The organism is Geobacillus sp. Manikaran-105 (assembly GCF_002809955.1).
Classification (GTDB): domain Bacteria; phylum Bacillota; class Bacilli; order Bacillales; family Anoxybacillaceae; genus Geobacillus; species Geobacillus thermophilus.
The window spans coordinates 1-52618 of sequence record NZ_PIJG01000015.1 but is presented as its reverse complement, the minus strand read 5'-3'; the positions used below and the strand labels follow the sequence as shown (position 1 = coordinate 52618).

Here is a 52618-nt window from a genome sequence, read left to right as displayed (position 1 = left end):
CTATTCTACCAGAAAAAAGGGCGATTCTTCTATATTTGAGGCAAAAAAGTGGGGGCTGATCCCAAAACGCATTCGCGTTTTGGGTCAGCCCCTTTTTTTTACACCTTATACAAATGACAGTCATCGTGCACAAAAATGCAGTTTTTTCCCGTCTCTTTTGCCATATAAAGCGCGGCGTCGGCTCGTTTGAACAGCTGTTTTGCATCCTCGCAGCCTTGGCGCTCCCACCATGACACGCCGCACGAAACGGTCACCGTCGGAATCGTTTGTTCTCTGACTTTTTCTGTGATGCGGCGGGCAATCGAAATGGCGTCAGACAGCGGCACTTTCGGCAAATACACCGCCAGCTCTTCCCCGCCCCAACGCGCCGCCACATCGCCATCGCGAATGTTGGCGCGCACCGTCTCAGCCACTTGGACGAGCACCCCATCGCCCGTTTGATGGCCGTACACATCGTTGATTTGCTTAAAGTTGTCAATGTCAAACAAAATGAGCGCCCCGGATGCATCGGATCCCATGGATGTTTGGATCACCTCGTCCAAGTAACGGCGCGTATGCAGCTTTGTCAAATAATCGGTGACTACCATCTTCTCGAGCTCTTCGCGCAGCATCGCGTTCATAAACGCCAGCGTTGAATGTTGAACGAGGGATTCCAAGAGCTTAAACATCTCAAACGTAAATCGGTATGGCTCGCTGGCGAGCGCAATGCACAGTCCCTTCGTTTCCTTGTTTTGCTGCATCGGCGCCGCCATGATGGAACGAAACGAACCGAAAGCGGACACGCATACATCACCGGCAAATAAAATGTCATTTCCGCTTTGGCGCCGCTTTTCCACCCATTCGATATAGGGCTCGGACCGATGTTCGAAAAAAAACGGCGTGCTGCCTGGCAAAAGCTCCCGCTTGCCGTCGGCAAACAAGAAAAAACCGACTTCATCCGCGCCGAACGATTGTTGGATTTGCGATACCATGTACTCAATGGCTTCATGAAGCCGCGGCCGGGCGTTCAATTGGCGCATTGTGTCGTTGATCAGCTGCAAATCGGCGACAAGCCGGCGCGACTGTTCATACAACTTGGCGTTCTCAAGCGCGCTTCCAGCCGTGCTCGCCAGCAGCGAAATAAAATGAATCTCTCGTTTTGGAAATGGCGCAGCGTATGGGGCGATAATTTCAATCACCCCATACACCGCCTGCACCCCTTTAATCGGGGCGTACAGCACCGAGCGCGGCGGCGCCTCCATCTCCTCGCATTGCACTTGTCCAGTCAAAAACGCCCGCAACGCCGCCGTCTGTTTTTCCCTTTCATCCAATACAAGCGTTTTAATCGGCAAATTTCCGCGCAGATGGTTGTCATGCGACAACAGAAGGTGGTAGGTGAATGATGGATAGACGTTTTGCAGCGTGCGGATAATTTCTTCAAGCACAACATCGATATGCATCGAGGAATGAATTTTTGCGGCAAAGTGATGCAGCTGTCCATACCGTTTCTCTTCGCCCTCTCCTTGCAGCACCGCGCTAAGTTTCCGAAACAATCGCGCCAAATCCGTCTGGATCTCCCACAACAACCGCTCGTCAAAACCGCCATCTTTTCGATACATCAGCTCGACCATCGCCGGCGTCTCATCGGAAAGCATGAAAAAGAGCCGGGCCGCCATATGCGGCCCACCGGCATCGACAACAGCGACTTTCCGCTCTCCATCAGCCGCGATCGGCCCAGCGTCCGGCGTCCCAACCGCGGCCGCTTCCGGATAAAAGGCAGCCCGCACCGGGTCGTACAAATAAAAAACGGCTTGCTCGAGCGCCAGCTCTTCTTTTAGCAGCGCGAGCAACTCGCCCGCCGCCGCCGAAAACGGCCCATCATCCTGAAACGCCAAAAACCAGTGGAAAAATTTTTGTTTAAACGATTCATACCGCTTCATTTCTTCCTTGTTCATCGCCTTTTCCACCCAAACCGGCATCATCATTCCAAACGCGAGAATGGGATGACAATTTTTTTCTAAAAATTGCATCTTTTATTATATCATACGAATAGCGAAGAAGGGAAACAAAATGTTGACTTTATCCTCTAAAAATCATATAATAGCCTTTGTGTAAAATATAGCAGCCTTTGTGCCCACCTTTATGGTCCATTTTGTTCCTCGGCCCGCCGAGGTGCATCGTGTAACTCTTAGCTGCGAGAGCGAGGATGCATGAAAACGAAATGGCCATAATTGTTGGCGCACATCTGCTTTTATTTTACGGGAATAAAAGCGTAAGGAGGAGCAACGAATGGCTCGTTATACTGGCCCAATGTGGAAAATTTCCCGCCGCCTCGGCATCTCGTTGAGCGGCACGGGGAAAGAATTGCAAAAACGTCCGTATCCGCCTGGCCAACATGGTCCGGGGCAACGGCGGAAATTGTCGGAATATGGCTTGCAGCTGCAAGAAAAACAAAAGCTGCGCCATATGTACGGCGTGAACGAACGCCAATTCCGCAAAACGTTTGAAGAAGCGGGCAAAATGCCGGGCAAACACGGCGAAAACTTCATGATTTTGTTAGAATCGCGCCTAGACAACCTCGTCTATCGCTTAGGGTTGGCCCGCACGCGCCGTCAAGCCCGCCAGCTCGTGACGCACGGCCACATTTTGGTCGACGGCAGCCGCGTCAACATCCCGTCGTACCGCGTCAAACCGGGACAAACGATCGCCGTTCGCGAAAAATCGCGCAACTTGCAAGTGATTAAAGAAGCGCTCGAAGCGAACAACTACATTCCGGATTACTTGACGTTCAATCCGGAAAAAATGGAAGGAACGTACACCCGCTTGCCGGAACGTTCCGAACTGCCGGCGGAAATCAACGAAGCGCTCATCGTCGAGTTCTACTCGCGTTAAGGCGCAAAAAAGATCCGAAATGCCGATGCATTTCGGATCTTTTTTCTTAGGCGTAGCGAATCAAATAATACTTTTTCTTCCCGCGGCGGATGACCGTAAACCGCCCCTCAAGGCGGTGTTCAGCCGTTAATATGGCTCCGACGTCTTGAAGGCGCTCGCCGTTGACGTAAATGGCGCCGTTTTGGATGTCTTCGCGCGCTTGCCGCTTCGATGGCGAAATGCCGGCAGAAACGAGCAGCTCGACAAGCGGAACGTCGCCTCCTTCATGAACGAATGACGGCACATCTTTGAACCCTTGCTCAATTTCCGCCGCTGTCAAATTGGCAATGTCGCCGCTAAAGAGCGCTTCAGAAATGCGAATCGCTTGCCTGAGCGCCTCTTCGCCGTGCACGAGCTTTGTCACTTCCTCGGCAAGCGCCTTTTGGGCCGCCCGCTTCTCTGGGGCCTCACGAAGCTCTTGTTCAAGCGCTTCGATTTCCTCTTTCGACAGGAACGTAAAGTACTTCAAGTAACGGATCACATCGCGGTCATCGGTGTTGATCCAAAACTGGTAAAACTCGTACGGCGATGTTTTCTCTTTATCGAGCCAAATCGTGCCGCTTTCCGTTTTCCCGAATTTCGTGCCGTCCGCTTTCGTCACAAGCGGGATCGTCAAGCCAAACGCCCGCGCCTCGCCTTTCGTTTTGCGAATAAGCTCAAGCCCTGCCGTGATGTTGCCCCATTGGTCGCTTCCGCCGATTTGCAGGCGGCAGCCTTCTGTCTCGTACAACTTCAGGAAGTCATACGCCTGCAGCATCATATAACTGAACTCGGTAAACGAAATGCCCGTCTCGATGCGCGATTGCACCGACTCTTTCGCCATCATGTAGTTGACGCTGAAATGCTTGCCGACGTCGCGCAAAAACGTAATGACATCCAGCGGCCCAATCCAGTCGTAGTTGTTTTTGATTTTCGCCGGATTGCCGTCCGCTTCAAAATCTAAAAAGCGGCCGAGCTGCTCTTTAATACGCGCGCTCCATGCCTCGACCGTCTCTTTGGCATTGAGCGTGCGCTCGCTTTTTTTCCCGCTCGGGTCACCGATTAATCCTGTCGCCCCACCGACTAGGGCGATCGGCCGGTGCCCCGCCTGCTGGAAGCGGCGCAGCGTCAAAATGGCAGCCAAGTTGCCAATATGCAAACTGTCCGCCGTCGGGTCAAACCCGCAGTAGAGCGTCACCCGCTCCTCATTCAACAGCTTGCGCAACCCGTCTTCATCCGTCGTTTGGTTGACGAGCCCGCGCCATTGCAATTCTGCAAGCAAATCCATGTCCTTCACCTCTCTATGAATGTCACGAAAAAGAAAACACCCGCCCGTGATGAAGGGGCGAGTGTCGAACCGCGGTACCACCCTACTTAGAAAGCATGACGCTTTCTCGCTCATTTGGATAACGGCGCCGGCCGGCGGATGGCTACTAGGTGCCAAAACCGTTCGCCATCGCTGCTCAGGGAGGTAATTCGCGCCTGCCTGTGGGCTGGCTCGCACCGTCCGCCAGCTCTCTGCACCAGGGAGACAGCCGCTACTTGTTCCCGTCATCGCTTTCTCATATGAAATATATACATTTTTTTATCATAGCGATGCACTCGCTGTCAACCCTAACGCTTTTCGCACAAACGGCGAAAAATCGGCAAAATTCCACAATGACATCCCTTTCCTATGGTATACTTATACATAATGATCCACCACATAGGGGGGCCGGCATGAAACGAAACCAACTTTCCTTTTCTCTCGAAAAAGCGTGGCATTATTTTTCACTTACATACGATGTTGTTTGGAACGTCATCTTGATTTTGCTCATCGCCACACTCTGCCTTGTCTGCTTTGCCATCGGCGCGGGAGCCGGCTATTTTGCCTTTTTGGTCAAGGATATGCCCGTTCCCTCGCCCGACGAGATGAAAAAGGAGATTTACAGTTACGGCGAAACGAGCCATATGTACTTTGACGGCGGCGTGTATTTAGGGCGATTCCGGTCCGACCTTGACCGCGAGGCGGTGCGCCTGTCCGACGTGTCTCCGTACGTCGTGCAAGCCATCATCGCGACCGAAGACGAACATTTTTATGAACATGACGGCGTCGTTCCGAAGGCAGTCATCCGCGCCATGTTTCAAGAGCTGACGAACTCGCCGGTCAAAAGCGGCGGGAGCACGCTTACGCAGCAGCTCGTCAAAAATCAACTGCTGACAAGCGAAGTGTCGTTCGAGCGGAAGGCGAAAGAAATGCTGCTTTCGCTTCGCCTGGAGAAATTTTTTTCCAAAGAGGACATTTTAGAGGCGTATTTAAACGTCGTTCCGTTCGGCCGCAATTCTTCGGGGCGCAACATTGCCGGCATCCAAGCCGCGGCCCAGGGCGTCTTTGGCGTCAACGCCAAAGAGTTGAATCTCGCTCAAGCGGCGTTTTTGGCCGGACTGCCGCAAAACCCGTTCGTCTACACCCCGTTTGCCGCTGACGGCAGCGTCAAACCGGACATCTCGGCGGGCTTGAAGCGGATGAAAACGGTGCTTTACCGGATGAAGCGGGCCGGCTATATTTCCGAAGGGCAGTACAAGGAAGCGCTTGCCTATGATGTGGCGAAGCATTTGGCCGCCCCGAAGCCGTCGCCGTTTGAACGGTATCCGTTTTTGACGATGGAAATCGAGAGACGGGCAAAAGACGTGCTGGCGGAAACGTTCGCCAAGCGCGACGGCTATAAGCCGGAAGAGCTGAAGCGCGACCCCGCTCGTTCCCGCCGCTACCTCGGCGAGGCGGAAAAAGCGCTGCGCCAAGGCGGATATCGTATTTACACGACGATCGACAAGAATATTTATGAGCAGATGCAGCGCATCGCCGCTCGTTACGCCTATTACGGCAGCGACAATGTGTATTACACCAAAGACAAGAAAACGGGAAAAATGGTCGCCCATCGCCAACCGGTCGAAGTCGGGGCGATGCTCATCGAAAACAAAACCGGAAAAATCATCAGTTTCGTCGGCGGCCGCGATTACAAGCGCGAACAGTTGAATCACGCCACCCAAGCGCACCGTTCCAACGGGTCAACGATGAAGCCGCTCTTAGTATACGCGCCGGCGATGGAGATGGGCGTCATCCAGCCAGGCACCATCATTCCCGATCTCCCGCTGTCGATCGGTTCGTATACGCCGAAAAACGCCGATGGAAAGACGCATGGCCTCGTGACGGCGCGTGATGCTTTGCGGTGGTCGTACAACATCCCGGCCGTGCGGACGTACAGGCGAATCCAATCGAAACAGCCGGTCGACTATTTGCGCAAAATGGGGATCACAAGCGTCTCAAAGCAAGAAGAGGCCAACCCGGCCTTGGCGATCGGCGGGACGCACATCGGCGTCACCGTCGAAGAAAACGTCAACGCCTATGCGACGTTTGCCAACTACGGGTCGTTCGTCGATGCGTACATGATCGAGAAAATTACCGACAAGGACGGAAACATCATCTACCAGCATCAAACGAAGCCCGTTCCCGTCTTTTCCCCGCAGACGTCGTACTTGATGATTGACATGATGCGTGATGTGCTTAATGGCGGGACCGCCTCTTCAGTGCGGCGCTACTTGACCTTCTCCGCCGACTGGGCCGGAAAAACCGGAACATCCCAAGACAAGCGCGATTCGTGGTTTATCGCCGTCAATCCAAGCGTCACGTTCGGTGTTTGGGTCGGCTACGACCGGCCGGCGCCGCTTGAGTCGCGCTACAAAGGGCTTTCCTACAGCCAGCGCACCCAGCTGTTATGGGCGCGGTTGATCAATGCTGCCTATCAAGAAAACCCGAAGCTCATCGCTCCGCCGAAGCGGTTTCTCATGCCAGGCGGCATCGTCCGCCGCGCTTACTGCGCCGCGAGCGGCTTCAGCCCGTCAGAGACGTGCCGGCAAGCCGGGCTCGTCCGCTATGATTTGTACAATACGAAATTTACCCCAAAAGAGGGGGAAGAGAACGATTTAACCGAAGGCCGGTTTGTCATCATCGACGGACGCCGTTATGCGGCGCTCGAGACGACGCCGGAAGAATTTGTCACGCGCGGGGTCATCGCCAATCCGGACGTGCTCAGCGAGTGGGGGATAAGCGATGCGGACTGGGCCAGCGCTGATTTTGCCGCCGCCCCCTTGGAAGACAACGGGCGCGATCCGGCCTCGCCTTCCGTCCGTCTAAACGGGGGCCAACTCGTCTGGAGCGGCCGCAGTGAACGCGATGTGATCGGCTATCGCGTCTACGAGCTTGACCATACAGGGGGGCGCCGCGTCGTCGCTGTCATCAAAAGGGGAGAGGCAACGGCTTTTTCCGCCCTCAAACCAGGAGCAGCATATTGCGTCACCGCCGTGGACATTGCCGGCCGCGAATCGGCGCCGTCAGCCTCCGTCTCCCTGCCGTCGGCCGCGCCCCACGAACCGCCGGCGCAGAAAGGGGATGACGCCGGAAACAACAGGCAGCCGCCGGCTGACGGAAACAATGCGGCCAATGGCAACACGCAGCCGCCGGCCTCGAGGTAAAGATAAAGAGGGTGTCCCAAACGTTCGGGACACCCTTTTGCCTTGCTGTATATAGCGGGCACATGATATTCCGCCCGGTTGAAGGGGCGCTGCCGTTTCGGGCCAGCCCCTTGCGGAAGCGCACGTTGTTCCGGTCTCCGCGCCAAAAGCGCATTTCTGTACGAAACGGATTGAGGGACATAGAAGAAAGGGGCCCTGACCGTGCCGGGCCCCTTATTGTTCAGTCTTCCATCGTCGACAAATCGCCGGTCGGCAAGTTGAGCTCCCACGCCTTTAGGACGCGGCGCATGATTTTCCCGCTCCGCGTTTTCGGCAGCTTGTCGCGGAACTCGATCTCACGCGGCGCGGCGTGGGCGGCGAGCCCTTTTTTCACGAACTGGCGGATGTCTTCTTTCAGCTCTTCAGACGGCTCATAGCCTTCGCGAAGCGCGATGAACGCTTTGATGATTTCCCCGCGCACCGGGTCCGGCTTGCCGATGACGCCGGCTTCGGCCACGGCCGGATGCTCGACGAGCTTGCTTTCGACTTCAAACGGCCCAACGCGCTCGCCGGATGTGTTGATGACATCGTCAACGCGGCCTTGGAACCAGAAGTAGCCGTCTTCGTCCATGTACGCCGAGTCGCCCGAGACGTACCAGTCGCCGATAAAGTACGATTCATATTTTTGCGGGTTGTTCCAAATCGTTTTCATCATCGACGGCCAGCCTTTTTTGATGGCCAAGTTGCCCATCCGGTACGGCGGCAAGACGTTTCCTTGGTCATCAATGATCGCCGCCTCAACGCCCGGAATCGGTTTCCCCATCGATCCCGGCTTGATTTCCATGCACGGGTAGTTGCAAATGAGATGGGCGCCCGTTTCCGTCATCCACCACGTATCATGGATGCGGCGGCCGAACACTTTCAGCCCCCAGCGGATGACTTCCGGGTTGAGCGGCTCGCCGACGCTCAAAATGTGGCGGAGCGAGCTTAAATCGTATTTTTTCACGACTTCATCGCCGGCGCCCATCAGCATGCGGAACGCCGTCGGCGCGCTGTACCAGACGGTGACGCCGAAGTCTTGGATCGTTTGATACCAAGCATCCGGGCTGAAGCGGCCGCCGACGATGACGCTTGACGCCCCGCACAGCCATGGGCCGAAAATGCCGTACGACGTTCCGGTCACCCAGCCCGGATCGGCCGTGCACCAGTAAATGTCGTCTTCTTTTAAGTCGAGCACCCATTTCGCCGTTTGATAGTGCTGAATCATCGCGTTATGGACGTGCAGGACGCCTTTCGGCTTGCCTGTCGAACCGGATGTGTAATGCAAAATCAAGCCGTCCTGGCGGTCGACCCATTCGATGTCGAAGTGCTTGCTCGCCTCGTTCATCCGCTTTTTCAAATCGATGTACGGCCCTTCTTCGACAACGCCGTCGCCGACCAAAAAGACGTACTTCAACTCCGGCAAATCGCCGACCGGCACGCGCGGCAGAAGCTCCGGCGTCGTAATGATCGCCTTCGCCCCGCTGTCTTCGAGGCGGTCGCGCACCGCTCCTTCCATGAACGCCTCAAACAACGGTCCGACGATGGCGCCGGTTTTAATGATCCCAAGCACCGCAAAGTACAGTTCCGGAGAACGCGGCATGAACACGAACACACGGTCGCCCTTCTGAATGTCCGCCGCCTGTTTTAAGACGTTCGCCACCTTATTGGACATCTCTTTCATTTCTTTGAACGTATATTTCTCATTCCGCACCGCATCCCGGTAGTAAAGCGCCACTTTATTTTTACGGAACGACTCAGCATGGCGGTCGATCGCCTCGTACGCCATGTTGACCCGTCCCGTCTCATACCAAGAAAACGCTTTCTCTGTTTCCGACCATTGAAACTGTTTATATGTTTCTTCGTAGTTTTTCAAATTGTAGTCCCCTTGTATGACAGGAAGCCGTTCTGTGTTCATTCTCCGATCCCCCTTATGTAAGTGATTACATTTCTATTATAGTCGATTGAAAACCATTTCTCAATTTTTAAAATATTCCTTGTCCCCACTTTTTTGAAATTTTTTTGAACCGCGCCATCCGGCGCCATTTTTATGTATAATGGAAGCAGAACGACCAATTCAGGTGGTGGACGAATGGAACATAAAAAAACGTATAACGCCAAAGAGCTGAAAACCCCGAAAGGAACGCTCCTCATCGAAGGGCCGGTGACGCCGGAAGCGTTGGCCAGCTACGAATTCCACCATGACCTCACTTCCTTCCGCCCGCCTGCCAAACAGCACAAAGCGTTGATCGAAATCGCCAAGCTGCCGGAAGGGCGGATCATCATCGCCCGCCGCGGCGAGGTGATTGTCGGATATGTGACGTTTTTGTATCCCGATCCGCTTGAGCGTTGGTCGGAAGGGAACATGGAAAATTTGCTCGAGCTTGGCGCCATTGAAGTCATTCCGGAGTTCCGCGGGTTTGGCGTCGGAAAAAATTTGTTGATCGTCTCGATGATGGACGACGCCATGGAAGACTACATCATCATTACAACGGAGTATTATTGGCATTGGGATTTAAAAGGCACGGGGCTGAACGTATGGGAGTACCGAAAAGTGATGGAGAAAATGATGAACGCCGGCGGGCTCGTCTGGTATGCGACCGACGACCCGGAAATTTGCTCGCATCCGGCGAACTGCCTCATGGTCCGCATCGGCAAACGGGTCGACGCCGAATCGATTCAACGGTTCGACCGGCTTCGGTTTATGAACCGCTACATGTATTAAATGAACTCCAGGCCTGCCTGCCGAAAAGCCGGCCGTCGGTTGAACAATCGCAACATATGCGAAAGAAACGGGTGTACGGACGGATGGCTTCGGCCGTTCGCTGCATACAAGGCGGCGGCCGCGGGCGAAACGACGCGGGCTCGCCTGCGGCTGACAGCCGGCCGATCATGCATGAAATGACAAAGGGGAGAGGGAAAGCATGATTGTCGAACAAATCATGAAAACGCGGGTGGTGACACTCCGTCCCACGAATACGATCGCCGAAGCGCTGCAGCTGCTCAGACATCACCGCATCCGCCATCTGCCGGTCATCGATGAAAGCGGGAGATTGATCGGCCTTGTGACCGATCGCGATTTGCGCGACGCGAGCCCATCCATTTTCCATCTTCATGAACATCTGGAAGACTTGCAAAAACCGGTCAGCACGATGATGAAAACCGACCTCATCGTCGGCCATCCGCTCGATTTCGTCGAGGAGGCGGCGGCGCTCTTTTACGAACACCGAATCGGCTGCCTGCCGATCGTCAACCATGGGAAACTCGTGGGCATCATCACGCAAACGGATTTGCTCCGCACGTTCATTGAATTGACCGGCGTTCACCAGCCGGGGTCGCAAATCGAGATCAAAGTGCCGAACGAGGCCGGCATGTTAAGCAAAGCGGCGGCCATCATCAGCGAGCGCCATGTGAACATCGCCAGCGTCTTGGTGTATCCAGCTCCGGATCCGAATGAGAAAATTCTAGTCTTCCGTGTGCAGACGATGAACCCGCTTCCGTTGATCCGCGATTTGCAAAACGCCGGCTATCGCGTGCTATGGCCGAACTTGCCGGGGGTTACGTCATGAGCGGAAACTGCGCATTCGTCTATAGCGAGCAATTTCTTCAGTACAAATTTCATGATAACCATCCGTTCAACCAGCTGCGGGTCAAAATGACATACGACTTGCTTTGCACGCTCGGCTCGCTCGAAGACCGCCAGATCGTCGCCCCGCGCATGGCGACCGATGACGAGCTCGCACTCATTCACGACCGCTCCTACATCGAGGCGGTGAAAGCGGCCGGGCGCGGCGAACTGTCGGAAGCGGCGGCGCAAAACTACGGCCTTGGCACCGAAGATACGCCGATTTTCCCGAACATGCACGAGGCGAGCGCCCTCTTGGTTGGCAGCACGCTGACTGCTGTCGACGCGGTTCTTTCCGGAGCAGCCGAGCATGCCCTCAACTTGGGCGGCGGCCTGCACCACGGCTTCCGCGGCAAAGCATCCGGCTTTTGCGTCTACAACGACAGCGCGGTCGCCATCCAATACATCCGGGAGAAATACGGACTGCGCGTGTTGTACGTCGACACCGACGCCCACCATGGCGACGGGGTGCAATGGGCGTTTTACGACGATCCGAACGTCTGCACGTTTTCCATTCATGAAACGGGGCGCTATTTGTTCCCAGGGACCGGAAATGTCAACGAGCGCGGCTTAGGCGCAGGCTACGGCTATTCGTTCAACATTCCCGTTGATGCGTTCACGGAAGACGAATCATGGATCGCCGCCTATACGACCGCGCTTCGGGAAATCGCCGACTTTTTCCGCCCGGATGTCATCGTGACGCAAAACGGCGTCGACGCCCACTATTACGATCCGCTCACCCATTTGTCGGTGACGATGAAAACATACCGCGCCATTCCGAAGCTCGCGCACGAAATCGCCCATCAATATTGCGGCGGACGCTGGATCGCCGTCGGCGGCGGTGGGTATGACATTTGGCGCGTCGTGCCGCGGGCGTGGGCGCTCCTTTGGCTCGAGATGACCGGACGCGCCGACGTATCGGGCCCGTTGCCGGATGAGTGGCGCCAACGCTGGCAACCGCTTTCACCCGTCGCGCTTCCGCTTGAGTGGGACGACCCGGATGACTTGTATCCCCCGATTCCGCGCAAAGCAGAGATCAGCGAAAAAAATGCGCAGACGGTGGAAAAAGCGTTGTATTTCATCCGCAGCCAGCGGCCGGCACGGTGACCGGCCGGCCGAACCGCCCTCCAAATTCAGAAACAATAGGCGAAGGGGGCTGCTTTTTATGGGCGCCATCGAGCCGGTTCGCGCCTGTTGGCGGCGCATGGGAAACGCAAACGAGAGCGCCTCGGCGGGCGCGTTCGGAGGAAACGCGAAAAAGGCTGATCCGAAAACGCTCCGCGTTTTCGGATCAGCCTCGCTCCTTATTTCGTCGATTCCCGCACTTCAAGCCGGTGCGGCAAGACGACGATATGGTTGTCGACTTTCTCCTTGTTCATGTACTTCGTCAGCAGCCGCATCGCCACCGCTCCGATGTCGTACATCGGCTGCACGACGGTCGTCAGCCGCGGCCGCACCATCGTCGCAAGCCTTGTGTTGTCAAAACCGACGACTTCCATCTCTTCCGGCACGCGCACGTGATGGTCTTGGGCGCTGTGGATGATGCCGAGCGCCATTTCGTCCGTGCCGGCAAACACCGCCGTCGGTCGTTCGGCAAGCTCCGCGATTTTCTCATACGCTTCCAAGCCGGAGTCGTATGAATTGTCGCCCTCAACAACCAGCTCTTCGTCATATGGCACCCCGCGCTCTTCCAACGCGCGCCGATAGCCAGCCAACTTCCGCTGGTTGATCGGATCGTCGGTCGGACCGGTCACATACGCCACACGGCGGTTTCCTTTTTCTAGCAAATACATCACCGCTTCAAACGCCGCCTGCTCATAATCGATGTTGACCGATGGAATCTCCTCCGGTCCGACCGTCGCCGCCAGCACGATCGGCACCGATGATTTTTGAAATTCGGCGACGTGCTCTTCGGTGATGATCCCGCCCATAAACAACAGGCCGTCCACTTGCTTGGCGAGCATCGTGTTGAGCAAATGCAGCTCTTTTTCTTTGTTTTGGTCGGAGTTGCTTAAAATAATGTTGTATTTGTACATCGTTGCAATGTCTTCAATGCCGCGCGCCAGTTCGGCGAAGAAAATGCTCGAAATATCCGGGATGATCACCCCGACCGTCGTCGTTTTTTTGCTCGCCAACCCCCGCGCCACTGCATTCGGGCGGTAACCGAGCCGCTCGATCGCTTCCAACACTTTTTTTCGTGTCGACGGCTTGACGTTCGGGTTGCCGTTCACGACGCGCGAAACAGTCGCCATCGAGACGTTCGCCTCCCGCGCCACGTCATAAATCGTTACGGTCATTCCGTTCACTCCTTTTCACTCAACCGGTCAAATTCCGAATGTATGTACAACCATCATACGATACATTATCGCCAACTCGCAACGAAATCGCAACCATTTTGCCGGTTTGTTCACAAACCGTTCACCAATAGTTTGCCCGAAACCGCGCCATTGCATGAAAAGGAAGCCGCTGTTTCCCCATGTTTTGGCGCTGGGCGCCAACTGCCCCCAGTGCAAACGAAACCACGCCGGACAGCGCGATTCGGTTGCCCTATCATGCCGCCAACCCAACCGTCCTCCATTTCCCGCCTCGACCACAGCCTGCTTCGCACTGCCTCAAAAACAAAAGACGCCCCAACACAATGGGACGTCTTCTTTCGCCAACACGCCGCCCTTTGCCCTTTACGCTTGAACAAACTGGCGTTGGAACGCGCGCACTTCTTCCATAAACTCATTGAATTGGGCGATGTCCATTTGCTGGGCCGAATCGGACAAGGCGACAGCCGGATCCGGATGCACTTCGGCCATGACGCCGTCGGCGCCGATCGCCAACGCCGCTTTGGCGCACGGGATGAGCAGATCGCGCCGCCCGGTCGAGTGGGTGACATCGACGAACACAGGCAAGTGCGTTTCTTTCTTCAAAATCGGCACGGCCGAAATGTCGAGCGTGTTGCGCGTCGCCCGCTCGTACGTGCGAATGCCGCGCTCGCACAAAATGATTTGCCCGTTGCCTTGGGACATAATGTATTCGGCGGCGTTGATGAACTCCTCGATCGTCGCCGCCAGGCCGCGTTTTAACAAAATCGGCTTATTCACCTGGCCGGCTGCCTTGAGCAGTTCAAAGTTTTGCATGTTGCGGGCGCCGATTTGGATCACGTCAATATAATCCAACGCGGTCTCAATGTCCGCCGGCGTGACGATTTCGCTGATGACCGCCAAATCAAACTCATCGGCGATCCGTTTTAAAATTTTCAGCCCTTCCACGCCGAGCCCTTGGAAGTCGTACGGCGAGGTGCGCGGTTTGTACGCACCGCCGCGCAGCAGCTTGATGCCTTGTTTTTTCACCGCTTCGGCAACCGCAGCCACTTGCTCGTAGCTTTCCACCGCACACGGGCCCATGACAAAATATTGCTTGCCGTCGCCGATCCGCTCTCCTTTCACCTCGACGATCGTGTTTTCTGGATGCTTTTTCCGCGAGACAAGCAGCGCTTTCCGATGGTCATCTTCTTGCAATTCGAGCGCCGCTTTGAAAATTTCCTTGAAAATGTGCTGCAGCGTCGACGTTTCGAACGGACCGTCGTTATACTCGGAAATGAGGTCGAGCATTTTCCGCTCGCGCACCGGGTCGTAGCGGTGCGTTCCTTGCGCTTCTTTGATCTTGCCGATTTCTTGAACGAGCCGCCCCCGTTCGTTGATCAGCTTCAACAATTGCAGGTTAATCTCATCGACCCTTGCCCGCAGCTCCTCCAACCGTTCGTTGCTCATGCTTTTCTCATCCTTTCGCCTATTTTCATGCATCGTTTCCGCCCCATAGCGGCCGCCGGCCGGCTGCGTTCGGGGCGCTTCCCCGTTTTGAAGATCGAAGTTTTGTAATTAGTCTTTATTATAATCGATGACTTAGCGGTTGTCACGAAAAAAATGCTTTTTTGATTAAACGCTTTTAAGTGGTAAAGTTTAAAAGGAGAACAAACCGCCTGTCGCGCGGACAGGCGGCTAGGCGGTCGCTATGTTCGTTCTCAGCGCATCGTACGTAATAGCCCAATGGGACGCGTGCCAGACGACTTTGCCGTTTTCAAACAAAAGCGCCTGCGGCGATTCGTGCTTAACGCCGGTCGTCTCGGCGATGTAGTTCGAGAGCGGGCGCGCTTCTTGAACGTACAGGCAATATACCGCGAGCTCCGGGTGATCGGCGGCGAACTTTTCACATTCGCCGAACGCCGCTCGGCTGATCGGACATGTTAGGCTATGTTTGACGAACAAAAAGCGGTTCGTTTCCTTCTTGACGCGTTCAAACTGTTCGACGGTTTCCAGTTTCTCCATTCCCACGTTCTGCTCACTCCATTCCGCTTCGGTGTCCCATCGTTTGCTCGGCGTCATCGAGCGCCGCTTCCGCTTCCTCAAGCAGCTTTTGCAGCGTCTCGCGGTCGGCCGGCTCAGCGGATGGCGGAATCGGGATCGTCGCTTTTTCAGCACCGGTCTTTGCCTCTTCGGCTTCGGACGGGGCCTCAGCTGTTTTCAGCGGGATGAACTCGGCGATTTCCTTCGTTTTCTCTTTCGCTGTTTCCAACCATTCCGCCGCCGTCGTTTTCACCGGCTCCCACGTTTCGCTGCTGCTCCATTCCGCGAGCCATTGCCGTCCTTTCTCACTTGTTAAAAACATGGCCGCCGCCGCGCCGGCGATGCCGCCGACAAGCGCCCCAAGCAAAAATCCGCCGTTATTTTTCGCCATTTTGCATTCCCTCCTGTTCACGCAATCGTTCCCTTTCCCTCCATTTTTCCCTTAGTTCGAGCAAAACATTAGCCCATTGCAACGTTTTGCGCCATTTTTTCCGCTCGCCGCCCGCTCGAGCCGACAGCGCCGCGGCTGTCTGCTGAAGGGCGCGGTTGAACGAGCGGACGGCGTCGCCGACTTCACTGACGGCTTCGACGGCGCTGTTCAGCTTTTCCACCTTCTTTTGCACATCGCCGGCGATGTCGTTCGCCGTATGCAAAAGCTCGGTGACTTCGCGGGCCACCGCTTGCACTTGCTCCTCCATATGGCCCACCGCCGCCGTCAGCCGGCGCAGCGTTTCCTGCAGGACGACGAGCGTCCTCGCGATGTACACGACAAGCAGCAAAAACGCCGCCGCCGCCACCGCAGCGCTCGCGTACAAAAGCCACTCCACTTCGTTTCCCTCCTTGCCGTCCGGACCGCCTCATCCCGTTTGTACCCGTTTGCCTCCGCCTTTAAACGTTCGCCGCCGTCTCATTCGATTCCTGCCGCCCAACAAAAAACGGGCTGTTTTGGTCACAGCCCGCTTCCCGGCCGGCCGCTACGCGGACAGAACGGCCTGTTCGTACGCCTGTTGAAATTTTTGAATATCGCCGGCGCCCATAAACACCAACACTGCATCCGGATGCTGTTTCAACACTGCGACGTTGTCTTCTTCAAGCAGCTGCGAGCGCGGAATTTGCGCCTGCAAATCGCGGATGGACAGCTTGCCCTCGCGTTCGCGCGCCGAGCCGAAAATATCGCATAAATAGACGTGGTCGGCCTGTTTTAAACTTTCGGCAAACTCGCGCAAAAACGTCTGCGTTCGCGTATACGTGTGCGGCTGGAAAATGGCGACGACCTCGCGTCCCGGATATTTTTGCCTTGCCGCCTCCAATGTGGCGGTAATTTCGCGCGGATGATGGGCATAATCGTCAATCAACACCTGGCGCCCGACCGTTTTTTCGCTGAAGCGGCGTTTCACCCCTTGGAACGTCTGCAGCCGGGCGGCGATCGTGCCGGCGTCAATGCCTTCATAGTGGCAAAGGGCGATGACCGCGAGCGCATTCAGCACGTTATGGGTGCCAAAGCGCGGGATGGAAAAAGAGGCAAAAAACGTGTTGCGCACGAACACGTCAAACGCCGTCCCTTCGGTCGTCTTGACAATATTGCGCGCCTGAAAATCGTTTTCGTCGCTAAGCCCGTAAAACAAAATCGGCACTTTCGCCTGGAGATTCGGCAAATACGGATCATCCCCGCAGGCGACAATCGCCTTGTTCACTTGTTCCGCCATTTGTTGGAAGGCGGAAAAGACGTCGTCAATATTGGCAAAATAGTCGGGGTGGTCGAAGTCAATGTTCGTCATGATTGCATAATCGGGAAAATAGGACAGAAAATGCCGGCGGTACTCGCACGCCTCAAACACAAAGTATTTGCTCCCCGGCTCCCCTCTTCCCGTTCCGTCCCCAATTAAATATGACGTAGGGTGCGCCCCTTGCATCACGTGAGCGAGCAAGCCCGTCGTCGTCGTCTTTCCATGTGAGCCGGTCACCGCGATGCTTGTGAATTTCCCCGCCAGCTCGCCCAAAAAGCGGTGGTATCGAATGACAGGGACGCCGAGTTGACGGGCCGCTTCGATTTCCTCATGCGTATCGGAAAAGGCGTTGCCGGCAATGACCGTATAACCTGGGCGGATATTGTCTTTGGAAAAAGGCAAAACCGGGATGCCCCGTTCCTCGAGCACCTTTTGCGTAAAAAACCACTTTTCTACATCCGACCCTTGCACTGTATAGCCGAGATCATGAAGCACTTGTGCAAGCGCGCTCATTCCCGTGCCTTTGATGCCAACAAAATGGTAAACTGTCATCGCTAAGCCCTCCAGCCATCTTCTCTCTGTAGAACAGTATATGATATTCGTCTAGTTTTGCCATTTGCTTCATGCCGCCGCGCCGGCGGTTTCATTTCCCCATTATAGCACGGCCGGCGGCAAAACACTACCGCCCGGAAGCAACGCCGTTGGCAGGGCGCCCGCCGTGCTCCCCGCGCCAGCGCGCCCACTCTTCCTCGCTCATCAGCACATCGCGCGGTTTGCTGCCGCGCGCTTCCGAGATGAGCCCATGATGCTCCATCATCTCGATGAGCCGGGCGGCGCGGTTGTAGCCGATGCGGAAATGACGCTGCAAACTTGACGTTGACGCCCCTCCCTGGGCGATGACAAACCGGCATGCTTCGTCAAACAGCTCGTCGTCTTCCTCGCCGAACGCCGCCGCTTGCCGGAACTCGTCCGGACTGAACATGTACGAAGGGGCTTGCTGCGCTTTCACGTGGGCGGTGACCCGCTCAATTTCTTCATCGGAAATGAAGCAGCCTTGCAACCGCACCGGCTTGGCTGACCCGTTTTCCAAAAAAAGCATATCGCCGCGCCCAAGCAGCCGCTCGGCGCCGTTCACATCCAAAATCGTGCGCGAGTCGACTTGGGAAGAAACAGAAAAGGCGATGCGCGTCGGAATGTTCGCCTTGATCAAGCCGGTGATGACGTCAACCGACGGCCGTTGCGTGGCGATCAACAAGTGAATGCCGCACGCCCGCGCCTTTTGCGCCAAGCGGCAAATCGATTCCTCGACATCGGCCGGGGCGGCCATCATCAAATCAGCCAGTTCGTCGATGACGATGACGATGTACGGCAACGGCGGCTCACTTCCCCCGCTTGCACGCAGACGGTCATTGTATTTTTCAAGATCGCGCACGCCGGCATGGACAAACAGCTCGTACCGCCGCTCCATTTCGCCGACCGCCCACTTGAGCGCCCCGGCGGCCGCTTTTGCTTCGGTGATGACCGGGCTGAGCAAATGCGGCAAGCCGTTGTACGGGGCAAGCTCCACCATTTTTGGATCAATCAGCAGCCACTTCACCTCATGCGGGGCGGCTTTGTACAACATGCTGACAAGCATAGCGTTCATGCAGACGCTTTTGCCTGACCCGGTCGCCCCGGCAATGAGACCATGGGGCATGTTGCGGATATCGGTCACGACCGGCGCGCCGCTGATGTCAAGCCCAAGGGCGACAGTGAGCGGAGAGCGGCGCTCGCGGAAGGCGCGGTCGTCTAAAATCTCCCGCAGCCGCACCGGACGGCTCGATGGGTTCGGCACTTCAATGCCGATCGTCCGCTTTCCGGGAATCGGCGCTTCAATCCGAATGTCTTTCGCTGCCAAACTCAGTTTAATGTCGTCCGTCAAGCTCGTAATTTTGCTTACTTTCACGCCCAAATCGGGCTGCACTTCAAACTGCGTCACCGTCGGCCCTTGCGTTGCCCCAACGACCTTCGCTCCGATATGGAAGCTCGCAAACGTCCGGTCGAGGCGGGCGCATTGTTCGCGAATCCACTGTTCGTCAGCAGACGCCGCCTCCCCGGGCGGCTCAAGCAACGCAGACGGCGGCAGCGAATAGCCGTCCCGGCGCGAGCGTTCCTCGAGCTTGCGCCGGTCTTCCTTTAGCATCATCACATTGTACGGGATGCGCGCCCGTCCGAGACGGGGAGAAGACAGCCGCGCTTCTTCTTCCCGTCCGGCGCCTTTCTCCGCCCCATGGCCGCGTTGCCCCTCATCCGGTCGCGGCGCTCCTTCTTCTAGCACCTTGGTGATCTTCTCCGCCGCCGTTTCATTCTCAATCGCCTCTTCAAGCCGCGGACCGGCGCCAAAGACGGACCGCTCCTCTTCCTCTTGCCCGGCGCCCCTTTTCTGCTGATCGTGCTGCCGCTCATCCGATCGCGGCGCCCCTTCTTCCGCGGCCTTGGCCATAGTCTCTGCTGCCGTTTCGCTCCCGGCCGCAACGGCGGCTTGTTCATCCGGTGGGGCGGTCGCTTTGCTGCTCTCTTCCTGTTCGGGCGGCGCCAAAGAGGCGGAGCGGCTTTGCTCCGGCTTAAAGTCGGAAACCGGCGTTCGTTTTGCCCCCCGCTGTTCGCCGCCCTGTCTTTGATACCCAAACACCGGCGACGGCACATCGGACGGGCGGAACGGGCGTTTTTCCGCCGTTTCCCGCGCCAGGCTGTCTGACGGGCGGCCAGAGGCCGGCCGCGTTCTTCCCCCGTCTGCCAACCGCTGCGGCTGTTTCTGTTCCTCCCGCGGCTGATCGTCGGGAATGAGCGGAAACCGAAAGCGGCCTTGCGGGTATTGGTACACCACTTTCGCCTCTGCACGCTCCGGTTGAGGAATGGGCGGCTGTTCCTGCTCTTCTTCCTCCGCAAACATGCGAAGCCATCGTTTCCAAAATTTCATCGGCCGTTTCACTCTTTCTATCTCATTCATTGTCGGCAAAAACGCCGTCGGGACGGTCAAAACACGAACGGCTGGCCGACTTCGTACTCGTCAGAGAGCACAAGAATCCCTTTTTCTTGCGGGGCGTTCGGCAGCCCGAGTTCGCGCGCCGAACAAATCATGCCGGATGACCGGACGCCGCGCAGCTCGCTTTCCTGAATGACAAGGCCGCTCGGCATGACGGCGCCGATTTTGGCGACGACGACTTTCTGCCCGGCGGCGACGTTCGGCGCCCCACAGACGATTTGCAGCACTTCACCGCCGACATCGACTTGGCAGACGCTCAGTTTGTCGGCGTTCGGATGCTTCGTTTTTTCTTTCACATATCCGACGACAAACTTCGGCGACAAATCAGCCTCGATCGGTTCGTCAAAACCGTTTTTCGCCAAAATGTCATTGATGACGCCAACGAGTTCTTCATCGACATCGAGCGGGCCACTGCCGGAAAACGGATGGTATGAAGAAGCGGAAAAAATGTTGTAACCGACCGTCTCTCCGCTCCGCTCCGAAAAAATGCGAACGACGTCGCCTCGTTTCACAAACGCCCGCTCTTCGGCAGGAATCGGCTTCAGCGACACAAGCAATACATCGCCGATTCCTTCGCGATTGTAAAATACATTCATCGGTTGATTCCTCCTTGCACCTTACGTTCTCCGTTTTTTTCCTAAAATAAAAATAGGTTCCAACTCCCCATTTTCGTACAAAAAGGATAAGGCGGTAATCGGCACGCGGCCGCCGGCAAAAAAACTCATCGTCATTTGCGCTAGAACGTCGTAGCCGACCTCGTTGCGCAAATCGGCGATAATGAGCACATCTTGATGCGGGACGGCCAACGCCATCGTCCCTTCGATGCGCGCTTCCATTTCCGCCAAAAATGCCTCGTTCAACAACCGGCTCGCATCATAGCCGTCGTTCGTATTGACAAAATAAAACACGTTGTCCGCCACGCGGTCTTCTTTCACCGGCGTCGGCAACGACCGGACGTTGAAACGGGCGATTTCCTTCACCCGTTCGGCGCTCCACCGCTCCGCTTTCAGCATTTGTTCATCGATCAAGCGGTACGTTTTGCCTAAATCAAGCGCATAATAAATGCGCGTTTCCGCCGTATGGCCATCGTGCACAAGCGGCACGCCTTCTTTCGTCTCCGTCGGAAACGATGTCGAGCGAATGACCGGGTAAATGTTCCGCTCGTTGCCGGAAAGCGCGGCCGCTTCTTCCATCGTTTTCAGCGTTTGTTCCACGTAATAGACGATTTCGCGCACCGCTTCGTCTTTTTGATCGTGCCACTTGGCGATCACGCCGGGAAGCGAAATCGTCACGCCTTTTTTCGTGCGTTCATCCTCGATGCGCATCGCATCCTGCTTGGCGTCAAAGCGAAACGTCCAGTGCGGATGGCCGCCTAGACGCTTCTTGATCGTCTCGTACATTTGCCGGCTGTCCATTCGTTTGCCTCCTTAGCATAATAGCGTCGTCAGCCGCTCCCTTTTATCATACCGTGAACGGTCCGTTTTGGCAAAAAAACTCATAGTGGCCGGCCAGCAGCTCGACGATGTGGGAAAACATCGCCGCACGCTTGATGCGCCCGTTCGTCAGCACGCCGACCGCCCCTTCGTTCGCGCGAATGTTCCGCCGCCCCGTATATTCCTCCATCACCTCGCCGAGTTCTCTTCCTGCTTCAAGTCCGGCGCCGATCTCCGGAGGCAGGGCAAGGCGCGCACCCGCCGCGGTGAGAACAAGGCCGCTTCGGTCGGCCAACGCCCCCCAATTGCACAGCCACCATTGCCCGTCGATCCGCATCACACCGCCTTCCAACCCGATGCCGATCTCCGCTCCTGCCGCGTCCAGCGCCCGTTTGGCGCGGTTCATCGCCCCAAGCCGCGTTTCTTCATCGGACAGCGGCTGGACGGAGACGCCGGAGGGCACGTCCAGCGGCACAAGGCGCCACGACGGCGCGGCGAACACCGCGCGGACGGCGGCAACTTTCGCTTCGTTTTTCGTTCCGACCGCAACAGTTTTCATCATTGTCCCTCCTTCGCATGGAAAAGGAGAAGCTGCCGCTTCTCCCCCTCCTTTTGTTCCGCTCTGCCGTTCGTTTCTCTTTGCCTAGCTGTTTTGGCGGATCGCCTCAACCGTCGCCCGGTCGCACCGTTTCACGAGCTCGACGATGAGTGCTTTCGCCGCCGCATAATCGTCGACATGAATGATCGCCGCATGCGTATGAATGTAGCGGGCGCAAATGCCGATCACCGCCGATGGCACGCCGCGGTTGGCGACATGGACTCGCCCGGCGTCTGTCCCCCCGCCCGGGGAAATGAAAAATTGGTACGGCACATCAAGCGACTCGGCCGTATCGAGCACAAATTCGCGCATGCCGCGGTGCGTGATCATCGTCCGGTCGTACAGACGGACGAGCGCTCCTTTCCCGATATGGCCAAACGCCTGCTTGTCGCCGGTCATATCGTTCGCCGGGCTCGCCTCAAGGGCGAAGAAGATGTCCGGATTGATCATCGTGGCCGCCGTCTGCGCCCCGCGCAGCCCGACTTCTTCCTGCACAGTCGCGCCGGCGTACAGGACGTTCGGCAGCGCAGCGCCTTGGAGCTCTTTCAGCAGTTCAATCGCCAACCCGCAGCCAAACCGGTTGTCCCACGCCTTCGCCATCACCGTCTTCCCGTTCGCCAACGGCGTAAACGGGCTGACCGGCACGATCGGTTGGCCGGGGCGAATGCCGATGCGCTCCGCGTCGTCGCGGCTTTCCGCACCGATGTCAATGAGCATGTTTTTCAGGTCCATCGGCTTATTGCGCTGCTCTTCATCAAGCAGGTGCGGCGGAATCGAGCCGATGACGCCGATGACCGGCCCGTTGTCCGTGATAATTTGCACGCGCTGGGCGAGCAGCACTTGGTTCCACCAGCTGCCGAGCGTTTGAAAGCGGATCATGCCGTTGTCGGTGATCGCCGTCACCATAAACCCGACCTCATCCATATGACCGGCGACCATCACCGTCGGGCCGGTTTCGTCGCCGCGCTTGACGCCGAAAACGCTGCCGAGCCGGTCTTGCACCACTTCATCGGCATACTTCGCCAGCTCTTGGCGCATAAACTGGCGCACCGGATGTTCATAGCCCGGCGCCCCCGGCAGCTCGGTCAACGTCTGAAACAATTGGAGCGTTTCTTCATTCATCGCCTATCTCCTTTCTGTTTTCAGTTCCTTTTCCCGTTCTGCTTACCTATTTCGCCAAAATCGGCTATACTAAACCGTATCAAGGCAAAAGGAGGACCGAACGCATGGCTTGGAAAAAATGGATCGTTGGCGCCGCAGTGGGCGCCGCCGCCATCTGCGCCGTCCGCGCCGCCGCAAAGCCGACGCTTCTCGCGCCGGAACAAGCGCTCGCGATGGCGAAACGCGCGCTCGGCGGACCGCTCCCCATTCGCGGTTCATGGATTCAAGTTGCGCCGGAGCAGTATGAGAAAAACGGGTTGACGTACACTGTTTACCGCGGCGGCGTTTGCCGCGATGACGGGGACGCGGAATTTTTCGTCAACGCCTACACCGGCGCGGTCATCGAGGCCAAACCGTTATAGCGGCGGCCGGTTCCGCTTCACCGCTGCGGCGATCGCGCCGTCCGCCTGCCATTTCACCGCCCGGTAATAAGCGTCGTGGTAAAACGTAAACCAGGCGTTTCGCTCCATGCCGTACGGGAGCCATCGCTGTTTGGCAAAAATGGAATCCATCGGGTAGTCGTCGTACGCCATCACCCAAAGCACGTTTTGATGGGCGTGCGTCCCGAGCAAATCGCCAAGATGAATCGCCATCTCCCCGTCTGATTCAATCACCACGATCGCATGGCCGGCGCTGTGGCCGCCGGTATGTATAAGGCGGATTCCCGGAACGACTTCGGTCTCTTTCGCAAACGGAACGACTTGTTCGGCGATCGGTTCCCAGTTTTCTTTCCAATACGTATTGCGCGAACGAATGTTCGGGTTTCGCATCTCATCCCACTCAACATCCGACACGATGACCGCCGCCCGCGGAAACGCCGGCACGAGCCGCCCGTCTTCCCACACTGTCAAGCCGCACGCATGGTCAAAATGAAGATGCGTCATGATGACAATGTCAATGTCGCAGCGCGCAAGCCCAAGCGCGGCAAGCGATTCATCGAGCGACGATTCTTCGGTGACGCCGAAGTTGCGCTTTTGTTTGTCGGTCAGCTTGCCGTTGCCGATGCCGGACTCAATGAGCAGCCGCTTGCCGCCCGCTTCAACCAAAATCGGGTCGGTGCGCAGCTCAATCTGGTTGTTGTCGTTTGGCGGATACTTTTTCGACCAAAGCGGCTTCGGAACGACGCCAAACATCGCCCCGCCGTCCAGGTGAGTGACGCCTCCGTTCAGCCACGTCAAGATGATTTGCCCGATTTTCAGCTGTTCCATGTCCATCTCCCCCTTCCTTAGTGTACCATTTTCTTCATAATCGAGAAAGAAAAAAACCGCCCCGCCGTTCCGTTCTAAACCGATGGGGAAAACGGCGGTGTTCCGTGGGCGAACCGGTGCGGTTCAACATTTTTCTGTTTGAGCCGACGATCATATCGATGACCAAAAACGGGATGAAAATCGGTGTGGTGCAACATGTTTCCGTTTGAGCGGGGCTGACCCAAAAGGCTGTCTGTCTTCAGGATAGACACAAAATATAGCGCGGAAGAAGCGATCGGGGTATATATAAAAACGAAAGGGGGTGTCCCGATCCTTTTGGGACACCGCCTTTTTTTGTAAGGCCGGAAACGCTCATCCGCTTTGATGTTCGCAGACTGGGCCGGCATCGTGCCCTCTTGGTCGCGGCAGCGCAGCGTCCGCCCCTGTCGGCTTTTCGTAAAACAAAAAAGAGCCCCGCCTGTTGGGGCTCTTCCGTTTGCGGCTACGCCCGCCGCGGGCGCACCGCCTCGCAGCGGTAAATGCGGTTGCCTTTAGCGGAAAACTTCTCCTCGTATTCGGTCATCACATTGCCTTCGACATCGCTCCGATGCAAATCGAGCTGAACCGCCGCGAGCACAAAGCCGTATTGCGACAAGCTGACGAGCGAGTATTCAAAAAACGACTGGTTGTCCGTTTTCAAATGAATGTCGCCGTCTTCCGTTAAAATGCGCTCATAAAGCGCCAAAAAATCCCGATATGTAAGCCGCCGCTTCTCGTGCCGCTTTTTTGGCCACGGATCGGAAAAATTCAAATAAATGCGGGAGACTTCCCCGTCGGCAAAAAATGTGCCGAGGTCTTTCGCATTGGCATTGAGCAGCCGCACGTTCGGCAGCTCGCTCTCAATCAGCTTGTCAAGCGCTGATACGAGCACGCTCGGATACAGCTCGATGCCAATGAAATTGAGATCGGGATGAAGCTTCGCCATTTCGGTGATAAATTTCCCTTTCCCCGTGCCGATTTCAATATGGATCGGCCGCTCGTTGCCGAACAGTTCGCGCCATCGCCCACGCCTCGCTTCCGGGTCGGGAATGACGTAATGCGGATAAGCGGCGATTTTGTCTTTCGCCCACGGTTTGTTGCGCAAACGCATACGGACACCTCTGCCTCGTTGAATTTGTCAGTTTGACGATATCATAGTCGCGCCCAAAGAAGCAAACGCCCGGGCATAAACGCTGCTGCGCCCGGGCATATTAACAACGTACAGCTTTGCTTGAAGGATGGTGATCGACATGCCGCTCGACCATAACGACCAATTGACCGTGCTCCGCGATATTTTATCCGAACATCAGGTTGATTGCTGCGGAACCGTCTCCGAATGTGAACAAATTGAGCGGCTTGTAAAGTCGCTGCTTGCCAATAGCGAAGTGAACGCCCATGTCAAGCAAATTCTTCCGAACATTTACGCCTACGGCCAAGGCGGAAAATACAGCGCCGATTTAAGCGCCCACATTTCCGCTCATCAAAGCCAGCTCGCCGACTGGGTGAACGAGCTCTCCTGAACAGGGGGGCGGCGCCAAACCGCCGCGCTTTGCGCTGCCGCTTCGGTGCACGTCAAAGCGGGTCGGACAACACACGGTGCAAAAACTGGAGCGACCGCTCCTTTTCTTTTTTCCAGTCCTTTCCCTTCGGCCAAAACAGCGAGTAAAGCGTATGGGCGATCGTATACCACTTCAGGCGGAGGCCAAGCTCCTCCGTCCACGCCAACCCATACTCGCGCAGCCACGCTTCCCATTCGGCGCGTGGAATGTATAGATGAAGCAGTGTGCCGATGTCAATGGCCGGATCCGCAATGACCGCCCCATCCCAATCGATCAAGTACAACGTGCCGTCATCGGCAAGCAGCCAATTGTTATGATTGATGTCACAGTGGCAAACGACATATTGATCAGCCGGCAGGAGCGGGACGCGCAGCTCAAGCCAGCCGAGCGCTTCGGAAACGGCCGCCGAACCGAGCGGATGGCGCCTCTGCTGCTCAGCGAGCGCAGCGAACATCGCCTTCGGGTGCAGCGGCGTTTTGCCAAGCCGCTGAAGCATCGTCACGAGTTCTTTCGAGCCGTGAATTTTCTTCAGCAGCGCCGCCACCTGCCCGCTCTTCATTTCATGCGGCTTCAGTTCCCGCCCGTTCAGCCATTGCTGAGCCGTAAACACATCGCCGTTTTCCAGCCGTTTCGTCCATACGAGCTTCGGGACGATGCCCTCGGCAGACAGCACGGCAAGAAACGGGGAAGAATTCCGTTTCAAAAACAGCTTCTTCCCCTCATATTCCGCAAAATACGCATCCCCTGTTGCACCGCCAGCCGGAGTGATCGCCCACTCCTTACCTAGTAACTGTTCCAAAGCATGTTCACCTGCGACTTAAAGTACAAATAAAAAGGACGGCCATCCCGCGTCCTGCTTCCGTCCATGTTACTTGTATTATACTGAAATACAACCCCGGCATGCAAACATTTTTCTTGCCAAACAAACCTCCTAAAGCTTCCATCCTTCATCCGCCAAGGCGAAAAAACGGCGGGGCCGCTGTCATGCCGTCCGGCTTCATTTTCCGTTTTCCACATCCGCGGCCGCGCCCGTTTTGACGAGCACCCATGTGCCGATGCCGTCCGCGTCCAAAAAGCGGCGCACTTGCCGAAGAGGGACGGTCCCGCTTTGCTCTCCGTCGCATACAACGTGCCATTCCCCGTCATCCGGAAGGGCGATGACTACCCCAGTTTCCTCGTTATGGTGAATGACGACAATGTCCGTCCACGGTCCGTAAAGGGCGACATCGCGCAGCCAATAGGCGATGACCGATGGCGGGGTTGGTTCGAGAAACGTCAAATGGCGCTGCACATCGACTTCGGTCGCTAGGCGGAACGCGCCGTGCGCCCGGCGGATGGCGATCAATCCTTGGATGTAGCGGACATCGTCTTCATAGCGGCTTTTCCGCTCCCAGTCGAGCCGGTTGACCGCATCGGGCGACCGGTAGCTGTTTTCGTCGCCGCCTTTCGTCCGATAAAACTCTTGGCCGCTGTGCAAAAACGGGATGCCTTGCGCCAACAGAACGATTGCAGTCGCCAATTTTTGCCGTTTACGACGAAGCCATTCCGGTTCATGGCCGTTGGCGGCCTCCATTTTGTCCCAAAATGTATGGTTGTCATGGCATTCGACATAGTTGACCGATTGAAGCGGATGGCAAAACAGACCGCCGAACGCCTGCAGGCTGCCGGCGATCGCCGTTTTGACCTGCTCGCGGCCGGCGGAGTCGCCAAGAGCGAACCCGCGGTCCGGCAAATAGAAGGTGCTGCCTTTGGCCGCATCGCGGAACCGGTCATTGAAATAGGCAAGGCGCGGCAGCCGCTTGGCGTTTGCCATCGTCGCTTTTTGCTCCGGAGCGAGCGGCGTCGGCAAGTCCCAGCCTTCCCCATAGACGAGAATGGACGGGTCGACCGCATCGAGGGCGTCGCGCACCGACTTCATCGTTTCGATATCATGCACGCCCATCAAATCAAAACGAAACCCGTTTATGCCGTACTCTTTCGCCCAAAACACCACTGAATCGACAATCCAGCGGCGCGCCATCCGCCGCTCGGAGGCGATATCGTTGCCGACGCCGGTGCCGTTGGCCGGCCAGCCGTAGGCGTCATAGCGGAAGTAATAGCCGGGAACAAGCTTCTCAAGCGGCGACTGCTCCCGGTCGTACACATGGTTGTACACCGCGTCCATCACGACGCGCAAGCCGTTCTCCTGCAGCGCGCGGATCGCCTGCTTCAGCTCGACAATGCGCGCGTATGGGTCATGCGGATCGGTGGCATAGCTTCCTTCCGGCGCATATAGATGAAGTGGATTGTATCCCCAGTTGTAGGCCGCTTGTGGATCGCGCTCATCGACCCCGGCGAAATCGGCAAACGGCATGAGCTGGACATGGGTGACGCCCAGCTCCTTCAAATAGGAAAGCCCGGTGACGGTCCCGTTCGGCCCGCGCGTATGTTCCTCCGTCAACCCGAGGTATTTTCCTTTCCAGACGGCGCCGCTGTCGGGATGGCTCGTAAAATCGCGGATGCTCAGCTCGTAAATGACGGCATCGGTCGGCGACGGGCATGGCGGAAGCGGCGGAGCAGGCTTGGCCAGCTTCGTTTTTTCCCAATCTACGATCACGCCATACTCTCCGTTGACCGAGACAGCGGTCGCATACGGGTCAACCGCCTCGCGCCAGACGCGGTTGATGCAGGCGACATACATATAGCGCGCCCGCTCCCAGTCCCCGGGGACGGCCGCTGACCAGACGCCGCGCTCCCCGCGCACAAGCGGCACATAGCGGACATCGCCATGGTCTGGATGGACGAGCTTGACGCTCACGGCAGTGGCCGTCGGCGCCCAAACGCGGAAGATCGTCTGCTCTTTCGCATACTCCACGCCAAGCTTTCCGTCGTAAAAAAACTGGTCATCAAACGCTGCCGTCCGCACCACCGCCCCGATTTGCACATCGGAATCCTCCCCGGAGCGGGCGCGAATCCAATGCGTCTCTCCAAATTGAAACGGCACCGAAAACCGGCACACATATTTGACCGCATCGCCCAAGTCCTCCTTTTGTTGCACCACAAGCGGGATGTCTTCTCCGCTGGGCGCCGTCATCACAAACGGCTCCATGTTGTCGAGGCAGCGCGCTTTCGGCACGATCACTGTTATTTGATCGATCTCGTCCAAATAGGCGGCAAACGTTCGGCTGATGTGAAGCATCGCGGTTCACCTCCTTTTTTTGCCTCCCGTTAGTACTATCATACGCAAAAGAAAAAGGGCGGTGCCAAAAAAACGGCCGGTCGCCCCATCGATGCACACATGATTCTATTGTTGCCACTCATCAACGCCGCTATTCCCGTCATAACGGCGGCTCGAAAAGCTGATGCAATGCCTGAGCAGTGCTTCAGCCGCCTTCAGCTGCCCGTGCCGAAGCGGCAGGGCCGAGCCGCGCAGGCGGGAAAACCATGATTCATAGTTTCGCTTATCGATATAGCGGACAAATGGAAAGAGATGGCCACTGTCAATGTAGCCATAGCGGTTGACAACCGCCAGATGGATCGGCCACTCCACACCGTGCCGGCGGAAAATGTCCGAAACGATTCCTTCCGTCCGCCGCAGCGAGATAACCGGGTTGACCCGCTTCACTGTGTCCGCTCCGGCGCGTTCCACCCAAAACCGGCCGGTGGAGGCGATGACGACGTTGTCCGGCTCCCCTTCGACAAACGCGAGGCACCAAGCGGCCGCCGGCGTCAACAAAATCGTCTCAAGCTCGACGGCCGCCTTGCCGGCTGCCGCGACTGGCCGGTAAAAACATAAATAGGTGTCCGGAAACCGCTGCAAAAAATATTTCAACCTTTCATCGCCGTACCATGCTTCATCCACAAAAGAGATGTGCGTCATCGTTGAACTCGCCCATCTCAGCTGGAGCTCAAACAAATCGTCAAGAAACTGCCGCTTCAGCTCATCGAGGGTGGCCGCCCGGCTCAAAGACGGGGCGGGCGGCCGTTCTTCGTCCATCTCCGGCTCCGGGCCGCGGCGCCAGCGGCCGATGAGCCGCTCCCACCATGACGGCTTGTCAAGCAAAAAGTCCCACGTTTCTCCCGGTTCCCGCCGCGCGCCATCGGCGTCCCGCTCCGCCTCCCAACGCGCTTTCGCCTGCTCCCATTGCCATTGTTTCAGCCGGATAAACTCCGGCACATAATGATACACATCCGTTTCATAGCGGGAAATATAATCCCGCAGCTTCAAAAGCTGCCCCATGCCTTCACCCGCTCCGGCCGTCCGGCGCGCCAAGCAACGGGAACGCGGCGATCGTCTCGTATTTCGGCGTTTTCTCCATATTCGTCCGGTACAGCACGATTTCCGGCACCGAAAACACCGTCGAAGCGGCTGGAAGCGAACGGAGCGCCTCCGGCTGAAACGGCGCCTCGCCCTGCCATTTGCGGGCGATCGTAATATGCGGGGCAAACGGCCGCCGGTCGAGGGAAAAGCCGAGCGCAAGGCACGCTTCATACACATCGCGTCGCAGCTCGTTCAACGCAGCCTCCTCTTTCACCCCTTGCCAAAAAATGCGCGGCGCCGTCCGCTCCCCGAACGTCCCCAGTCCGGCAAGCGCGAGGGAAAACGGGGCGCTTTTGGCGGCGACGGCGGCCATCGCTTCGCACAGCGGCGCCATTTTCCCCGGCGGCACATCGCCTAAAAACGCGAGGGTGATATGATAATCCTCTTCATGCACCCATGTGCGAAACGGCAGCGATGACGACGCATCCCCCGAAAATCGGGCAATGGCTTGTTTCGCTTCAGACGTCAGCGGAACAGCGATAAAATAATGGCTTCGTTTCACTTCTCTTCACCTGCCGTTCGTTCTCGTTTTGCGAGCAAAAGGAGCACGAGCACACCCACGATCGTGCAGATGCTAAAAAACAAGTAGACAGCGCCGATCTGCCAACGCTCAAACAAATATCCGCCCACCAACGTGCAAAACCACGCGCCAAGGCCGTTGCCGACCGCTGAGTATAACGCCACCGCCGTCGCCTGCACCCGCTCCGGCGCCAAGCGGCGCGCATATTGAAGCGCCGTCGGAATCGCCAGACCTACGGAGCAGCCTTGGACGACCGCCGTTGCATACACAAACCAAAGCGGCGGGTCGACCGCATACGACAACCAGCGGACTGCCGAGATGAGCGCCGCCAATAGAAGAAGCCGCACCATGCCGAAGCGGCCGATGAGCCGATCCGCCGCTTTCATAAACGGCGCCTCGCTGCCGGCGGCAAACAAAAAGGCGAGGCCGATGCCAGTTAACGTCCCGCCCAGCTCATGAATGAGCAGCCCGAAATACGAGTTGTTGGCCAAAATCGGGCCAAACAATAAAAACGTCGCCACAAGCAGCAGCCGAAACGGGCGGGACGCCAGCAGCCCGCGCACGTCCTGCCGCGTCAGCGCCCCCGGCGCCCCCATCGGATAGCGCGGCAGGCGGGTGGCCAAAGCCGCCGCGGTGAGCAGCGCCAACGAAAAGGCGTAAAAAATGACCGCAAACGCGACATGATCGGACAGCCATCCGACAACCAACACGGCCGCGGCAAACCCGATCGATCCCCAAAGCCGGATCGCCCCGTAGTTTCCTCCCTGTTCGTGCACATGGCGAAGGGCGAGGCTGTCGGAAAGCGGAACGATGGCGCTTTGCATCGCTGACAGCAGCACGGTGAGCACAACAAACAGCCGATAGCTGCCGGCGAGCGCATACATGACCCCAAACAGCGCCGCCAGCACGAGCGCTGCCAGCAAAAGGCCGACCGGTTTGCGCGTGTAATCGGCCGCCGTGCCCCAAAGCGGCTGGGCCGCCATCGTCACGATCGGAGGAAGCGACATGATCCAGCCGATCGCCGCCCCCGAAAGGCGCGCCTCTTCCTGCAAATAGACCGACAAAAGCGGAAACAACGCGCCAAAAGCAAAAAAGATGAGAAAGTAAAAGAGCGGAAACACCGTTTTTCGCGCTGCCGCCCCCCGTTTGAACGCCGCTTCCATCCCGTCTCCCCTTTCGTGAAAACAACGCCCGCCCCGCTCTCTTTTTCGCCGGAGCGGCGGACCGCCGTTTATTTCGCCAGCTCGTAGATCGCCTGCGCGTAAATGGCGGTCGCTTTCACCAAATCGTCGATTTCGATATACTCATCTTTCTGGTGGGCGACATCCGGACGGCCCGGAAACAACGCGCCAAACGCCACCCCGGCGGTCAAGGCGCGGGCGTATGTGCCGCCGCCGATGGCCAAAAGCCGGGCCGGCTCGCCCGTCTGCTCTTCGTAGACGCGCTGAAGCGTGCGGACAAGCTCGTGGCTCGGATCGATATAATGAGGCTTCGTATCGCTGAAACGGCTGAGCGCGAATCCATGTTCAGCCGCAGCGCCGGCGAGCGTCCGGCGGATCGCGTCGCCGTCGGCCGTCACCGGATAGCGGATGTTCAGCCCAATCGTTCCGCCATGCCGCCGGTCATACGACAGCACCCCGACGTTGACGGTCAAGTCGCCGCTTTGTTCGTCCCGATACGCAAGGCCGAGCCGCCGGCCGCGGGCATCGCCGAAAAAGGCGGAGGTCACAAACTGAACGAACGGCCGGCTTCGGCCATCGAGCGGAAGCGACGCCAAAAACTGCGCCAAATAGACGCCGGCGTTTTTGCCGCGCTCCGGCTCGGCGCCATGAGCGGACATCCCTTCCAATTGAAAGACGACGGCCCCTTCGCTTTGCCTGATGCTCCCCTTTACGCCGCGCTCTCGGCAAAACTGTTCATAGAGGCCAAGCAGCTCCTCCGTCCGTCCCGCTCCTTCCACCACCGCTTCGGCCGCATCCGGCACCATATTGTAGCGGCGCCCGGCTTGGAATGAGGCAAGCGCGAGCCCTTCCGCCTCCGCCGATTCAGGCGGGCGGTACGACAAATCGGCGTCAATGATTCCTTTTTCGGCATGAATGATCGGAAAATCAGCATCCGGCGCAAACCCGACATCCGGCATTTCTTCCCGCTGAAAATAATGAGCGACGCAACGCCAATCGCTTTCCTCGTCGCCGCCGAGGATAAGCCGCACCCGCTTGCGGAGCGGCAAGCCGAGTTCTTTGACGATTTTCAAGGCGTAAAACGCCGCGACGGTCGGCCCTTTGTCATCGATCGCCCCGCGCCCATAAAGGCAGCCATCCTTGACCTCAGCAGCAAACGGATCAACGGACCAGCCGTCCCCTGCCGGCACGACGTCCAGATGGCCGAGCACGCCGATGAGCTTCTCCCCTTCTCCCATTTCGATATGACCGGCATAGCCGTCGACGTTTTTAATGCGAAATCCTTCTTCTTGACCGCGAGTTAACATGTAATCGAGCGCCTCCGCCACCTTCGGGCCAAACGGCGCCCCCGGTTTCGCCCCGCCGTCATCGCGGACGCTCGGAATGCGGACAAGCGCTTGCACGTCGCGGACAAGATCGTCTTTTCGTTTCTTCGCTTCGTTCATCCAGTCGATGTTCAACGCCCTTCTTCCTTTCCTTATTCAACACCCTTTGTTGCCAACGTATCATATCAAAAACAGGAAGTCAAAATGTTTCATTCGTTGCAAATCGATTTCCATTTCATGACAAAATGTTGAAATTTTTCGTGAATAGAGGCAACCGGGTAGCATTTTCCCTCTCATTTCGTGTACAATGGTAGTAAACAGACAAAGACATCTCTCATCTGCTAGCGGTCGGTTGTGCCATGCGAATGATGCTAAGATAGGGAGTGGTCTTTTGAAACCTTCAACACATCGGATGCTTACCCGCATCAAATCCGTGTATATGTACATTAGCGAAAAAGGAACGGTTACGACCCAAGAGCTTGTTGATGAGTTCGGCACCACCCCACGAACGATCCAGCGCGACTTAAACGTGCTTATGTACAACGATCTCGTTCGCAGCCCAAGCAAGGGCAAATGGACGACCACAAACAAAAAAGTGCGCATCTCTTCGTAAACCCGGTGCCAATAGGGTAGGCAAGATGGGAGATGAACGCGAACCATTTTTCCACAGATGGATATCCACTATTTTTCCATAAAAAAGGAACCGCGTCAGGTTCCTTTTTTTTCGTCCGTCTCTGGCCGGTATTGCTTCAACATGTCCACCTCTTCGTCCGTCAATTCCCGATACTCACCGACCGCCAAATCCGGGTCAAGCGGCAGCGGCCCCATTTGAATTCGTTTTAAATACACGACCCGCTTGCCGACCGCTTGGAACATCCGCTTCACTTGATGGAACTTCCCTTCGGTGATCGTCACCTCGACATCGGAACGAAGGCCGGATTTCAACACAACGAGCTTGGCCGGCTTTGTTTCATAGCCGTCATCAAGGACGACGCCGCGCTGAAACGCCGCGACATCCGCTTCCGTCACGTCCCCGTCCACGACGGCAAAATACGTTTTCGGCACGTGTTTTTTCGGCGACAACAGCTGATGGGCGAGCTGACCATCGTTCGTCAAGAGCAGCAGCCCTTCCGTATCTTTGTCAAGCCGCCCGACCGGAAACGGGGAAAATGCCCGGTCTTCTTCTTCAAGCAAATCGACGACCGTCTCTTCCACGGCATCTTCCGTCGCGGAAACGACCCCCGAAGGCTTATTCATCATCAAGTAAATGAATGGCTTGTACTCGACCGTTTCTCCCCAAACGGTCACGATTTGCTCATCCGGCCGCACTTTCGTTTTCGCATCACGGACCGGCGCGCCGTCCACTTTCACCGCTCCGGACTTGAGCAGCTTTTTCACTTCCTTCCTCGTCCCATACCCCATATGGGCGAGCAGCTTGTCAATGCGCAGCTCCACAAATCTCCCTCCTAAAAATATGGCCTTCATTAGGCGTTCATCTAGTCCGCTTCCGCCTTCCCCCCATACACTGTGAAGGAAACATCAAGAAGGGGGATTTGCCGATGAATGAATATTACTATTATGTCCCAACGTTGGATGATTACCGTCAACAGCTGCCAGCCAGCCAATTTTGGCCCGGATACCCAGGCGGGCCATTCGCCAACTGGGCGCGGCGCATCGAACGGCTTGAGCGGGCCGTCGAACGGCTCGACCGCCGGCTCGACCGAGTGGAAAGCCGCCTCGATCGCATCGAACGCCGGCTCGGCCTGTCGTAAGCGAAATGGAGAAAGAAGGCGGGGACGACCGCCTTCTTCTTTTTTTGCCGCAAGCCGAACGGCATGGGGGAGGGCGAAAAACAGCCGTCGTCGAACCCTTTCGCTCGGGCGCCGCGATGTTCGCAAGAAGCGCCGTCCGCCGGGCTCCCGGCCTAAACGAGCCGCTTCTAGGAAACGGCCGTCCGGTCAACGGCCGATCCCCCCATACACCCTCGTCTACGATACCGCCTTTTTCTCTTTCCGGCGCCAAAACGCAAACCGGTCGCCAAACAGCGCCGAAAACAACCCGGAGCGGATGCTGAGAAACAAGTAGACGGCCGCCCCGACCGCTGCGCCGATGGAAACAGCGCCCACCGATTCAGCGGTGCCGGCGCGGTAATCGATCCATCGGGACGCCAGCGCCTCGACCCCCATAACCGCCGCTGACATCGCCGCCGTCAAGATGGCCATAAACGCCGTCCGGCGGGCGACAAACCGATAGCGGTAGCGCGTGCGCCGCTGAATGACCCATAAGTTGAACGCGACCGAGACGAAATAGCCCGCCATCGTGGCCGCAATGGCTCCGACGGCCGACCATTTCATAATGAGCGGCGTGTTGAGCAAAAGCTTCACAAGCAAGCCGGCTGTCAAACTGACGACCGTAAACCGCTGCTCGTTGATGCCTTGCATGATGGCGGCCGTCACGGAAAACAAAGCGTACAAAATCGCCGCCGGCGCATACCAGCGCAACACTTGTTCACCAAGCGGATCATAGCTGTAAAACGAGCTGTACACCGGACCGGCGAGCACCGCCATGCCGACCACCGCCGGGAGCGTTAAAAACATGAGCACTTGAAACGTCTGGTTCAAGTATTGCCGCAGCGCTTTCCGATCTTGCGCGACATACGCTTTCGTAATCGTCGGGATGAGCGCCAAGCTGAACGAGGTCGCGAGCGTCACTGGTATGATGACGAGCTTTTGCGCCCATATGTTGAACACGGAATACGCGTGCTCCGAGATGTTCCCGCGGCCCGCCGCCGCCATCGCGTGATTGAACGTAAACTGATCGACGAGCTGGTACAGCGACATCGACAAGCCGACAAAAACAAACGGAATCGAAGAAAGAAGCAGCTCTTTATACATCGCCAAAAGCGACACGTCCGCTTCGCCGCGGTCACGCGCAAGCAGCGACTGCAAATACGGACGCCGCTTCCACCAATAGACAAGCAACACCAAAAGCCCCGCCGCCGCCCCGACAAACGCGGCAAACGTCGCCGCGCTTACAGCGGAGACGATCGAGCCGTCCATCAGGCGCAAAATGACGTAGCACGCCCCAAGCAAAAAAGCGATGCGCGCGATTTGTTCGACGACTTGCGACAGCGCCGTCGGGCCCATCGACTCATGTCCTTGGAAAAATCCGCGGATCAAGCTCATCACCGGCACGATGAGGAGCGCAAAGCTGACCGCGCGGATGACGGCCGTGACGTCGTCGACCGAGTTGACGTTCGTTTTCGCATCGATGACGTGCGGCGCCAAGATGGGCGCCAGGGCGTACAAAATGAGCCATGAGGCGATGCCGCTTGCGATCATCAAGACAAGGCCGGAGCGAAAGAGCCGATAGCCGACGCCGTATTCCCCAAGCGCGTTGTATTTCGACACAAACTTTGACACCGCCACCGGCAGCCCGCCGGTCGCCAAGCTCAAAAAAATTTGGTACGGCACATAGCCGTATCCGTACAGCGCCCCGCCACGCTCGCCGACAAGATGGTAAAACGGGATGACGTAAAATAAACCAAGAAGGCGAGAAATCATCACGCCAGCCGTTAAAATAAACGTGCCGCGCAGCAGTTTCGATGTTGACATATGACCCCTTCCCTAGCCATGGACGTTGAAAATGACAACGTATCTATTTTACCATAGTTGTCAATGGAACGAAAAATATCGGCCACGCGCAGAAAGAAAGGGTGGAATGAACATGGGATACGACGTCATCATCATCGGCGGCGGTCCGTCCGGGCTCATGGCGGCCATCGGCGCCGGCGAAGAAGGGGCGAAAGTGCTCTTGTTGGAAAAAGGAACGAAACTCGGGCGCAAGCTCGCCATCTCCGGCGGCGGGCGCTGCAACGTGACGAATCGGCTGCCGGTGGATGAAATGGTCCGCCATATTCCCGGCAACGGCCGCTTTTTATACAGCGCCTTTTCCGTATTTAACAATGAAGACATCATCCGCTTTTTTGAGCGGCTCGGCGTGCCGCTCAAGGAGGAAGACCACGGCCGCATGTTTCCTAAAAGCGACAGCGCCCAGTCGGTCGTCGACGCGCTTGTTCGCGAATTGTCGCGCCTTGGCGTCGATGTTCGGCTTGAATCGCCAGTGGCGGACGTGTTGTATGAACAAGGAAAAACAGTCGGTGTCACGCTGAAAAGCGGGGAGACGATCCACGCCCGTGCGGTTGTCGTCGCCGTCGGCGGCAAATCGGTGCCGCAAACCGGCTCAACAGGCGACGGCTATCCGTGGGCGGAAAAAGCGGGTCACACGGTGACCGAACTGTTTCCAACCGAAGTTCCGATCGTCTCGCATGAGCCGTTCATCAAAGAGCGGACGCTGCAAGGCTTGTCGCTGCGCGACGTCGCGTTAAGCGTCTTAAAGCCGAACGGCAAGCCGATCATCACCCACCGGATGGATATGCTGTTTACGCACTTCGGCATTTCCGGCCCAGCTGCTCTCCGCTGCAGCCAGTTTGTCGTTAAGGCGTTGAAAAAAGCGGCGGACGGCGCGGTCAAAATGAGCATCGACGCGCTTCCGGACGTGACGCAGGAAGAACTGTTTCAACAGTTCGCCAAGCTGTGCAAAGAGGAGCCGAAAAAGGCGATGAAAACGATCGCCAAAACGGTGCTTCCCGAGCGGTACGCCGTCTTTTTGCTCGAGCGGGCCGGCATCGACCCGCACGCCTCTGCCGGCACGGTCGGCCATGAGGCGCTGCGGGCGTTTGTCCGACAGTGCAAACAATTTACCTTTTACGTCCACGGCACGCTGCCGCTTGAGAAAGCATTCGTCACCGGCGGCGGCGTGTCGGTCAAAGAAATTGAGCCGAAGACAATGGCCTCCAAATGCATGGCCGGCCTTTACTTTTGTGGGGAAATTTTGGACATTCACGGCTACACGGGCGGCTACAACATCACCGCCGCCCTTGTCACCGGGCGGCTCGCCGGCGTGAACGCCGCCCGCTATGCATTGGCGGAAAAAAACGGGGCGAGCGGCTCCGCGGGGCAGACAGCAACGAATTGACCGCCGTCCTCATGCCCCTCGGGTGCTCCGGGGCGTTCGCTGACATTCCGACAACGCCCGTCTTCAAGGCGGGCGATCGCAAAATTTCGCCGCCTGAAATGGAAATGCCGCAACGAAAAAAGCGTCGCCCGCTTTGGGGGGATCAGCACGAAAACGGCCAAAGAATCCCGCAGTCTGGAGCCGTGTGAAGTGTCAAGTCCGGTAAATGACCATGGCGGAAAAACAGTAGATTTGCTCGCCTTCCGATTCCATCGCCGCCACACTGTACTTGACATCGATCAACTGTCCGTCTTTCAATCGGGCTAAAAAATCATTGACCGCCGCTTCCAAATCTTTTTCATGCTCTTTATCAAACACTTTCACTTTGTACATCGCCATTCCCCCGTTTTCTTTTTCCTTTTCCACGCATTTAGGGAAAATCCTGCCCACAAAAGGCGTCACGCGCCCTCGAACAGCGGGACGCGTGACGTCAGAAACTTCATCATCTTTGGCGAGGGGACCCCGACTTCTAAGCGAGAGCGAAAGTCGGGGAGGAATCGCCCTTCCTCCTTTCTTTTGTATATGATAGAATAAGAATGTGGAGAAAACCGTTGAATCAAGGCACTCCAATCCCCGTTACTCGATGTAGGGAGTTGGTTGCAGGAAACGTTGCAACCGTAAAACATCGAGCGTACATCCGTCTGTTGTGCGTGGAAGTCAAGTACTGCCTACAGACATGCCGAGCCACTCGGTAGCGATATAGGCATGACCTATGTCGTTGGGTAGTCGTCAACCTGCCCCTGATGCAACCCCAAGTCAAGGAAGGAGGACGAAGTCCGTTCGCACTTCTGGGGAGTTGCAAGCCCCCGCTTCAAGCGTTAGCTAAGTGGGGGTAGTTGACTCGTCTTAATACACTCCAACCGCATTGAACGCCTGTTTCACCGAGTTGACTTCTTGGCTTGTCGACCCGTACAAATCAGCGGCCGCTTGCACGCAGGCGGCGCGCAGCTGGCTGAAGTTCGACGTCGGCGTCAAATAGTAGACAAGCGCCCGGTAGAAAATTTTCCCCATTTTGTCGCGGCCAATGCCGGTGACGCTTACGCCGTAATGGACGCCGCCTTGGCTGAGCAAGTACGCCGCTTTATTGATGATGCCGCTGTTTGTATGGACTCCTCCATTGTCTTGTGTGCCGGTGTACCGTTTGGAATAATGATCCGGATCGCCGTATTTCGCCGGATCCGACATGGAGCGAAGCGCGTCGCCGGCAATTCCCGGCGTGTAAATGTCTTCGCCGATCTCCCAGTCCGGGTTGCGGTTGGCGTAGAACTCCACGAGCGTGCCGAAAATATCGGACATCGCTTCATTGATGGCGCCGGATTCGTTTTGGTAAACAAGCCCGGCCGTATAATCCGTCACCGCATGGGTCAGCTCATGCCCAACGACGTCAATGCCGCCGGAAAACGGCAAAAACGTCTGTCCGTCGCCATCGCCGTACACCATTTGCGAACCGTTCCAAAACGCGTTGTTGTAGCCGCGGCCGTAATGGACGGTCGAACGGATGGCGGCGTTGCTGCCGTCATAGCTCAGCCGGCCGTGCACATTTTTGTAGTAATCATACACGACACCGGCGTAATAATGGGCGTCCACGGCCGCCGCGTCATAGCTGGCGAAAAATTGGTTGTCGACATCGGCCCATAAGCTGCCGGGCAAAACGGTGCGGTTTCGTCCGTCATACGTAAAAATGCCGCTGCCGCGCGTATTGTCTTGCAAATAGTAGTAGCCATAATACGAGGAATACGTCGGCCTGCGACAAAACAGCCAAAGTGAAACACGACCGACAGCGAAGCTGCCAAGCGAAAAAACGATTGATCTTTATGCAAGCGCCGACAAGTAAGCCAAATCGGCCTCCTCCCCGCTCGTTTTCCATTCCCCCTTCAACAACTCTTCTGCCTTTTGATAACAATGCAAGGCGTCGTCATATTTTTCTTGACAATAATATAAAAGCCCAAAAAACTTCCAATACTTTTTTTTCTTGCATCACACTTTGGTACTAAAACAAAATGGAAAAAGCGCCCCAAAAAGCTGGGACGCTTTTTCGCTCCTACCCCGCAAGCGGACCGGGGAAGCGCAAGCCGCCGACGCATGAAAAGGCCCGCGGCAGCCAGCCATTCCTCTGCCTCTTGACTGAACGGGGCCGTTCGGATGGATCCATTTCCCATCCGCTGACACGTTCCGTCGTTTTGGTCTCGACAAAAACGGGATCACTTGGATGACGGCCCGCCGCCATGCCCTGTTCTTTGAGCCGGAAGCGCTTATCGCTTCGGCACTGTTTCGCCTTCCCACTCGAGCATGCCGCCCGTCATGTTGCGGACGCGATAGCCAAGCTCTTGCAAGTAGCGGCAGACGTTTTCGCTCCGCCGTCCGGAGCGGCAGACGAAAATATATTCTTCGTTGCGGTCGAATTCCTCAAGCCGATCGGGGATGTCGCCCATTTTAATATGTTTGGCGCCGGGGATCATGCCGAGGGCGACTTCCTCGTCTTCGCGCACATCGACAATGTTCAGCTTTTCCCCGCGTTCGAGTTTTTCTTTCACTTCAGCCGGCGTGATTTCCTTGATCTCTTCCATGGCAGATCGACCCCTTTCGTTGGTGGATAGGGAGCGGGCCGAAGCCCGCCCTCATCATCAGTTGGCGACGATATTGACGAGCTTGCCGGGGACGGCGATCACTTTGCGCACGGTTTTGCCCTCAAGCTGCTCTTTGATTTTTTCATCGGCGAGCGCCCGCTCCTCGAGCGCTTCTTTTGGCAAGTCAACTGGCACGTGCAAGCGCGACCGCACTTTGCCGTTGATTTGCACGACGATTTCCACGACGTCTTCCACAAGCTTCGTTTCATCATACGTCGGCCACGGTTCATAGGCGATCGTGTCCGTGTGGCCAAGCTTTTGCCACAGCTCCTCGCCGATGTGCGGGCAGACCGGCGACAAGAGCTTGACGAAGCCTTCCATGTATTCTTTTTTCATTTGCTCCGCTTTGTACGCTTCGTTGATGAACACCATAAGCTGCGAAATGGCGGTGTTAAAGCGCAAGGATTCGTAGTCTTCCGTCACTTTTTTCACCGTTTGGTGATAGATGCGCTCGAGCGTATCGTTTGCCGGTTCGTCGACAATGTTCGGGTTCAGTTCGCCATTCTCGGTGACAAAGAGCCTCCAGACGCGGTCGAGAAAGCGCCGCGCCCCGTCAAGCCCTTTCGTCGACCAAGCGATCGACGCCTCAAGCGGCCCCATGAACATTTCATACAGCCGCAAGGTGTCGGCCCCATGGCTTTCGATGATGTCGTCCGGGTTGACGACATTGCCTTTTGATTTGCTCATTTTTTCGTTGTTTTCGCCTAAAATCATCCCTTGGTTGAACAGCTTTTGGAACGGTTCTTTCGTCGGCACGATGCCAAGGTCATAAAGAAACTTATGCCAGAAGCGGGCATAAAGCAAATGCAAGACCGCGTGCTCCGCCCCGCCGATGTAGACGTCGACCGGCAGCCACTTTTTCAGCTTTTCCGGATCGGCGAGCTGCTTGTCGTTGTGCGGGTCGATGTAGCGCAAATAATACCAGCAGCTTCCAGCCCATTGCGGCATCGTGTTCGTTTCGCGCCGCCCTTTTTTCCCGGTTTTCGGGTCGACAACATTGACCCATTCTTCGATGTTGGCCAGCGGCGACTCGCCCGTTCCCGACGGACGGATTTCATCCGTTTTCGGCAACACAAGCGGCAATTCCTCTTCCGGCACCGGCGTCATCGTGCCGTCTTCCCAATGGATGATCGGAATCGGCTCGCCCCAGTAGCGCTGGCGGCTGAACAGCCAGTCGCGCAGCCGGTACGACACTTTTTTCCGCCCTTTGCCATGCTCCTCAAGCCAGGCGATCATTTTGTCGATCGCTTCCTGCTTGTTCAAGCCGTTTAAAAACTCGGAGTTGATATGCTCACCATCTCCGGTGTACGCTTCCTTTTCGATATTCCCGCCGGCAACGACTTCTTTGATCGGCAAGTGGAATGTTTTCGCGAATTCATAGTCGCGCTCGTCGTGCGCCGGCACGGCCATGATCGCCCCAGTGCCGTAGCCCATCAAGACGTAGTCAGCGATCCAAATCGGAAGCCGATCGCCGGTGACCGGGTGAATGGCGTACGCGCCGGTGAACACGCCCGTTTTTTCTTTCGCCAAATCGGTGCGCTCAAGATCGCTTTTCCGCTCAACTTCCTGCAAATACGCCTCAACGGCCGGTTTTTGCTCCGGCGTTGTGATTTTTTCCACGAGCGGATGCTCCGGCGCCAAGACGGTGTACGTCGCGCCAAACAGCGTATCGGGCCGCGTCGTGAAGACGGTGAACGTTTCGTCATGGCCGTCGACGGCGAACTCGATTTCCGCTCCCTCCGAACGGCCAATCCAGTTGCGCTGCATTTCCTTAATGCTTTCCGGCCAGTCGAGCTCTTCTAAGTCTTCGAGCAGCCGGTCGGCGTAGGCGGTGATTTTCAACACCCATTGCCGCATCGGCTTGCGAATGACCGGATGTCCGCCGCGCTCGCTCCGGCCGTTGATGACCTCCTCGTTCGCCAGCACGGTGCCGAGCGCCGGGCACCAGTTGACCGGCACTTCATCCATGTAGGCGAGCCCTTTTTCATACAGCTTCAAGAAAATCCATTGCGTCCATTTGTAATAATTCGGGTCGGTCGTGTTGATTTCACGGTCCCAGTCGTATGAGAACCCGAGCGATTTGATCTGCCGGCGGAAGTTGTCGATGTTTTTTTGCGTAAACTCCGCCGGGTCGTTTCCGGTGTCAAGCGCATATTGCTCGGCCGGCAGCCCAAATGCGTCCCAGCCCATCGGGTGAAGGACGTTGTACCCTTGCATCCGCTTCATGCGCGCCAAAATGTCGGTTGCCGTATATCCTTCCGGATGGCCGACGTGCAAGCCGGCGCCGGACGGATACGGGAACATGTCGAGCACATAAAACTTCGGCTTGTCGTCATCATCGGGCGTGCGGAACGTTTTGTTTTTCTCCCAATAGTCCTGCCATTTTTGTTCAATTTCGCGGTGGTTGAAGCTCATCTCAGCACTCCTCCTATCCAGTTCTACTTGCATCATAGACGAAAATATGTACAAAAAAACCCCCCATCCCCACAGCAAAGGGACGAGAGGCGCGCTTCCCGCGGTACCACCCTTTTTGGCGCGCCAAACGGCGCACCCGCTTTGTTCCTTAACGCAGATTCACGGCCGGCGTTATCGGCCGCAGCCGTTCACGCCGGCAACTCCGAGGCGAGTTCGCGGATTGACTTCGGTTGACTCGCACCGACCGTCAACTCTCTGCCGTCCATCAAGCCCGCTACTATTCCTCTTCACCGTTGTTCGCTTTATGATGACAAATTTATTATTATTGTAAAAAATTTGTCGATCGATTGCAAGCGGAAAACTAGACGGTCACAGCCGTTTTTTCCCCCGCCTTTTCCGCCCGCTTCGGCAGCCCCCGGTCATACACGAGCGCCGAGCCGGCGGCCAGCAGAGCGAAGGCGACAAGCAATCCGATGAGCGGTTTCATTCCGAACGCATCGGCGACCCACCCGCCGAGGACCGGCCCGATCATCCGTCCAGCCGTGGCCGTGCCGTTGACGATCCCTTGGTAAAACCCGGCTCTCCCCAGCGGCGCCAGCTCGTTCACCGCCGCCGGAATCGCCGGCCAGACGATCATTTCGGCGATCGTGAGCACAACCATCGACGTCGCAAATTGCAAAAGTGAATCCGCGCCAAACAATATCGCAAACGAGATGGTGAAAACGGCGAACCCGATGGCGATCTGCCGCTTCATCCCCGGCATAAAGCGGCGGACCAACGGCGCCAACAGCGGCTGGCCGAGCACGATCAAGGCGCCGTTGATCGTCCAAAGCAAGCTGTAGTGATGAACCGGAATGGAAAGCTCGCGCGTATAGGCGGCGATCGTCGTCGACCATTGGACGTAGCTCATCCAGCATAATCCATAGCCGGCGCAAAGAAGGACAAGGGCGCGGATGTGCGCCCGGGGCGCCCCGTCCCCCGTTCGGCGCTTCCGCTCTTTTCTCCGCAGCGGCGGCAGCGGCATGCGCCGCAGCCCAATGACGACCGTCGCCAAAAAAGCGGCATACAGCCAAACGTTCGCCCAAAACACGAGCGCAAACGAATGCGAGGCGACAACGCCGCCAAGCGCCGAGCCGGCGGCGACGCCGATGTTTTGCGCCACATACAAGGCGTTGAATGCCCGCCGTCCCCCTTCCGGCCAAACCGCCCCGACATACGCCGACGCCGCCGGAAAGACGACGCCGTTGCCGATGCCGACAAGCGCCAGCCAGACGGCATAATGCGGCCAACCATGCCAGACGCCCAAACCGGCAAGCGCCGCCATCGTCAGGCACGCTCCGGACACGAGCGTGCGAAACCCGCCGATCCGGTCAAACAACATGCCACCGAGCAAGCTGCCGATGACGCTGCCGCCGGAGTTGAGCATCAGCACCGCTCCCGCTACGGCGAGCGGCTGGCCGAGCTGTTCATGCAAATAAATGGTATTTAGCGGCCATAAAAACGACGCTCCTGTGACATTGAGCGCCATGCCGACAAGCAGCCACCAAAGAGCGCGGGGCATCGGTCATCATCCTTTTCGTCTGCTATTTCGACTCCCAAACTAATTGTATGTGGGAAAGCGAAAAAAAGCAATCAAAAAAAAGAGGGCGGCATGGCGCCCTCACGGACAGCGGCGCATCACCCGTTCCGCTGCTTGGAGCGGGCCGGCTGGCCACCTGTTTGTTCATACTGTTTTTTCGCCAGTTTCACCGGATCAAAGTCTTGGCCGAGTTCCAAATCGTTGTTGTTGTGACCGTTGCGCGTTTTTTGCTCCGGGTTCGTTTGTTTCAGACGTCGCTTCATTCCTTGTTCCTCCTTGTGTTCGCCATCAAGCAGACAGCCGCCCTGCGGTTGCTTTCCGTTTCACCGGTCAGGCAACATCCGCTTGTTATGCACCAGGACCTTCGATAGCGGCCATCGTGCAAAGCTCTTGTTTCATCGGTCAAGCAAGATCATCTCGTTTTGCAGCTGCTCAAGCTGAAGCCGCATCCGATGCAGCTGTTCGCGCTGCTGGGCGTTGCAACTTCGCGCCAAGTGAGCCAAATCGTTGACTGTCTGCTCAAGCATTTGCTGGGCGTTTGTGTATTCCGTGATGTTGTAGTGCTCTTGCTTTTGCGCTTCCGTATATTGTTCTTTCGCAAAGCGGATGACGTCTTCGCACCGCTGCAAAAATTCTTCCACCGATTGTCTTGTCGCCATGCGCTCACCTCTTTTCATGATGTTCCCTCATCTTTACTATGCGCCGACGCTTTCATCTGTATCACGTCAATGATTGGCAACAGTCGCTTTTTGCCGCCATCCGTGGTACAATGCAAGGATGATGCCATTTCAGCACAAGGAGAGAACGGCCGTGACAAACGCAATCCCATTTCCATATGCCGCCGACGGAAAACGGTATCACACATGGAACTGCCATTTGCGGCAAACGTTCGGCCAAAACGTGTTCAAAGTCGCCCTTGACGGCAGGTTTGACTGCCCGAACCGCGACGGGACGGTGACGTATGGCGACTGCACGTTTTGCAGCGCCGCCAGATCGGGCGATTTTGGCCCGATGTGGAGCGTCAACAAATGGGAAGGGCTAAACGCCATTGACGCTGAACTCAAGCGGCGGGACAGCTTTCAAGGAAAGCGGCGCGAACAGGGGGTGGCAAACGCATGGCCATCATGAATATTTTGCCGTTTGCCCGTTTTTTGCTAGACGGCGCGCTCGAAGAAGGCGACATCGCCGTCGATGCGACGGTTGGCAACGGCCATGACACCGTCTTTTTAGCCGAGCTCGTCGGGGAGCGCGGGCATGTGTTTGGTTTTGATATTCAAGCCGAAGCGATCGCGGCGGCCAGAGCCCGCCTCGCCGAACACGGGCTGGACGGGCGGGTGACGCTGTTTCAGACAAGCCATAGCCTGCTGCTCGAAACGCTCCCCGACTCCGTTCACGGACGCATCGCCGGCGCCGTGTTCAACCTCGGCTATTTGCCGGGCGGCAATAAGCAAATCGCCACCAAGCCGGAATCGACGATCGAAGCGGTCCGCCAGTTGCTTTCCGTCATGAAGCCGGGCGGCGTCATCGTTCTTGTCGTCTACCACGGCCATCCGGAAGGAAAGCGCGAACGCGACGCGCTCCTTGATTACGTCCGCTTTCTTGATCAACGGCGCGTCCATGCCTTGAAATACGAATTCATCAATCGGCAAAACAACCCGCCGTTTTTGATCGCACTCGAGAATCGGGCGGATGGGGGCGCCTGATTCCGTCCGATCCGCCGACGAACCACTGCTCTCGCCAGTACAAGCAAACGGCTGCCCTTACGAAAAGGACAGCCGTTTTTGTTGCTCCTGCCAAAAGCGGTACGCTTTTCCGTTCCAATAAAAAAACATCGACGCCGCCCCGCCGGCGCGGACGAGCCGGCGCGCCAGCCGGTGCAGACCGCGTTGCTTTTTCACCTTGGCATCCGACAAATACAACCCAAGAAGCCCTCGGTGAATAAGGCGGTGAAACTGGCCGTGCGGAAGGGCGCCGACATGGCGGTCGGCCTCTTCGATGAAATGGCAAAGCCGCTCAAGCATCACCGTTTCATTCGGATAGTAAAAGCAAAAATTCAAATCGCCGCCGGCTCGATCTTCCTCTTGATCGATCAAATAGTCGAGCAAAATGTGCAGCCCTTGAATGTATGGAAAATAACCGTCGCGCACTTGTCTCGCCATCTCCAGCGGCAGCGATTCGCCAAACGCATAGGCGACGAGACAGAAAATGCCGAGCGTCGAACCGGAGCAGGCGGAAAACTCATACCACTCCATCGGCGGCAAGGCGTCTTTGTATTGCGCGAACCATTTCTCCAACCGCGGCACCCGCTCGCTCGCTTCGACATGTTTATGTACTTGCAAGTCGCAATAATATCCGGCCAACTCATGTAAAAACGGGGCGATCGTCTCATAATGGCGCACCGTCTCGAGCACCTCTTGGCACGTGCGGACGAGCGCCGGCAAATAGCCGCCGTCTTCCTGCTCGCGGCGATGGCGGTAATAGTTCGACGGCTCGGCGCCGATTGTCAACGCGTCCGGCATTGAATCGTGCAAGGCGCGAAAGTCGAGCGGATCAAGCGAGGTGCTGCGGTCGCACAAATTATCCAAATAATCGCTGATCGTCTGGTAAGCCACGATAAAGCGGATGCAATCCTCCATGTTTTCTCCGGCCAAAAGCGCCAAAATGGAGCCGCCTTCGCAATGGAACGTTTTCGACGCGATGCTCGCCAAGGCCTGGCGCCGAAGCTCCGGGTCGGGAATGCGCTCGGCCTGGCGCCGCCAATAGGCAAGCTCGCGGTGGACAAGCGGAAGCACGTCACGATACACCATTTTCATCAAGGAGATGGGGTTTTTCGGAATGTTCAATCGGCTCACCTCAGGTGCAAACACCATGGTCTCGTCTCCTAGCATTTCCATCTTATCGGCAACCAAAATTGTTTCGCGTCTGAACAGCTTGCGATCTCGTCTTCCAGTATTGCCATCAATGCGGCCGGGGCAAACCATAAAAGGGTTGGCGACGGAGTGAAAAAGCCGCTCAACAACGGTTCTTCTCACGTTGAGAAGCTTTGTGAAATCGGATCTTCTTCCCCGATCCCAACCACTCATCGGGCGAAACGAAACGTTTTTCACCAATCCCGATTAGGCGCGCTCGCTTTCGTTGGCGATTTGGACGCAGCGTTGTACAATACATGGTGAACGATCGATTTTGCAACAGAAAGGAACGAACGCCCATGATCTATCCGTACAAAGGAAAAACGCCGCAAATCGCCGCCTCCGCCTTTATCGCCGACTATGTGACGATCACCGGCGATGTCGTGATCGGCGAAGAGACGAGCATTTGGTTCAATACCGTCATCCGCGGCGACGTGGCGCCGACGGTGATCGGCAACCGGGTCAATATCCAAGATAACTCAATTTTGCATCAAAGTCCAAACAATCCGCTTATCATTGAAGACGGGGTGACGGTCGGCCATCAAGTCATTTTGCACAGCGCCATCGTTCGCAAAAACGCGCTCATCGGCATGGGCTCAATCATTTTGGACCGCGCGGAAATCGGGGAAGGCGCGTTTATCGGCGCCGGCAGTTTAGTGCCGCCGGGCAAAAAAATTCCGCCCAACACGCTCGCCCTCGGCCGCCCGGCCAAAGTCGTCCGCGAACTGACGGAAGACGACCTCCGCGAAATGGAGCGCATCCGCCGCGAATATGTGGAAAAAGGGCAATATTACAAAGCGCTGCAGCAAGCCGCGCGTCCTCACGAACAAGAGCTGCCGTAATCCGGCAGCTCTTGTTCTGTTGCGTTTGCCGACGCCTGAAACGACTCGCGCATCCGCGCCGTCCGGCCTTACTTGTTCGCCAGCGCCAGCGCTTGTTCTCTCAGCGTCGTCGCTTTATCAGTGCGCTCCCACGGCAAGTCGATGTCCGTACGCCCGAAATGCCCGTAAGCGGCCGTCTGTTTGTAAATCGGGCGGCGCAGGTCAAGCATTTTGATGATGCCCGCCGGGCGGAGATCGAAGTTGCTGCGCACGACCTCAATCAAAATGTCTTCCGACACTTTGCCGGTGCCGAACGTATCAATGGAAATCGATACCGGACGGGCGACGCCGATCGCGTAGGCGAGCTGCACTTCGCATTTGTCGGCCAGTCCTGCCGCAACGATGTTTTTCGCCACATAGCGGGCCGCATACGCCGCCGAGCGGTCGACTTTCGTCGGGTCTTTGCCCGAGAACGCGCCGCCGCCATGGCGGGCGTAGCCGCCGTACGTGTCGACAATGATTTTCCGCCCCGTCAGCCCAGCATCCCCTTGCGGACCGCCGATGACAAACCGTCCTGTCGGGTTGATGAAATAGTTCGTGTTCTCATCAAGCAGCTCGGCCGGCACGACCGGTTTGATGACATGCTCCTTAATGTCGCGCTCGATTTGCTCTTGCGTAATTTCCGGATGGTGCTGCGCGGACACGACGATCGTATCGACGCGCACCGGTTTGCCGTTTTCATCGTATTCGATCGTCACTTGCGTTTTCCCGTCCGGCCGCAAGTACGGCAAGACGTCCGTTTTACGCACTTCCGCCAATCGACGCGCCAAGCGGTGCGCAAGCGAAATCGGCAGCGGCATCAATTCTTCCGTCTCATTGCAGGCGAACCCAAACATCAATCCTTGGTCGCCGGCGCCGATCGCTTCAATTTCCTCGTCAGTCATCTGACCTTCGCGCGCCTCAAGCGCCCGGTCCACCCCCATCGCAATGTCTGGCGACTGTTCGTCAATCGACGTCAGCACCGCGCACGTATCGGCGTCAAATCCGTATTTGGCGCGCGTGTAGCCGATCTCCCGGACCGTATCGCGGACGATGCGCGGAATGTCCACGTACGTTGATGTTGTGATTTCCCCACTCACGAGCACCAGCCCGGTCGTCACGCTCGTTTCGCAAGCGACACGGGCGTTCGGGTCTTTTTCCAAAATGGCATCCAAAATGGCATCAGAAATTTGGTCGCAAATTTTATCCGGATGTCCTTCTGTCACAGACTCTGACGTAAACAAGCGGCGTTTGGCTGACATTCGGTTTGTTTCCTCCTCTTAACATAATGTGGCGACACGGAACTCATTTCCCTTTTTCCCTTCGCAATATAAAAAACCTTTCCTGTAACGGCTGAGGAAAGGTCATGGCAATCGTATTGCTTCCTTTCACTCTTATCGTTCAAGGACTGCGCCTTGCCACAGGTTAGCACCATTTCACACATGTCCAGTTGTGACGGTTGCTGGGCTTCATCGGGCCTGTCCCTCCACCGGCTCGGGATAAGAGTATCCGTTCAATGAATTATCTTATCGCAATTGAAGGAACAAAGTCAACCGCAGAAGTGAATTTTTTATCATCCCGCTTCCGCGCACGAACCCAAGCAAAGGAGGAATGAGCGCCTTTCCCTTGCCTCCATAAAACAAAGGGAAGCTAAACGCAGCCCCTTTCTTTTGTATAGGAGGGGAGCGCGTCTATATAAACGTGCCGCTTCCGGCTGCATGCTTGAACAAGACGAGGCGGATTTGGCAAACGTATTGCCGATTTGGGTCATCACTGCCTGCTTCCTTAATAGCAAGACAGTAAGACAACCCGGGAACGGCCGCCTCCCGCTTGAAGCACAGGCGGGAGAGCGTGCAAAATCTGAAAAATAGGCAAAATAAGTTCAAAAAAACCCACACAATTAGTATGGACTATTAATAAAAATGTGTTATACTATTTTCAAGAGTGATTACAAAAAGAAGGCAGGTTGTGAACATGGGGATCGCAAACATGACAAATAAGCTGGATGTATTGCTGCAAAAACCGTACGTACATCACCAATTGTCCGTCGCCGAGCTCGTCGAGAAAGTATTGCAGCGGAACGAAGGACGGCTGACCCACACCGGGGCGGTTGCCGTGACAACCGGCAAGTACACGGGGCGGTCGCCGAAAGACAAATACATCGTCGAAGAACCGTCCACGAAGCAAACGATCGACTGGGGAACGGTCAACCAGCCGATGTCTCCGGAAACGTTTGAGAAACTGTACGACAAAGTGCTCGATTATTTAATGAAACAAGATGAACTGTTCGTCTTTAAAGGCTTTGCCGGCGCCGATCCGAAATACCGGCTGCCGATTCAAGTCGTCAACGAATTCGCCTGGCACAACTTGTTCGTCCATCAGCTGTTCATCCGCCCGAGCGCCGAGGAGCTCGCCGCGCACGAGCCGCAATTCACCGTCATTTGCGCGCCGAACTTTAAAGCCGACCCGAAGGTGGACGGGACGCGCTCGGAAGCGTTCATCATCATCTCGTTTGAACGGCGCACCGTGTTGATCGGCGGCACCGAGTATGCCGGCGAAATGAAAAAATCGATTTTCTCGGTCATGAACTATGTGCTGCCGGAACAAGGCATCCTGCCGATGCACTGCTCGGCCAACGTCGGGCAGGAAGGCGACGTCGCCCTCTTTTTCGGCTTGTCGGGAACGGGAAAAACGACGCTCTCGACCGACCCGAACCGCCGCTTGATCGGCGATGACGAACACGGTTGGTCAAGCCGCGGCATTTTCAACATCGAAGGCGGCTGCTATGCGAAATGCATCAACCTATCGCGCGAGAAAGAGCCGCAAATTTTTGACGCCATCGGCTTCGGCGCGGTGCTCGAAAACGTCGTTCTCGATGACGCGACGCGGGTGCCGAATTACGACGACGGCACGCTGACGGAAAACACACGCGCCGCCTACCCGCTTCAGGCGATCCAAAACATCATCGACCCGAGCGTCGCCGGCCATCCGTCCACGATCGTGTTTTTGACAGCCGATGCGTTCGGCGTCCTGCCGCCGATCAGCAAGCTGACGCGTGAACAGGCGATGTACCATTTCTTAAGCGGCTACACAAGCAAACTCGCCGGCACCGAACGCGGCGTCACCGAACCGGAAGCAACGTTCTCAACGTGCTTCGGCGCACCGTTTTTGCCGCGCCCGGCCGTCGAATACGCGGAAATGCTCGGGCAAAAAATCGCCGAACACAACGTCCGCGTCTTTTTGGTCAACACCGGCTGGACAGGGGGGCCGTACGGCGTCGGCAGCCGCATGAAGCTCGCCTACACCCGGGCGATGGTGCAAGCCGCCGTCGAAGGGGAGCTGGACAACGTCGAAACGGTGCAAGACCCGATTTTCGGCCTCGCCATCCCAACCCACGTCCCCGGCGTGCCGGATGACGTCCTGCAGCCGCAAAACACATGGGCTGACAAACAAGCATACGAACAAAAAGCAAAAGAGCTAGCGCAAAAATTCCGCGCCAACTTCCAAAAATTCGCCCACATCGATCCGTCCATCGAAAAACTCGGCGGACCGCTCGTGTAACAAGAACCCGGCCGGACAGGGAACCGTTCCCTGTCCGGCTGTTTTTTATTTCTTTCCTTGTACAGCCTTTTTTGCAAGTCACGGCTAATGAATCCTTTGTCCCCAAAGTTATACGGGTGGGGAATTTGGGTCATCACGCTTTCGGCTGCGATTCGATC

The 52618-nt window shown here is 56.8% G+C and carries 45 protein-coding genes, 3 pseudogenes, 1 riboswitch and 2 other annotated features; of the genes and pseudogenes, 14 read left to right on the top strand and 34 right to left on the bottom strand.

Annotated features, from left to right (window positions below; translation table 11 throughout):
* Window positions 1–98: 98 nt before the first annotated feature.
* A complete protein-coding gene (locus CV945_RS06590; protein ID WP_198518484.1) occupies window positions 99–1958 on the bottom strand; it encodes a sensor domain-containing diguanylate cyclase in 1860 nt (619 codons plus the stop codon).
* A 310-nt stretch (window positions 1959–2268) separates the two neighbouring features.
* Here CV945_RS06590 and rpsD point away from each other — a divergent pair, with 310 nt between their 5' ends.
* On the top strand, window positions 2269–2871 hold the full coding sequence (gene rpsD / locus CV945_RS06585; RefSeq protein WP_011232276.1) for a 30S ribosomal protein S4: 603 nt from the start codon (window positions 2269–2271) through the stop codon (window positions 2869–2871).
* Between the two features lie 46 nt (window positions 2872–2917).
* On the opposite strand, the gene tyrS is transcribed toward rpsD, so the two are convergent.
* Window positions 2918–4177, bottom strand: a complete 1260-nt coding sequence (gene tyrS, locus CV945_RS06580; protein WP_033025991.1) for a tyrosine--tRNA ligase — start codon at window positions 4175–4177, stop codon at window positions 2918–2920.
* Window positions 4178–4227: 50 nt separating this feature from the next.
* Window positions 4228–4453, bottom strand: a binding site (T-box leader).
* 155 nt (window positions 4454–4608) lie between these two features.
* Here tyrS and CV945_RS06570 point away from each other — a divergent pair.
* Window positions 4609–7401, top strand: a complete 2793-nt coding sequence (locus CV945_RS06570) for a transglycosylase domain-containing protein (RefSeq protein WP_100659397.1) — start codon at window positions 4609–4611, stop codon at window positions 7399–7401.
* A gap of 220 nt (window positions 7402–7621) precedes the next feature.
* Here the strand turns inward: CV945_RS06570 and acsA are convergent, their stop codons facing one another.
* Window positions 7622–9337, bottom strand: a complete 1716-nt coding sequence (gene acsA / locus CV945_RS06565) for an acetate--CoA ligase (RefSeq protein WP_063330125.1) — start codon at window positions 9335–9337, stop codon at window positions 7622–7624.
* Window positions 9338–9511: 174 nt separating this feature from the next.
* On the opposite strand from acsA, the gene CV945_RS06560 reads away from it, so the two are divergent.
* From CV945_RS06560 to CV945_RS06550, 3 genes are all read left to right on the top strand, one after another.
* The gene (locus CV945_RS06560) at window positions 9512–10144 is read left to right on the top strand and encodes a GNAT family N-acetyltransferase (protein ID WP_011232281.1); all 633 of its coding nucleotides are present in this window, start codon (window positions 9512–9514) and stop codon (window positions 10142–10144) included.
* A 199-nt stretch (window positions 10145–10343) separates the two neighbouring features.
* Window positions 10344–10988, top strand: a complete 645-nt coding sequence (locus tag CV945_RS06555) for an acetoin utilization AcuB family protein (protein WP_100659396.1) — start codon at window positions 10344–10346, stop codon at window positions 10986–10988.
* Window positions 10985–12151: an acetoin utilization protein AcuC gene (locus CV945_RS06550; protein WP_100659395.1), complete on the top strand. Its 1167-nt coding sequence runs from the start codon at window positions 10985–10987 to the stop codon at window positions 12149–12151. The genes CV945_RS06555 and CV945_RS06550 overlap by 4 nt, the downstream gene beginning before the upstream one ends.
* A gap of 197 nt (window positions 12152–12348) precedes the next feature.
* On the opposite strand, the gene ccpA is transcribed toward CV945_RS06550, so the two are convergent.
* The 11 genes from ccpA to CV945_RS06495 form a co-directional block, all read right to left on the bottom strand.
* Window positions 12349–13341: a catabolite control protein A gene (ccpA, locus tag CV945_RS06545; RefSeq protein ID WP_100659394.1), complete on the bottom strand. Its 993-nt coding sequence runs from the start codon at window positions 13339–13341 to the stop codon at window positions 12349–12351.
* A 381-nt stretch (window positions 13342–13722) separates the two neighbouring features.
* Window positions 13723–14805, bottom strand: coding sequence for a bifunctional 3-deoxy-7-phosphoheptulonate synthase/chorismate mutase (locus CV945_RS06540; RefSeq protein ID WP_100659399.1), 1083 nt, complete (start codon window positions 14803–14805; stop codon window positions 13723–13725).
* Between the two features lie 228 nt (window positions 14806–15033).
* Complete coding sequence (gene ytxJ, locus CV945_RS06535) at window positions 15034–15366, bottom strand: bacillithiol system redox-active protein YtxJ (RefSeq protein ID WP_044743344.1); 333 nt, start codon at window positions 15364–15366, stop codon at window positions 15034–15036.
* Between the two features lie 7 nt (window positions 15367–15373).
* A complete protein-coding gene (locus CV945_RS06530; protein ID WP_033009784.1) occupies window positions 15374–15769 on the bottom strand; it encodes a hypothetical protein in 396 nt (131 codons plus the stop codon).
* Entirely contained in the window at window positions 15756–16205 is a 450-nt protein-coding gene (locus CV945_RS06525; RefSeq protein ID WP_100659393.1) for a DUF948 domain-containing protein, read from the bottom strand. Before CV945_RS06525 ends, CV945_RS06530 begins: the two co-directional genes overlap by 14 nt.
* Before the next feature lie 147 nt (window positions 16206–16352).
* The gene (murC, locus tag CV945_RS06520) at window positions 16353–17657 is read right to left on the bottom strand and encodes a UDP-N-acetylmuramate--L-alanine ligase (RefSeq protein WP_033009786.1); all 1305 of its coding nucleotides are present in this window, start codon (window positions 17655–17657) and stop codon (window positions 16353–16355) included.
* A 127-nt stretch (window positions 17658–17784) separates the two neighbouring features.
* Window positions 17785–20064: a DNA translocase FtsK gene (locus CV945_RS06515; RefSeq protein WP_100659398.1), complete on the bottom strand. Its 2280-nt coding sequence runs from the start codon at window positions 20062–20064 to the stop codon at window positions 17785–17787.
* Between the two features lie 56 nt (window positions 20065–20120).
* The gene (gene ytpR / locus CV945_RS06510) at window positions 20121–20726 is read right to left on the bottom strand and encodes a YtpR family tRNA-binding protein (RefSeq protein ID WP_033009788.1); all 606 of its coding nucleotides are present in this window, start codon (window positions 20724–20726) and stop codon (window positions 20121–20123) included.
* A 21-nt stretch (window positions 20727–20747) separates the two neighbouring features.
* Window positions 20748–21545 carry a DUF1444 domain-containing protein gene (locus tag CV945_RS06505; RefSeq protein WP_033014510.1) on the bottom strand — a complete coding sequence of 266 codons (798 nt, stop codon included), beginning with the start codon at window positions 21543–21545 and terminating at the stop codon, window positions 20748–20750.
* A gap of 46 nt (window positions 21546–21591) precedes the next feature.
* Window positions 21592–22122 (bottom strand): DUF84 family protein, encoded by a 531-nt coding sequence (locus CV945_RS06500; protein ID WP_033009790.1) that lies wholly within the window; start codon window positions 22120–22122, stop codon window positions 21592–21594.
* Between the two features lie 84 nt (window positions 22123–22206).
* On the bottom strand, window positions 22207–23283 hold the full coding sequence (locus CV945_RS06495) for a M42 family metallopeptidase (protein ID WP_100659392.1): 1077 nt from the start codon (window positions 23281–23283) through the stop codon (window positions 22207–22209).
* Window positions 23284–23387: 104 nt separating this feature from the next.
* Between CV945_RS06495 and CV945_RS06490 the strand changes: the two genes are divergently transcribed.
* Window positions 23388–23684: a PepSY domain-containing protein gene (locus tag CV945_RS06490; RefSeq protein ID WP_049625016.1), complete on the top strand. Its 297-nt coding sequence runs from the start codon at window positions 23388–23390 to the stop codon at window positions 23682–23684.
* On the opposite strand, the gene CV945_RS06485 is transcribed toward CV945_RS06490, so the two are convergent.
* Window positions 23679–24530: a YtnP family quorum-quenching lactonase gene (locus CV945_RS06485; protein ID WP_100659391.1), complete on the bottom strand. Its 852-nt coding sequence runs from the start codon at window positions 24528–24530 to the stop codon at window positions 23679–23681. The two genes, CV945_RS06490 and CV945_RS06485, sit on opposite strands and share 6 nt — an antisense overlap.
* Window positions 24531–25011: 481 nt before the next feature.
* Complete coding sequence (gene trmB / locus CV945_RS06480) at window positions 25012–25659, bottom strand: tRNA (guanosine(46)-N7)-methyltransferase TrmB (protein ID WP_033009793.1); 648 nt, start codon at window positions 25657–25659, stop codon at window positions 25012–25014.
* A 139-nt stretch (window positions 25660–25798) separates the two neighbouring features.
* Between trmB and CV945_RS06475 the strand changes: the two genes are divergently transcribed.
* Window positions 25799–26068 carry a YtzH-like family protein gene (locus CV945_RS06475; protein ID WP_100659390.1) on the top strand — a complete coding sequence of 90 codons (270 nt, stop codon included), beginning with the start codon at window positions 25799–25801 and terminating at the stop codon, window positions 26066–26068.
* 52 nt (window positions 26069–26120) lie between these two features.
* On the opposite strand, the gene CV945_RS06470 is transcribed toward CV945_RS06475, so the two are convergent.
* The 6 genes from CV945_RS06470 to pepV form a co-directional block, all read right to left on the bottom strand.
* Window positions 26121–26906, bottom strand: coding sequence for a phosphotransferase family protein (locus CV945_RS06470; protein ID WP_033009796.1), 786 nt, complete (start codon window positions 26904–26906; stop codon window positions 26121–26123).
* 198 nt (window positions 26907–27104) lie between these two features.
* A complete protein-coding gene (pulA, locus tag CV945_RS06465) occupies window positions 27105–29285 on the bottom strand; it encodes a type I pullulanase (protein WP_100659389.1) in 2181 nt (726 codons plus the stop codon).
* A gap of 105 nt (window positions 29286–29390) precedes the next feature.
* On the bottom strand, window positions 29391–30326 hold the full coding sequence (locus CV945_RS06460; protein ID WP_047818889.1) for a hypothetical protein: 936 nt from the start codon (window positions 30324–30326) through the stop codon (window positions 29391–29393).
* A gap of 4 nt (window positions 30327–30330) precedes the next feature.
* Complete coding sequence (gene thpR, locus CV945_RS06455; protein ID WP_049626118.1) at window positions 30331–30909, bottom strand: RNA 2',3'-cyclic phosphodiesterase; 579 nt, start codon at window positions 30907–30909, stop codon at window positions 30331–30333.
* A complete protein-coding gene (malA, locus tag CV945_RS06450; RefSeq protein ID WP_100659388.1) occupies window positions 30906–32090 on the bottom strand; it encodes a maltose permease in 1185 nt (394 codons plus the stop codon). Before malA ends, thpR begins: the two co-directional genes overlap by 4 nt.
* Window positions 32091–32158: 68 nt before the next feature.
* A complete protein-coding gene (pepV, locus tag CV945_RS06445; protein WP_100659387.1) occupies window positions 32159–33568 on the bottom strand; it encodes a dipeptidase PepV in 1410 nt (469 codons plus the stop codon).
* Between the two features lie 256 nt (window positions 33569–33824).
* On the opposite strand from pepV, the gene CV945_RS06440 reads away from it, so the two are divergent.
* Complete coding sequence (locus tag CV945_RS06440; RefSeq protein WP_008880936.1) at window positions 33825–34046, top strand: DeoR family transcriptional regulator; 222 nt, start codon at window positions 33825–33827, stop codon at window positions 34044–34046.
* Between the two features lie 95 nt (window positions 34047–34141).
* Here CV945_RS06440 and CV945_RS06435 read toward each other — a convergent pair whose 3' ends face one another.
* Complete coding sequence (locus CV945_RS06435) at window positions 34142–34888, bottom strand: pseudouridine synthase (protein ID WP_100659386.1); 747 nt, start codon at window positions 34886–34888, stop codon at window positions 34142–34144.
* A 104-nt stretch (window positions 34889–34992) separates the two neighbouring features.
* On the opposite strand from CV945_RS06435, the gene CV945_RS06430 reads away from it, so the two are divergent.
* Entirely contained in the window at window positions 34993–35205 is a 213-nt protein-coding gene (locus CV945_RS06430; RefSeq protein WP_100659385.1) for a hypothetical protein, read from the top strand.
* Window positions 35206–35421: 216 nt separating this feature from the next.
* Here the strand turns inward: CV945_RS06430 and CV945_RS06425 are convergent, their stop codons facing one another.
* Window positions 35422–37047 carry a putative polysaccharide biosynthesis protein gene (locus CV945_RS06425; protein ID WP_100659384.1) on the bottom strand — a complete coding sequence of 542 codons (1626 nt, stop codon included), beginning with the start codon at window positions 37045–37047 and terminating at the stop codon, window positions 35422–35424.
* Between the two features lie 112 nt (window positions 37048–37159).
* On the opposite strand from CV945_RS06425, the gene CV945_RS06420 reads away from it, so the two are divergent.
* A complete protein-coding gene (locus tag CV945_RS06420; RefSeq protein ID WP_100659383.1) occupies window positions 37160–38470 on the top strand; it encodes a BaiN/RdsA family NAD(P)/FAD-dependent oxidoreductase in 1311 nt (436 codons plus the stop codon).
* A 192-nt stretch (window positions 38471–38662) separates the two neighbouring features.
* On the opposite strand, the gene CV945_RS06410 is transcribed toward CV945_RS06420, so the two are convergent.
* The 7 genes and pseudogenes from CV945_RS06410 to CV945_RS06370 form a co-directional block, all read right to left on the bottom strand.
* Window positions 38663–38842 (bottom strand): sporulation protein Cse60, encoded by a 180-nt coding sequence (locus tag CV945_RS06410; RefSeq protein ID WP_008880941.1) that lies wholly within the window; start codon window positions 38840–38842, stop codon window positions 38663–38665.
* A gap of 513 nt (window positions 38843–39355) precedes the next feature.
* Window positions 39356–40225, bottom strand: a pseudogene (locus CV945_RS06400) (M4 family metallopeptidase); the annotation flags it as partial.
* A 536-nt stretch (window positions 40226–40761) separates the two neighbouring features.
* Entirely contained in the window at window positions 40762–41076 is a 315-nt protein-coding gene (locus CV945_RS06390; RefSeq protein ID WP_013144427.1) for a rhodanese-like domain-containing protein, read from the bottom strand.
* A gap of 57 nt (window positions 41077–41133) precedes the next feature.
* Window positions 41134–43551 carry a leucine--tRNA ligase gene (leuS, locus tag CV945_RS06385; protein WP_100659382.1) on the bottom strand — a complete coding sequence of 806 codons (2418 nt, stop codon included), beginning with the start codon at window positions 43549–43551 and terminating at the stop codon, window positions 41134–41136.
* Between the two features lie 75 nt (window positions 43552–43626).
* Window positions 43627–43851 (bottom strand) — a binding site (T-box leader).
* A gap of 61 nt (window positions 43852–43912) precedes the next feature.
* Window positions 43913–45112, bottom strand: a complete 1200-nt coding sequence (locus CV945_RS06380; RefSeq protein ID WP_063329857.1) for an MDR family MFS transporter — start codon at window positions 45110–45112, stop codon at window positions 43913–43915.
* 116 nt (window positions 45113–45228) lie between these two features.
* Window positions 45229–45393 (bottom strand): hypothetical protein, encoded by a 165-nt coding sequence (locus CV945_RS06375; protein WP_033009817.1) that lies wholly within the window; start codon window positions 45391–45393, stop codon window positions 45229–45231.
* Window positions 45394–45525: 132 nt separating this feature from the next.
* Window positions 45526–45789 carry a YtzC family protein gene (locus CV945_RS06370; protein WP_033009819.1) on the bottom strand — a complete coding sequence of 88 codons (264 nt, stop codon included), beginning with the start codon at window positions 45787–45789 and terminating at the stop codon, window positions 45526–45528.
* A gap of 121 nt (window positions 45790–45910) precedes the next feature.
* Between CV945_RS06370 and CV945_RS06365 the strand changes: the two are divergent.
* Both CV945_RS06365 and mnmM read left to right on the top strand, forming a co-directional pair.
* Window positions 45911–46135 (top strand): annotated as a pseudogene (locus tag CV945_RS06365) (hypothetical protein); the annotation flags it as partial.
* Window positions 46136–46245: 110 nt separating this feature from the next.
* Window positions 46246–46833, top strand: a complete 588-nt coding sequence (gene mnmM, locus CV945_RS06360) for a tRNA 5-(aminomethyl)-2-thiouridylate-methyltransferase MnmM (RefSeq protein WP_063329858.1) — start codon at window positions 46246–46248, stop codon at window positions 46831–46833.
* A 57-nt stretch (window positions 46834–46890) separates the two neighbouring features.
* Here mnmM and CV945_RS06355 read toward each other — a convergent pair whose 3' ends face one another.
* The gene (locus CV945_RS06355; protein ID WP_082825807.1) at window positions 46891–48000 is read right to left on the bottom strand and encodes a tetraprenyl-beta-curcumene synthase family protein; all 1110 of its coding nucleotides are present in this window, start codon (window positions 47998–48000) and stop codon (window positions 46891–46893) included.
* A 338-nt stretch (window positions 48001–48338) separates the two neighbouring features.
* On the opposite strand from CV945_RS06355, the gene CV945_RS06350 reads away from it, so the two are divergent.
* On the top strand, window positions 48339–48881 hold the full coding sequence (locus tag CV945_RS06350; RefSeq protein WP_063329859.1) for a gamma carbonic anhydrase: 543 nt from the start codon (window positions 48339–48341) through the stop codon (window positions 48879–48881).
* A 68-nt stretch (window positions 48882–48949) separates the two neighbouring features.
* On the opposite strand, the gene metK is transcribed toward CV945_RS06350, so the two are convergent.
* Window positions 48950–50161: a methionine adenosyltransferase gene (gene metK / locus CV945_RS06345; RefSeq protein ID WP_033009825.1), complete on the bottom strand. Its 1212-nt coding sequence runs from the start codon at window positions 50159–50161 to the stop codon at window positions 48950–48952.
* Between the two features lie 129 nt (window positions 50162–50290).
* Window positions 50291–50405, bottom strand: a riboswitch (SAM riboswitch).
* Window positions 50406–50873: 468 nt separating this feature from the next.
* Here metK and pckA point away from each other — a divergent pair.
* Window positions 50874–52460 carry a phosphoenolpyruvate carboxykinase (ATP) gene (gene pckA / locus CV945_RS06340; protein WP_100659381.1) on the top strand — a complete coding sequence of 529 codons (1587 nt, stop codon included), beginning with the start codon at window positions 50874–50876 and terminating at the stop codon, window positions 52458–52460.
* Between the two features lie 53 nt (window positions 52461–52513).
* Here the strand turns inward: pckA and CV945_RS06335 are convergent.
* A pseudogene (locus CV945_RS06335) lies at window positions 52514–52618 on the bottom strand (IS982 family transposase); the annotation flags it as partial.

Bases quoted from the DNA above. Each gene is read 5' to 3' on its own strand.
- CV945_RS06590 (WP_198518484.1), bottom strand. From the start codon at position 1,958: ATGCCGGTTTGGGTGGAAAAGGCGATGAACAAGGAAGAAATGAAGCGG.
- rpsD (WP_011232276.1), top strand. From the start codon at position 2,269: ATGGCTCGTTATACTGGCCCAATGTGGAAAATTTCCCGCCGCCTCGGC.
- tyrS (WP_033025991.1), bottom strand. From the start codon at position 4,177: ATGGATTTGCTTGCAGAATTGCAATGGCGCGGGCTCGTCAACCAAACG.
- CV945_RS06570 (WP_100659397.1), top strand. From the start codon at position 4,609: ATGAAACGAAACCAACTTTCCTTTTCTCTCGAAAAAGCGTGGCATTAT.
- acsA (WP_063330125.1), bottom strand. From the start codon at position 9,337: ATGAACACAGAACGGCTTCCTGTCATACAAGGGGACTACAATTTGAAA.
- CV945_RS06560 (WP_011232281.1), top strand. From the start codon at position 9,512: ATGGAACATAAAAAAACGTATAACGCCAAAGAGCTGAAAACCCCGAAA.
- CV945_RS06555 (WP_100659396.1), top strand. From the start codon at position 10,344: ATGATTGTCGAACAAATCATGAAAACGCGGGTGGTGACACTCCGTCCC.
- CV945_RS06550 (WP_100659395.1), top strand. From the start codon at position 10,985: ATGAGCGGAAACTGCGCATTCGTCTATAGCGAGCAATTTCTTCAGTAC.
- ccpA (WP_100659394.1), bottom strand. From the start codon at position 13,341: ATGACCGTAACGATTTATGACGTGGCGCGGGAGGCGAACGTCTCGATG.
- CV945_RS06540 (WP_100659399.1), bottom strand. From the start codon at position 14,805: ATGAGCAACGAACGGTTGGAGGAGCTGCGGGCAAGGGTCGATGAGATT.
- CV945_RS06530 (WP_033009784.1), bottom strand. From the start codon at position 15,769: ATGGCGAAAAATAACGGCGGATTTTTGCTTGGGGCGCTTGTCGGCGGC.
- murC (WP_033009786.1), bottom strand. From the start codon at position 17,657: ATGACAGTTTACCATTTTGTTGGCATCAAAGGCACGGGAATGAGCGCG.
- CV945_RS06515 (WP_100659398.1), bottom strand. From the start codon at position 20,064: ATGAAATTTTGGAAACGATGGCTTCGCATGTTTGCGGAGGAAGAAGAG.
- ytpR (WP_033009788.1), bottom strand. From the start codon at position 20,726: ATGAATGTATTTTACAATCGCGAAGGAATCGGCGATGTATTGCTTGTG.
- CV945_RS06505 (WP_033014510.1), bottom strand. From the start codon at position 21,545: ATGGACAGCCGGCAAATGTACGAGACGATCAAGAAGCGTCTAGGCGGC.
- CV945_RS06500 (WP_033009790.1), bottom strand. From the start codon at position 22,122: ATGAAAACTGTTGCGGTCGGAACGAAAAACGAAGCGAAAGTTGCCGCC.
- CV945_RS06495 (WP_100659392.1), bottom strand. From the start codon at position 23,283: ATGAATGAAGAAACGCTCCAATTGTTTCAGACGTTGACCGAGCTGCCG.
- CV945_RS06490 (WP_049625016.1), top strand. From the start codon at position 23,388: ATGGCTTGGAAAAAATGGATCGTTGGCGCCGCAGTGGGCGCCGCCGCC.
- CV945_RS06485 (WP_100659391.1), bottom strand. From the start codon at position 24,530: ATGGAACAGCTGAAAATCGGGCAAATCATCTTGACGTGGCTGAACGGA.
- trmB (WP_033009793.1), bottom strand. From the start codon at position 25,659: ATGCGTTTGCGCAACAAACCGTGGGCGAAAGACAAAATCGCCGCTTAT.
- CV945_RS06475 (WP_100659390.1), top strand. From the start codon at position 25,799: ATGCCGCTCGACCATAACGACCAATTGACCGTGCTCCGCGATATTTTA.
- pulA (WP_100659389.1), bottom strand. From the start codon at position 29,285: ATGCTTCACATCAGCCGAACGTTTGCCGCCTATTTGGACGAGATCGAT.
- CV945_RS06460 (WP_047818889.1), bottom strand. From the start codon at position 30,326: ATGGGGCAGCTTTTGAAGCTGCGGGATTATATTTCCCGCTATGAAACG.
- malA (WP_100659388.1), bottom strand. From the start codon at position 32,090: ATGGAAGCGGCGTTCAAACGGGGGGCGGCAGCGCGAAAAACGGTGTTT.
- CV945_RS06430 (WP_100659385.1), top strand. From the start codon at position 34,993: ATGAATGAATATTACTATTATGTCCCAACGTTGGATGATTACCGTCAA.
- CV945_RS06425 (WP_100659384.1), bottom strand. From the start codon at position 37,047: ATGTCAACATCGAAACTGCTGCGCGGCACGTTTATTTTAACGGCTGGC.
- CV945_RS06420 (WP_100659383.1), top strand. From the start codon at position 37,160: ATGGGATACGACGTCATCATCATCGGCGGCGGTCCGTCCGGGCTCATG.
- CV945_RS06410 (WP_008880941.1), bottom strand. From the start codon at position 38,842: ATGTACAAAGTGAAAGTGTTTGATAAAGAGCATGAAAAAGATTTGGAA.
- CV945_RS06390 (WP_013144427.1), bottom strand. From the start codon at position 41,076: ATGGAAGAGATCAAGGAAATCACGCCGGCTGAAGTGAAAGAAAAACTC.
- leuS (WP_100659382.1), bottom strand. From the start codon at position 43,551: ATGAGCTTCAACCACCGCGAAATTGAACAAAAATGGCAGGACTATTGG.
- CV945_RS06380 (WP_063329857.1), bottom strand. From the start codon at position 45,112: ATGCCCCGCGCTCTTTGGTGGCTGCTTGTCGGCATGGCGCTCAATGTC.
- CV945_RS06375 (WP_033009817.1), bottom strand. From the start codon at position 45,393: ATGAAGCGACGTCTGAAACAAACGAACCCGGAGCAAAAAACGCGCAAC.
- CV945_RS06370 (WP_033009819.1), bottom strand. From the start codon at position 45,789: ATGGCGACAAGACAATCGGTGGAAGAATTTTTGCAGCGGTGCGAAGAC.
- mnmM (WP_063329858.1), top strand. From the start codon at position 46,246: ATGGCCATCATGAATATTTTGCCGTTTGCCCGTTTTTTGCTAGACGGC.
- CV945_RS06355 (WP_082825807.1), bottom strand. From the start codon at position 48,000: ATGGTGTTTGCACCTGAGGTGAGCCGATTGAACATTCCGAAAAACCCC.
- CV945_RS06350 (WP_063329859.1), top strand. From the start codon at position 48,339: ATGATCTATCCGTACAAAGGAAAAACGCCGCAAATCGCCGCCTCCGCC.
- metK (WP_033009825.1), bottom strand. From the start codon at position 50,161: ATGTCAGCCAAACGCCGCTTGTTTACGTCAGAGTCTGTGACAGAAGGA.
- pckA (WP_100659381.1), top strand. From the start codon at position 50,874: ATGGGGATCGCAAACATGACAAATAAGCTGGATGTATTGCTGCAAAAA.